The sequence below is a fragment of the Pseudoalteromonas sp. S4492 genome (genome assembly GCF_005886115.1).
Taxonomy (GTDB): domain Bacteria; phylum Pseudomonadota; class Gammaproteobacteria; order Enterobacterales; family Alteromonadaceae; genus Pseudoalteromonas; species Pseudoalteromonas gelatinilytica.
Genome location: NZ_PNCP01000018.1, coordinates 1 through 54860, shown reverse-complemented (window position 1 = coordinate 54860; position 54860 = coordinate 1). Strand labels below are relative to the sequence as shown.

Genomic DNA, 54860 nt, shown 5'->3' with positions numbered 1-54860 from the left:
AAACCTGTCGCTAACTGCGTTAAAAATTTCTCATTTAGAACAACTAAATAACGAAATTTTTGCCTTGCTATCAACGAGGTTTTATTGCCTCAAAATAGACTACTTAATTAAGCGGATTGGTATAAGAGCAATTAAAGAGCGTGACACTTTTTATATTTTTTGCCGCTACCACAAGGGCATTCATCATTACGGCCAATTTTAATATCTGCAACTGGCGTTATATCACCATCAAGGTAACGCCATAAGCCATCTTCTTTAATAAAACGCGACTTTTCGTGTAACTCACAATACAAGTTTTGGTAAAAGTAATTTGCTTTAAATTCTACAAAGCCTTCTTGCTCGTTATGTTCAGTCTCTAAAACACTGAGTTTGGTAAAACGGCAGCTATTAGCAAAATCTTTAATTTCGCGAACCGGGTTCGCGGCTTGCTGGCTTTGTGCATAAGTACTAAATACATATTTTGCATCTTTTAGCGCGTATGCACTAAAACGAGAACGCATAAGTTGCTCTGGGGTATCAGCTTGGCTTGCACCGGTATGAAAAGGCTGGCAGCAAAGCTCGTAAGTCGATTCGCTGCCACAAGGACAAAGGGAGTGTGTGAGTGATGTCATAACAACTTACCTAAAAATGTAAATTGTTATTTTAACAAGCCTATTGTGGCTGCGGTACTAAATTGTTTAATTGAGCGCTTTTTGTAAAGCAATAAAACTTAGCTGATGCCTGATCTAGGTTTAAGTTCATCGAATCAAGTTGATGATTGTTTACAATATCTGTCCATGTGATCACAGCAGCAAAGTTACCGTTATGTAATGCTGAGCTAAGTACGTATTCAAGGTTTACTAAATGCTTTTGTCTGATCACAAGTAGTTTGCTGGTATCAATTGAACACGAATCTAATAATGCTTTGCTAGGAACATGATCAGGTGCAATTAATAGTGTCCATGCATTTTGGCTATTGTAATGATGTAATACTTTTAATAGCTCAAAGGTTGCTGATATTTCGTCTTCAATTTGAATTAAATTAACAGACGCTTTGTCGTTATCTTGTTGGTAGCTTTTAACTGTTCTTAAGGTAATTGGCTGTAACATAACTTTCACTCACTGGTTGTTTATACAGTATGTGTATACAGTAGTTTATACAGTGTTTTTGCGCAAGTACTTTTTTGCTATTTTTTAACCAATGATTCAGTTTTATGTTAATTAAAATGATTTAGTTCTTATTAAACATGTAGTTATAATTTTGGTTTGCAGAGTTAAAAAGCTAAAAAATTTAGCATTTAACTCATACAGTGTTTTGTACAGTACTGTGTAAGACGTAACATTTTTCTTTTATACAGGTGTTTTGCATAAAAAAGCCGGTATAAATACCGGCTCTTTATCTTTGCAATCTTGCTACTTATCTAAATAAGTATTCAAAAACTCAAGATATGCGTTTGAGGCTTTTATGCGGTTTTCCTTTTTAGTAAAACCATGGCCTTCATCATCAAATAATACATATTCGACAGGCACACCATTTGCCTTAACAGCGGCAACGAGTTCATCGCTTTCAACTTGTAAAACGCGAGGGTCGTTAGCACCTTGGATCACCATTAATGGCTTGGTGATGTTTTTAGCATGAAATAGTGGCGAAATTGCACGGTGACGTTCACCGTCTGTAGCTGGGTCGCCCATTTCGTCATACAGCGCCTTTTTAAAGCTTTCCCACCATGGTGGAATCGAGTTTAAGGTTCTAACCCAGTTTGTTACACCAAAGATGTTGATACCTACTTTGAACTCTTCAGGTTCAAAGGCAAGTGCGGCGGCGGTCATAAAGCCACCGTAACTTCCTCCTATGATGCCAATTTTGTCAGCATCGACCCAATCGAGGCTTTGTAGATGCTTTTTGCCGTATACGATATCTTGTAAATCATCAGTGCCATGCTTTTTGTCATCTAAATGGAAGAAGGTTTTACCATAGCCTGAGCTGCCACGGTTATTGACCGCAAAAATGGCATAACCGTGATTGACTAGATGCTGCTGCATTGCACTATAGCCTGTGCGGCTTTGGCCGCCAGGGCCGCCGTGCACCCACACTAAAGCTGGTACTTTGTTGTTGCTGTTAGCTTGCTTAGGCTTATATAAAACCCCAGGGATTTCTAAACCATCAAAACTTTTAAAGCGCACAATTGTGCTTTCAACCAAGTCATTTTGATTAATTGCATCACTTAATGTGTTGGTTAACTGTTTTGCTTTCGATTCACCGAGTTGCCACACAAATAGGTTACTTGGTGAGGTATCTGAATTTAAATAAAACGCCATGGTCTTTTCATCAGCTGAAAAATTAACACCACGTAAGTTACCAGCAGGCAGCGATGGCATGGCTATGCTTTTACCTGTGGTGGTATCGGTTATCGACACCTTAGTGCTTGCGTCGGCATTAACACCGCTTACTTGATAACGACCAGATTCAGAGAAGTAAATAAAGCTCACATCCCACTCATCTTTGAGGGCAGGGCTGTGCTTGCCGGTCGTTAAGTCATAGCGCCAAATTTCTGCAAACTCACCTTTAGCATCGGTTGAGTAATACAGTGATTTATTGTCTGTTGAGAAGGTTTCAGGGCCGTATTTGGCGTCGTCGTCATGGCGGGTAATGAGCTCTGGCTTCAGTGTTTTTTTACGCGTATCGAGAATGAACACATCGCTGTCTTTGTTCGAATTATTTTTAGATAAAGCAATAAAACGGCCATCAGGGCTGATCGCACCGACATCCAGTCCCATGGTGTTTTGATAAACAAGGGTTACTTCATAACTGCTAGCATCGACGCGATAAAGGTCCATAAACTTAGCATCACGTTGATTGCTGGTTATAAAAAATTGTTTCGCATCTTCAGTGAAGCCTGCAAAACCCGCGCGGGTTTCTTCACCTGGCGTAAGATCTTTAACTGTGCCGTCTGTTTCGCGAACATAGATGTGATAACGCTCGTTACCGCCAGAGTCTTTGGTAAATAATACGCGCTCATCATTAGGGAAATAAGCTACTGCATAAGTACTGTCTTCAAAGTCTGTTAAGCGGGTTTTTTTGGCTGTTTTTATATCTACTTCGTACAGGCTATAAATGCCGCTTTCGTCACTGCTAACGAGTATTTTGTCGCCTTTTGGTGAAAAGCTGCTGCCCATAATTGACGTTGTGTCAAAAAAGGTTTCAGCGTCATACTGTTTTACAGTTTGGTTTTGTTGCACGGTTTCGGTGCTGCTTGTTGATTGGGTTGATTGTGAACATCCTGCAAGTGCAAGGCTAAGTGCGCATGCAACAGCTGCTAGTTGAAAACTCGGTTTCATTGTAATTATTCCTTATCTATTTTTCGCTATAGAGTCTTGCCTGTTCATTATATAAACGCAAGTTTTACCAGTCCGATATTTGTTACAAATCATGTAACTAATTAGGGACAAGGAATGCGCTAGAGGGTTTATAAACAAAAAAACCAGCGCAATTTGCGCTGGTTTGGTTTTTCATAACAATTGGAATTGTTTTGCTAGCTTAAGCAGCGTCAGCTTTTTTATCGCTCTCGCCGCGGGCTACTTTACCTGCAACTAAGTCTGCTGGGTCAAAGTCGTCAACGTTAATAACGTCAAGACGGGCTTTTTCAACAGCAGCTAATTTGTCGGCTTCAGCTTGGCTTAAAATACCTGCTTCTAGGCCCATTTGCGCTACTTTATCAAGTTGGAAGAAAGGCAGTTTCACGCCTTTTTCACGGCATACCTTATCAAACAGAGGCTCAACTTCTAGTACGTCTTTAAGCGTTTGCTCTTGACGACCAACAAGGTTAAGTGGCTCGTTTTTAAGGTAAATGTAGTTAGCTAAACGGTTACGAGTTTCGCTTGGTACTTGTAATAAGTGTGCAAGTTTGTGCTCAAGCTTATCAGTAGGTTTACGAACTGGACGACCGAATGGGAATAACATGATTTTTAGCATTGCACGTAGTGGTGCAGATGGCATGTTATTGATTAAGTCAGCAAGTGCACGTTGGCAGTGGTAAAGGTGATCTTGGCAGCTCCATTGAACAAGCGCAAAATCTTCTTTTTTACGGCCTTCGTCGTTGTAACGTTTAAGTGTTGCAGATACAAGGTATAAGTAGCTTAGTAAGTCACCTAAACGTGCAGAGATACGCTCTTTACGTTTTAATGACCCACCAAATACCGCCATGCTAATATCTGACATTAATGCTAATGATGCACTGAAACGCGACGCAACACGATAAAACTCAGCGGTTTCGTCTTTGTACGGCGTACTTGTAAAACGTGCATTTGTGAATGCTAACCACTTAGTGCGAACAAGGTTCGAAATAGTAAAGCCAATGTGGCCCATTAACGCTTTATCGAATACTGCAAGCGCTTCTTCACGGTCTTCAATTGCACAAGCGCCTAGTTCAGTTAACACGAATGGATGACAACGAATTGCACCTTGACCATAGATGATCATGTTACGTGTTAAGATATTTGCACCTTCAACGGTAATCGCAATTGGTGCACCTTGGTAACCGCGACCTAGGTAGTTGTTTGGACCAAGCATAATGCCTTTACCACCATGAACATCCATGCCGTGAATTGTTGCTTCACGCATTTGCTCAGTTAAGTGGTATTTAATTATTGCAGATACAACCGATGGTTTTTCGCCAAGATCAACAGCACCTGTAGACATGCTAACTGCAGCATCAGAGCTATATGCGTAACCTGCAAGTTTAGCGAGTGATTCTTCAACACCTTCCATTTGACCAATTGGCAAACGGAATTGACGACGAATACGGCTGTATGAACCTGTTGCAAGCGCAATTGTTTTAATGCCACCTGTAGAGTTAGACGGCAAGGTGATTGCACGACCAACAGATAAACATTCAACAAGCATACGCCAACCTTGACCAGCCATTTTCGGGCCACCAATGATGTAATCAAGTGGTACGAAGATGTCTTTACCGCGAGTAGGACCATTTTGGAATGGTACATTTAGCGGGAAGTGACGACGGCCAATTTCGACCCCTGGGGTATCTGTTGGGATCAGCGCACAGGTAATACCAGGTTCTTTATCATCACCTAATAAACCGTCAGGATCTTGTAGTTTGAATGCAAGACCAAGTACAGTCGCAACTGGAGCTAGAGTAATGTAACGCTTGTTCCATGTTAGGCTAATACCGACAACTTCTTCACCATTCCACTGACCTTTACAAACAACACCGTAATCAGGAATTGCGCTTGCGTCAGAACCGGCTTCTGGTGATGTTAAAGCAAAACATGGAATTTCTTGACCACTTGCTAAGCGCGGTAAGTAATGATCTTTTTGCTCTTTAGTACCATAGTGCTGAAGTAATTCGCCCGGACCTAATGAGTTAGGTACACCTACGATAGATGAAAGTAACGTTGATTTACTTGTTAGTTTTTGTAGTACACACGATTGTGCATAAGCAGAAAACTCTAAACCGCCGTATTCTTTTTTGATGATCATGGCAAAGAATTTATTATCTTTTAGATATTGCCAAACATCTTGCGGTAAATCAGTTAGTTCGTGAGTTGCGTGCCAGTCATCTAGCATGCTACACACTTCTTCAACTGGACCATCAATAAACGCTTGCTCTTCGATAGTCAGTTTAGGTGCTGGGTATTGGTGTAATTTGTTCCAGTCAGGACGACCGCAAAATAGATCCGCTTCCCACCACGTAGTACCGGCATCGATTGCTGATTTTTCAGTTTCCGACATCGTCGGGGTTACTTTTTTGAAAGCAGCGAAGATAGGTTTGATGATGTATTGTTGACGAACGCCAGTCACAGAAAGTGGCACAGCGATAAGTAAGAATAGTAGCCAACTAATTGCGCCAAACGCGCCAGCAAATGTGCCAACAAGTAAAGTCGCAACGGCAATACCTAAGCAGGTATTCCAGCTTGCTCTGTGGTAACTCGCAATACTAAGCAGCACGAGTAAACCAAGTAAAAATATGAGAGTCATTGATTATTCCTTAATAGAGGTCAGACCACCTCTTTTAGAGTAGCGCTTGAAAAGCGAATTATCAAGAGGGGAACAGGGATTAAAACAGTCTGTGCAACGAGTTTTATTCATTTAAAAATGGCTATCAGTGCAAAAACATTTACAGCCAGTGAGGGATTGTTGAGTAATTACTTATAATCAGCGCCGTTATACTGGCAATTAGTTGTGAATTGCTCAGATAGTTCTGAAAATCTGAGCATAGCAGTTGCCATCTTTAACGCTATGTTTAACAATGAGCGCAGGCAGGGATCAGCCCATCATGCCTTCCTTCGATTAGTTTTATAGGTTAAGAGTTCTATGTGTGAGTTGCTTGGCATGTCGGCCAATATACCAACGGATATTTGTTTCAGTTTTTCAGGATTATTAGAACGCGGTGGTAATACTGGCCCGCATAAAGATGGCTGGGGCATCACTTTTTACGAAGGTAAAGGCTGTCGTACATTTAAAGATCCAGAGCCAAGTTGCCAATCAGAAATTGCCAAGTTGGTTAAAGCGTATCCAATAAAAAGTATTTCAGTGATAAGCCATATTCGCCAAGGAAACCGTGGTCGAGTGTGCCTTGAAAATACCCACCCATTTACTCGCGAGTTATGGGGCCGTGAAATTACGTATGCTCACAACGGGCAACTATCGAATTATCATGATTTAAAACCAGATTACTATCGACCTGTCGGTAATACCGACAGTGAGCTGGCGTTTTGTTGGCTGCTCGATAAAATTCGCGAAAAATACCCTAAACGCCCATCAAATATGGCGTCTGTATTTCGTTATGCTGCCAAGCTTGCCCACACACTGCGTGAAAAAGGCGTATTTAATATGCTGCTTACTGATGGAGTTTATGTTTTAGCTTATTGCACCAATAACTTACATTGGATCACACGCCGTGCACCGTTTGGCAAAGCGACATTAATTGATGCAGATATGGTGATTGATTTTCAAAAAGAAACCACACCAAACGATGTGGTTACTGTGATTGCAACACGGCCACTCACCAATGATGAACGCTGGCAGAAAATGGAACCCGGTGAGTTTGCCCTGTTTAAAATGGGCGAAAAAATCTAAATAAAAGATGAAGCGCTATTAAGGCGCTTCATTACTCACTTCATTTGTTACGGCCACTGGCGTGGTCACGGTGAATGAATTAAGCTGCACTTCAAATTGCTCTACGCCTTTTTCACCTTTCCACATACGAACTAGCATGTAGTCCATTTCTGGGGCAAACCAAGCAAGCGCTTGACGTTTATCATTATCGTACAAACGTTTTACTTTTATCGCTTCTACATTACCAACAGGTAGCGAAATCATTTCTGTGCCGATAACTTCAAAGTCGTAATTGCGAAGGTTGCCTTTTTTATCAATCAATGGATACGATAATTGTGTTTTACCTTGCTTTAACTCTTCGCGTACTTGTACTTGGTAAGACAGAGAGTCTTGAAAATCGTCTGACCAATCCAGCTTCAATGGGTATTTACTTTCGCTGCTTTGAACTTGCTTTTGCGCCGCATCAAATTTTAAGCTGTATTCTTTATCAGGCCCGGTGCCCGAACGTTCCATGGTGTAACTTAGCGGAGAAATTTTTTGATCATGGTACGTAAATTTAGATGTTTCTTTTCGTGAGTCTGAAAAAATCATCCATTCGATTTCACTGTGATAAGTGATCACGTAGTTACCGTCTGCGGCTTTTTTCAGCTCGCGTACTGCTTTACCATGGGTTTCGCCTTTACGAAGTACATCGTATTTGGCTTCATATTGAGTGAGGTCGCCAGCTAAAACACTGGTAGGAAGTAATAAAGTGCCCACACAAGCGAGTAGGGCACTTAGATTTTTATTCTGGGTAGTGCGCGCCGTGTGCAGGAAGTTTCTTTTCGTCAAAAACTGCATAATCTGCTTCCATCTTGAGTCGTTGTTCACTGAACCACTTGACCACCAATGGATAGATTATATGTTCTTGCTGATGAACACGTTGTGCGAGTGTCTCTGCGGTATCGTTTTCGAGTACCGGCACTTTGGCTTGAAGAACAACGGGACCGCCGTCTAGTTCTTCTGTGACAAAGTGAACACTAACACCATGAACGTCATCTTTTGCATCTATCGCTCGCTGGTGGGTATTCAGCCCTTGGTACTTAGGCAACAAAGAAGGGTGAATGTTCAACATTTTTCCCTTAAATTTTTGCACTAAGCTAGGTGTAAGAATACGCATAAAACCAGCTAATACAACTAGATTTGGTTCAAAATTGTCAATAATGTCCATTAACTCAGCATCATAGGCCTCGCGCGAGTCAAAATCTTTATGGCTAAGTACATGTGTTTGTATACCTGCATTTTTTGCTCGCTCAAGGCCATAGGCGTCGGCTTTATTACTAATTACAGCGGCGATTTCGGCCTTTATTTCACCACGCGCACACGCGTCGATGATGGCTTGAAGGTTAGAACCGCTACCAGAAATTAATACAACAAGACGACAAGGGGTCATTAGTCACGACCACCTAAAATTTCTACTTGCTCTTCGCCTGCTTTCGCATCTTGGATCTCACCGATATGCCATGCATTTTCGCCAAGATCTTTAAGAATTGTTAAGCTTTGCTCAAGTTTGTCTGCTGGAACAACTAAAATCATACCAACACCACAGTTGAATGTACGGTACATTTCGTGTGTTGTGATGTTGCCGTTTTCTTGTAACCAGTTGAAAACTACAGGCCATTCCCAGCTGTCACCTTTGATAACTGCTTTTGCAGACTCAGGAAGTACGCGCGGGATGTTTTCCCAGAAACCACCACCCGTGATGTGAGATAAGGCGTGTACATCAACCTGCTTGAATAGCTCAAGTAGTTGTTTAACGTAGATACGAGTTGGCTCTAATAGGTGATCGCCAAGTGTTTTGCCTTCAAGCTCAGCGCTCGTGTCTGCGCCAGATACTTCAAGAACTTTACGAATTAATGAGAAGCCGTTTGAATGAGGACCACTTGATGCAAGGGCGATTAATTGGTCGCCTGCAGCAACTTTAGTACCGTCGATAATTTTTGATTTTTCTACAACACCAGTACAGAAACCAGCCATGTCGTAGTCTTCGCCGTCGTACATACCTGGCATTTCAGCAGTTTCACCACCGATTAATGCACAGCCAGAAAGCTCACAGCCTTTACCAATACCTGTTACAACATCAGCCGCAGTATCTACGTCTAATTTACCCGTTGCATAGTAATCAAGGAAAAATAGTGGCTCTGCACCTTGTACAATAAGGTCGTTTACACACATAGCAACAAGGTCGATACCCACTGTGTCGTGCTTTTTAAGATCGATTGCTAAACGTAGTTTTGTACCAACACCGTCTGTGCCAGCAACCAGTACAGGCTCTTTATAGCCAGTTGGTAGTTCGCAAAGTGCGCCAAAACCACCGATACCGCCCATTACTTCAGGACGTCTGGTTTTTTTAACTACGCCTTTAATACGCTCAACAAGTGCATTACCGGCATCGATATCTACGCCCGCGTCTTTATAGCTAAGAGACTGTTTTTGTTCGCTCACAGGTTTTCCTCAAAAAAGTTGCATGTGGGTTGCTTAGAAACGCGCGTATTTTACAACAATTGCACTGGCGCGGCTAGTTGAAAAATCACTTTAACCGACTTGACAAGGACAGTTGTCCGGTTTTTTTGCTTTCAAGTTACAAGGCAAAAGTATCAAGCAAATGACCCTTCTACCTTGAAACTAGAAACTTCTTACTATTTGTTAAGCTTTCGCGGTTAAAATAGCGCGAAGAGGGGCAGGGTAACCTTCAATGGTTTTGCTGGTGTCATTTGGATCTAAAAAGTCGACCAGTGATTCGTTTTCCATCCACTGGGTTTTACGTTGTTCTTCAAGCGTTGTGATTGCACAGTCTTTAACTTGTACATCTTTAAAGCCAACACGTTCCATCCATAGTTTTAATGCCGCGGTGCTTGGGATAAACCACACATTACGCATTTTTGCATAGCGGTCGGTTGGCACTAAAACTGTGTGTTCATCACCTTCAACAACCAGTGTTTCAAGGACTAACTCACCCCCTGGGCGAAGCTGTGCTTTTAATTGCGCTAAAAAGTCGATAGGTGAACGACGATGATATAAAACACCCATTGAAAATACCGTATCGAATGCTTTTAGCTCAGGCAGAGCTTCAACACCTAACGGCAATAAATGCACGTTTTCATCTTGGTGATAATGCTTTATCGCTTGGAATTGGCATAAGAATAAATCAGATGGATCGATACCCACCACAAAATTTGCGCCTTCGCCGCGCATGCGCCACAAGTGATAACCCGAGCCACAGCCAATATCAAGCACTGTGCGGCCTTTTAACGGTTCGATATGAGGCAGTAAACGATCCCATTTCCAATCACTGCGCCACTCAGTATCAATCTCGATACCGTGTAAGCTAAAGGGTCCTTTACGCCATGGCATCATGCGCTTTAGTAAATGCGTTAACTGTTTTTGCTGACCTTCAGATAGTTCATCACCGGTGCCAATTTGTACTTTATCCTGAAGATTCACAAGGTTTGTGCTTACCTCAGGTAAGTTTTTCAGCACTTTTTGCCATTTCGGTAAATCGCCGTGGCTGGCTTCGAGTTCCCAGTGCTTTAATTGACCTGGCAAAGTTTCGAGCCAGTGACTTAGCGGGCTTTGTGCAATCGCAGCGTAAAATTGGTTAAACCATTGAGACATGAAATACTCTTTATATCGTTGTGATGATTACTTGATTGCAATCATCGAGCAGAAGTTAAAACATTGATACCACACTTGCGTTTGGCTAAAACCAATTTCACTTAATCGGTTTAAGTGGGTAGATAAATGATCAGGGCGCATGACATTTTCGATAGCCGTACGCTTTTGGCTGATCTCAAGCTCTGAATAGCCGTTGTGACGTTTGAAATCATGGTGTAAATCAATGAGCAAATTATCGCATTGCTCATTTTCACCTCTAATTTTTTCGCTCAGCAGCAAAACGCCGCCAGGTTTTAAATTTGCGTAAATCTTTTCAAGCACCGCTTGGCGCTTTTCAGGTGGAATAAACTGAAGTGTAAAGTTCATCGCTACCACAGAAGCATTCTCGATGGCTAAATCGTTGATATCACCTAGCGTAACTGTGACCGGCACGTCAGAGCGAAAACCCTGTAAATGTAATTTACAGCGCTCAACCATCGCTTCTGAGTTATCGACGGCAATAATATTACAGTTATCGGTGCGAATATTACGGCGCATACTTAACGTTACAGCACCAAGTGAACAACCTAAGTCGTATAGGTTTGAATTACTTTGCGCATACTCGCCAGCCAGTTTACCTATGGTGCTAACAATGGTTGCGTAACCCGGCACCGAGCGCTGGATCATATCAGGGAAAACTTCTACTACATGTTGGTCAAAGCTAAAGTCTTTAACCGCTTGCTCAGTGGCATAAATACTGTCTTTTTGCGTCACGTGAACAGTCTCTTTAAAAAATAATACCGCTATTTTAGCATTTTTAACTGGATAGTCAGTGATAAATTCAGTAGCTTGGCTAGAATTATCAATAACAAGTACAAAAAAGAGAAGTTTAATGACAAAAAGCAAAGTGATCAGTACAGAAGATATCTTATCAACTCTGTGTCATTCAGTGACTGGAGTTCTGTCTTCAGCAAGCGGTAACGGTATTAGTTATTCTGCCATGGTTCAAAAAATCACCCGCACCTGTATGCGTCCAGACATTGGCTGTTTTGTATTGTTCGATGGTGGCTTTACCGGTCTTGTGGTAACAAACTTCACAGCGCAAGCAGCCATGGAAATTTATCATGACTATATGCGTAACATGGGTATGCCAGAAGACGAAATTGCACAAAGCCATTTATCAGATGATGTGGCAAACGTACTGGGCGAGCTGATGAACCAAATCGTTGGTGACTTTACGTCAAAAGTACGCGACCAACTGCATACTTCTATTACGCAAAACCAACCTAAGATGATGGCGATTAACAAACAGGTACAAATTTCTGTTGATACCACCATGGATAGACCACAAGCACGCCGTGTGACATTCACTACTGCGAAGCAAAATATCTTCTATCTAGAGCTTGCGATGGATAAAACTGAATTTATCAAACTACATGATTTTGATATTTCAGAAGCCGTTGACCCAGATGACATCATCGAAAACGAAGCCAAACAAAAAGCTGAAAAGCAAAAAGCATCATCACAAGCAGACGATGCAGATGATGATTTTATGGCAGAACTTGGTTTGTAACCCAACGACTTGAGCTGTCAGCTATCAGCTTTCAGCCATCAGATAAAATATAAGCGCGGTTTAGTCCGCGCTTTTTTAATGACATTTTGCAAAGATGAATTCTCATTTAACAGTATTATTTTTATTGTACTTCAATGTTTTAGTGCATTGTTACATTTCTGGTGATAGCATCAAATAGTTAAATTTTATTAACTTGCTTTACTGGAGTTAGGCAAAGGAATGGTACTTAAACTTATAAAAAATGGCATTTTAATTTATTTCTTGGTTTTTAGTTCAATTACAATTGCGAGCTCAGAGCATAATAGGTTTAACAATTTTATAGAATTAACAATGCAGTATTCGATTAACCAGCTAGATGAAGAAGGTTTTTTAAAGTCTGCTAAGAATTTGAAAATTGCAAACATAGACTCTATCCAAGCAAAAGTATTTTATTTTATGGTGTTCAATCACCGTAGAGCGCTTGCTGATAAGTTAGGCATTAAAGTCGCCGTACATTTAACCGACCAAGATTGGCAAGAGTTAAAAAAGATTGATGCAGTAATGTATGGTGCTCAAAAGGCAACTTTTGTACAACTACATAACTCTGATGATTTATCGATAGTAGATGCTTTGAAAGACTTAAAAGCTGAATTAATCGCTTTAGACAACAAGCAAGCAATAGCTCAAGTTGCAGCTGATCTAGCACAATACTATTCATTATATAAAGAAGATCATCTGTCTGCTTTGATTGAGTATTTATATGCTATTGATAGTTTACCAACCTACGAAAATTCCCTGGCTGGGTATTTATATTCGAAAGAGTTTGCCCTACAAAGAATTATTTCAAGTTTTTATACTATGGGGGCTTACGAAACCGCCTTAGATTATGTATTGCAGCTTTACGCTTTATCTAATAAATATTTTGAAGTGTTAGACTATTCGACCCCATACTATGAAATGACATTTGTGTTAGCTCACGCAAAGCAATTCAGCAAAGCTTTAAATATCGCAGATTTCTACTTACAGAAAGTACAAAAAGAACGTTTAGAACAGTCATCTCAACTTTACGCAGTAATTGCCAAAAGTGCTGTTTTAATTAAAAGACAACAAGAGGGAGACCTTAAAACTGCTCAATCCTTACTTCTAAATGCTGAAACGGATCTGAATTCAGATAATTATGCTGTAAAAGCACGCAGCTTAGTAGTTAAAATTTTACTCGATTCCATCAATGGAAAGCTTCCAGAAGCTGAGAAGTCTGTTGATATTCTTAAGGAGTTTATTCAATCTAACCGTTCTATTTTTAGTCAGTCTGATTTAAGAGATCTCAACGAATTACAAAAGCTGGTTTTTGAATTTCTGGGTAAACCTGAACTGGCGAACAAAGCTATGATGGATAAATTTGAGTTTGAAAAAGATTTTATGCTTTCTGCTTTTAATAACTCTTTGAATAACGTGGGGAATTACTTACAAAGAGACATAGAAATACTGGCCCTCAAGGGATATAAAGCAGAAACTGAAAAACAAGCACTTAAAATTGAAACACAAAACCTGCGATTTCTTGTAATGGCTCTCATAATCACAATGTTAATCTTCTTAATTTCATGGTTAATTTGGCGACAGCTTTCTATTAAAAAGATCGCTGAAACAGATTCTCTGACTGGAGTTATGAATCGGAGAGCTATGTATACTTGGTTAGAAAAAAGAAAGCCTCGAAACTCGTTAAAATGCATCTGCTTATTAGACTTAGATCACTTTAAACAAATTAACGACAACTACGGGCATTTAACTGGCGATGAAGTGCTTACATCTTTTAGTCATTTTGTACAAACTCGTATTCGTAAGACAGATAAATTAAGTCGTTTTGGCGGTGAGGAGTTTTTACTTGTTTTAGACTCAATAGATAAAGAAAAAGCGCAAATTTTGATAGATAACATACGTGAGTCATTTCAAAACTATATAAATTGGCATACAACAACTTCTAACTTTTCTACTAGCTTCTCAGCAGGAATCATTGAGGTAAGTGGTGACTTTGAGTTGAAACAAGTGTTAGCTCAATGCGATGTGCTTTTATACAAGGCAAAAGAAAATGGCCGTGCTAGAAGTGAATCAGCTTGCTTCGAGGTTTAAATGGTCTAGTCCACAGCTTATAGCTTTGAACTTAAAGCTCGTTTAAAGCTTACATTCATCCAATTTATGCTTTACTCATAAAGCCTTAAATGGATTTGATGATTGCATGAATTACTTAAAAAACTTTATAACTAAATTTGTTTTCATGATGCAGAAGCGGCCGGGGTTGATGGCGGTGTTGGCTTTTTGTAGTGGTGTAACGAGCTATGTCTTTGTTGAGCGAAAAGAATCGTTTTCGCAACTTATCTCTATTTTGCTATTAGTCACTTGGTTGTGGTTGTTAATAGATAACTGGCTAAGAGATAAAGTAGAGGAGCGTTTTGGTGTGGCTGTGTCGCCCAACGTGATGCGCTTTGCGCTGCAAGTTGTGCAGCAAGAAAGTTTGTTTTTTGCTTTACCATTTTTCTTGGCGGTGACTACTTGGGACCATGGTCAGGCCGCGTTCACCGCTTTAATTATTCTTTGTGCGTTCGTTTCTGTTGTTGACCCCCTCTATTACAAAAAGCTTGCAAGGCACAGTGTCTGGTTTAGTGTGTTTCATAGCTTTTCTTTGTTTGTTGTGCTGTCGGTTACCTTACCCATTTTATTAAAGTTAACGACCAGCCAAAGTTTTGAAATTGCGCTGATCACGGCTGTTATTTTAACTGTCCCTAGTCTTGGCAATTTGATGCCCAATGCTAAATGGTGGCGTTTCCCGTTATTGGTGTTATTGCTTTGTGCTTTAAGTGCAGGGCTTTGGCAATTACGTAGCTTTGTGCCACCTGCGGCACTGCGTTTAACCGATATGAGTATGTCATATCAGTTAGATGCACAAGCACGTAAACCGCTTTCGCCAATATCAGAACTCACTGAGCAGAGCTTACATGAAAAAGGTCTATATAGTTTTAGTGCGGTAAAAGCACCGCGAGGGTTAAATGAAAAAATCTTCCATGTTTGGGTGCATAATCGAAAAGAAGTTGACCGCATAGCCTTGGATATTTCTGGTGGTCGTAAAGAGGGTTATCGAGCGTGGAGCCATAAAACGAATTTCCCTGCTAATGCTGCAGGGAAATGGGTCGTTAAAGTGGTTACCGAGTCTGGGCAGCTGATAGGGCAAAGAAGATTTGAGGTTACAGAAATATAGCGCTAAGTTACAAGCTGAAAGCTTCAAGTTTAAGAAGTGCGAGCTTAATGCTTAAGACTTACAGCTTTAAGCTTTGCGCTTAGTACGGGTTCTTCCCTTCACCTACCAGCACACTGAATATTCTTAAATCCAGTTCTAGTTGATGGTATTGCGGCTCCATGTGGCAGCAAAGTTGATAGAAGGCTTTGTTGTGGTCTTTTTCTTTAAAATGAGCCAGCTCGTGTACGACGAGTGCTTTGAGAAGTGGTTCAGGTGCGCGAAGCAGGTCGCTATTAATGGCAAGATCGTGTTTTCGGGTTTTACCTTGCATACGAAAAGTATGGGTGCCTAAGGCATTTGTGACCATATCGCCTTGTTTTTTGAATGCAGCACGGCCAAAAGGCAGGGCATTTTTAAGGTAGCGCTTTTTCAGCTCAGTGGCGTAACTGTATAAAGCTTTATCGCTGGTAATGCTATGCGCATCAGGGTATTTGCCCTTTAGGTATTTTGCGGCCCTGTCGCCATTAAATAGCTGTAACACTTGCTCAATGATGTGCGGCGGGTAACCTTGAAAATAACGGCTGTAATCTTTCATGTTTTCTCTGATAAATCGGGCGCTAAAATAAACTGCTTTGGCTTGCTTCGCGTTCACCTATAAACGGCGCAAGCACGGGGTGATTGTAACCTAAATCTTGGCAGAACTGTCTTGCTAAAAGTGGCGACTGGCGATTATCTGCGGTATGAAAAAACAAATAGGGTGATTTTCCTTCATCAAGCCATTGTTTTACTTTTTGTAGCCATGGCTGGTAATACGACTTGTATTCATGTTCAAGACTGGCAATCACAAAGCGTAACATTGGCTGATTTCCTGTTGCAATGGCATGCACAGGTAAATAAGGCTTTTTCTTTTGCGCATCAATGAGTGCATCGGTATTGGCGGGTACAGCAAATAAAGCGCGGGTATCCATACTGATACGGTCTATATTATTTTCAATTAATAGCTGATTTAAACGAATTTCTGCATCATCTTTTTGAAAGAAACCGGGGTGACGTACTTCTATACCGTAACTAAGTTGTTTGGGGAGTTGTGCAATAAAATTAGCAAGCAGTGGCAGTGCATCTGGGCCAAAGGCACGGGGTAGCTGCAACATAATTTGCCCCGTTTTAGCAAAAATTGGCTCAAATAAGTTTAGCCACGCATTAAGCTCACTAGTTATATTCGTCAGCTGTAATTCGTGACTAAAACGCCGATGAAACTTAAAAGTAAATTTAAAGTCTTCGGGTACCGCATCATGCCAGCGTAATAATGACTCGTGACTCGGATCAGCATAAAAACTGGTGTTGCCTTCGACTGAGTTAAAGCATTGCGCATACTCACTGAGCATGTCGGCGCTTTTACAGTGACTAGAGAGCAAATTTCCTTTCCATGCGGTGCTAGACCACTGCGGACAACCTAAATACAGCATTAAATCAACCAATAAATTTAAACTTTAGCTAGTGTATCAAAAGAAATGTTTGCTCAGAAGTCGAGGTATATATTTAGCCCCCGACAGGCACTGCTGGCACTCGCATTTTGCGATGGTTTGGGTATAATGCTCTGCCTTAAATGATTACTTTGTATAGTGGCTTTTGCTCTCAAAATAGCGAACTCTTAAGAGCAGGCGGCTATAAGTCTTTAACTGACAGGAATACTATGCGCTCTATATATTGCGGACAGCTAAATAAATCTCACGTAGATCAAGAAGTTGAACTATGTGGTTGGATCAACAAACGCCGTGACCTTGGTGGCCTTATCTTCGTCGATTTACGTGACAGAGAAGGTTTAGTACAAGTTGTTTTTGATCCTGAAGTAGAAGGATTAATGGATACTGCGAATAAACTACGTCAAGAGTTTTGTGTGCAGTTAAAAGGTGTTGTTCGCGCACGCCCTGATAGCCAAGTAAATAAAGACATGGCAACAGGTGAAGTTGAAATTTTAGGCACAAGCTTAACTATCATCAACCGTTCAGAGCCATTACCACTTGACTTTAATCAGCAAAACTCTGAAGAGCGCCGCTTAAAATACCGTTACCTTGATTTACGTCGTCTTGAAATGAGCGACCGTATCAAACTTCGTGCAAAAGCGAGCAGCTTTGTGCGTCGTTTCTTAGATGACAATGGTTTCTTAGATATCGAAACACCGGTACTAACAAAAGCAACACCTGAAGGTGCGCGTGACTACTTAGTACCTAGCCGTGTTCACAAGGGTAGCTTCTACGCTTTACCTCAGTCACCACAGTTATTTAAACAATTATTAATGATGTCGGGCTTTGACCGTTACTATCAAATTGTTAAATGTTTCCGTGACGAAGATTTACGTGCTGACCGTCAGCCAGAATTCACACAAATCGATTTAGAGACGTCATTCATGAGCTCTGATGAAGTGCGTGCAATGACTGAGAAAATGATCCGTGAAATGTGGCAATCATTATTAGACGTTGACTTAGGCGACTTCCCAGTAATGCCATACAGCGAAGCAATGAGTTTATATGGTTCTGATAAACCAGACCTACGTAACCCAATGCAGCTTGTTGACGTTGCTGATTTAGTAAAAGACGTTGAGTTTAAAGTATTCTCTGGTCCTGCTAATGACGAAAAAGGCCGTGTTGCTGTATTAACTGTACCAGGCGGTGCTGAGCTTTCTCGTAAACAAATCGACGATTACACTAAATTCATCGGTATCTATGGCGCGAAAGGCCTAGCATGGATGAAAGTTAACGACCGTGCTGCGGGCGTTGAAGGTGTACAATCACCAATCGCTAAGTTCTTAAACGAAGAGGTGATCAACCAGTTACTTGAGCGTACTAACGCACAATCTGGCGATATCATTTTATTTGGTGCTGATAAGCGTAGCGTTGTAAACGAAGCGATGGGTGCACTACGTCTTAAGATTGGTGTTGATTTAGGCATTACTAATCTTGATAGCTGGAAACCTTTATGGGTTGTTGACTTCCCGATGTTCGAAGAAGACGACGAAGGTACATTGCATGCGGTTCACCACCCATTCACTGCACCAAAAGGTATTTCTGCTCAAGAGCTTGAAGCAAACCCAGCTGGTGCATTATCAGATGCATACGACATGGTATTAAACGGCTACGAAGTTGGTGGTGGTTCGGTACGTATTCACAATGCTGACATGCAAGAAACTGCATTCAGAATCTTAGGCATTGACGCACAAGAGCAACAAGACAAGTTTGGTTTCTTACTTGACGCACTTAAATACGGTACACCACCGCATGCGGGTCTTGCGTTTGGTCTTGACCGTTTAGTTATGTTGCTATGTGGTACTGATAACATTCGTGACGTTATTGCTTTCCCTAAAACAACACAAGCATCATGTTTATTAACAGATGCACCAAGCAAAGCTAATGCAGATGCATTAACTGAGCTTGCAATTAATGTTGTAGCGAAAGACGCTGAATAATTCATAATAACTTGAATTATAAGACTTAATGAATAATAACCCTAAGGTGTATGCCTTAGGGTTTTTTTGTGTTTAAATGAATTTTTAGTATGTTCTTCAAGGAAAGAGTATGAATGTCAATCTAACTTTAATGGGCCAAATAATTTTTATTTTGATCCCTGTGTTTGCTGTTATCAGTTATTTCTTGGGTAAGCGCAAAACCTCCACACCTATCAGAATGGCCATTATTGGTGGGTTACTTGCGTTAGTTCCCTTATTTGGTCTTATTTTTATTGCAGTACTTGCATTTAAACAAGATATTGAGACCACCGCGTGATCGCAAGCCATTCCCTCTATTTTGAACACACTTTTGAAGTAAACCTAGCAGGGCAAACATTTTCACATTGCGAATTTGAGCAATGTGAATTTGTCGACTGTGACTTTAGCAATAGCCAGTTTGAAAACTGCCGGTTTATAGAATGTGAGTTTAAAAACTGTAATTTAGCTGCCCTTGGTCTTAGATACACCTCACTTGAAGAAGTGAGCTTTAAAGAGTGTAAATTAACCAGTGTACGCTTTACTGATGTTGATTGGCCGCTACTCGCCAGCCGTGCCCCAGTGAGTTTTGTTGGCTGTGAACTTAGCCACAGCAGCTTTTTTGAGCTTAGTTTAAAGGCTTTAAAAATGCGCAGCTGCTTTGCCAAAGATGTTGATTTTAGACATGCAGATTTAACATCTGCTGATTTTACTGATACGGATTTTCGTGACAGCTTGTTTCAACAAACTAATCTCAGTAAAGCTAATTTTATAGGTGCTAGTCACTTTGCCATTGATATAACTGCTAACAATATCAGTAAAGCCAAATTTGAACGTTATGCCGCTTTGGACTTGCTCGCAGGGCTCGATATAGAGCTGGTGGATTAAATATTTTTGCTAATTAAGGTTAAGGAAAGTTATGGATTTAAGTCCCATCACCTTGGAAGGTCAATTTGTTAAATTAGTGCCGTTAACGCTTGAGCATCGCGATGCTTTAGTAAACGCCGCTACGGATGGAAAGCTTTGGGAATTGTGGTTTACCTCGGTGCCCAATGAAGCACGTGTTGACGATTATTTAAACATGGCGTTTGAACAACAGTCACTTGGTCGCGCATTACCATTTGCTGTTATCGATAAACACACCGATGAGGTGATAGGCTCAACTCGCTTTTGTAATATCGACAGTAAAAACCGCCGTTTAGAAATTGGTTACACCTGGTATGCCAAGCGCTTTCAGCGAACTGGGGTTAATACTGAATGTAAAAAACTGCTACTGAGTTATGCATTTGAAACACTTAATGTGATTGCTGTTGAGTTTCGTACCCATTGGCATAATCAAGCTTCGCGCAATGCCATTGCTCGCTTAGGGGCGAAACAAGATGGGGTTCTTCGTAATCATCAAATCATGGCCGATGGATGCGTCCGCGATACTGTGGTGTTTTCAATTATTGATGGTGAGTGGCCGATGGTTAAACGTAGCCTAGAATTCAAATTAGCGCAGTCATAAAATGTTAGATATTAAAAAGGCGGCGCTATTGCTCGCTTTAACTCTTAGCGGGCAAACAGCCTTTGCAAACCAAACAGAGACACTGTTTGATACTAAGCGAGCCCGCCATATTCCGGTGACCATTACAGCAGCCGATAGCGAATGCACGGTAAAGAAAAAGTGCCCCGTGGCATTTATTGGAGCAGGCTATGGTATGGCGCATACAGAGTATCAATTTGCCCAGCAGGCCTTTCATCAGCATGGTTATTTAACGGTTGAAGTGGCTCATGAGTTAAAAGGCGATCCGAGTTTAAACCCTGAGCCACCCTACATGACCACACGCATGGAAAACTGGCACCGCGGTGTACAAACCCTTGAGTTTTTAGCCGTAGAACTTGCAAAGCGTTATCCTGCGTATGACTTTAATCAGCTCACTTTATTTGGGCACTCAAATGGGGGGGATATTGCAGCATTATATGCGGCTATTTATCCCGCTAAGGTAGCTAAGCTGATCACCCTTGATCATCGCCGTATGCTGATCCCGCGAAACAAAAATATTGCTGTACTGACACTACGCGGTAGCGATTACCCAGCAGATGACAACGTATTGCTAACGCCGCAAGAGCTCGCAGTATACCCAGTGACGCAAATTAAGCTTAAAGATTCGCGCCATAACGACATGTATGATGGTGGCCCAAAAGCGCTTGTAGCACGTATGAGTAAAGAACTTAACGCGTTTTTATCTCGCTTTTAATGCTCAGCTAAAACTGAGCATTAATATCGCTGCGAAAATTAAAATAGCCCATCTCGACAAGGTTGTTATACACACCCTCAATATTCAGTGGTAGCCATTGCTGGTACATTTTTAAATGGCTGTATTGAGGCAAGCTTATTTCTTTTTGTAAGGTCGCAAGGTTCTTACCTTTTAACATGCCATCGCGCACTGTAGTGTGTAAGTCTTGAATATAGTGTAAATAAGAGACAACATCATCGCGGTTGCCAGTATCTGCATGGCCACCTATAAATGCAGCAAATGTGGGTTCATTTAACACTGCTTTAGTTGAATGCAGCATGCCGTTAATATCGTAACCAATCAAATTTTTATATGGCATGCGGCCAAGTACAATCCAATCAACAACATAAAGTACATTGGCAGGCATAAAACGCATACTGACATTACCACGGCCATTATTGGGCCCATAGTATTTCAGTTGCACGTAGCTATCACCTAAATTGACTTTGAGTGTATCGGTAAATGTAAGATCAGGCAGGGCAGTAGGCACTTTATTTAATTTAAGGTCCTCAGCTGCAAATTGATGAGCGACGACCGTTGTGTTGTTATCGATTAGCTCATGACCGCCCATTGCATGGTCAACATGGCTATGGCTGTACAACATGTACTTGATATCGGCGTTAAAGGTTTTTTTGATATAGCTTTTTAAATATTTTGCGGCATCGCTATTAATAGGATCAGTCACCAAGGCAAGGTTATCAACAATCATAAAAGCGCTGTGGTAATGGCCAGCACTAAAGCGATATACATTGTCTTTAATGTTTTCGACTTTATAGTTTGCTGGTTCTGCACAGATGGCCTGATTAGTAACGAATATGAGCGCACAGAAAAGTAAGATTTGCAGACTTTTGAACATTAGCGATCCTTTTGCGTTGAAATGTGTCTAACTAACCATATCAAAGTTTAGCTAATAGTACATATTATACTACTTAAAGGCTTAGTTGATCTGCATCAAAGTTAAGGAGCTAAGCAAGGTGGGGCGGACATAAGTCCTTATGTTTTTGCCTGTGTTTCTCTATCCTCGCGAAGCGCTATAATGAAGAAATGCTATGCTTAGCACAGACTTCTAGAACCTTATTCACTGGAAAAGACAAATGCAACATTTACCTACCGTTGATTATAAAGCGAGCGATGCGGCCGCTCAATTTGTTGAGTCACTAAGAAACACAGGTTTCGGTGTATTAAAAAATCACCCAATTCCTCAGTCATTAGTTGAGTCTATTTACAAAAATTGGCAAGAATTCTTTAATTCTGAGCAAAAGCACGAGTTTTTATTTTCAAAAGAAACACAAGATGGTTACTTCCCACCATCAGTGTCAGAAGTTGCAAAAGGCTTTACCGTTAAAGATATTAAAGAGTACTACCACGTTTATCCAAAAGGCCGTGTTCCAGCACAGCTAGAAGAAGAAATTCGTGAGTACTACCGTTTAGCAAATGAGTTTGCAGCGACATTATTAAGTTGGGTTCAAGCTGAAGCACCAGAAGAAGTGCGTGCTAAGTTCTCTATTGACCTTAAAGATATGATTGCTAACTCTGAGCAAACACTCCTGCGTATTCTTCATTACCCACCAATGACAGGTGATGAAGAGCCAGGTGCAATCCGTGCAGCAGCGCATGGCGACATCAACTTATTAACTGTATTACCTGCGGCAAATGAGCCAGGTTTACAAGTACAAAAAACAGATGGCGGTTGGTTAGACGTACCATGTGATTTTGGTAACCTGATCATCAATATTGGTGACATGCTACAAGAAGCGTCAGGTGGTTACTTCCCATCAACGATTCACCGTGTGATCAACCCAACGGGTAAAGCGTCAACTAAATCACGTATTTCGTTACCATTATTCTTACACCCGCGTCCTGATGTTGTGCTTTCTGAGCGCTACACAGCAGACAGCTACTTACAAGAGCGTTTACGCGAGCTTGGAGTTAAGTAAAAATTGGTTATAAAGAGAAAGCGGCATTAAAGCCGCTTTTTTTATGCCTTAAATTTGTCTGCTAAGTTCAGCATTAAGTGTTAGTTTGCAAATAATTCCATGCATTATTGACTATCCTAGGTATAATGCGCGCACTTCGCCGAATCGGCTGAATTTTTTAAAGAGAGATAGTATGAGTTTTGATGGGTTAGGTTTATCACCAGCTTTAGTAAATGCAGTTTTAGAAAAGGGCTATGAAGCACCTACGCCTATTCAATCACAAGCTATCCCTGCGATCATTGAAGGCCGTGATGTTATGGCCGCAGCGCAAACTGGTACAGGTAAAACAGCAGGTTTTACACTGCCGTTAATTGAGCGTTTGTCAAAGGGCCCTAAAGCGGGTGGCAATAAAGTACGCGCATTAGTATTGGCTCCAACTCGCGAGTTGGCTCTACAAGTAAGCGAAAATGTTGAGCAATATGCTAAGCATTCAAATGTTAGCTCATTTGTTGTTTATGGTGGCGTTAAAATTAACCCACAAATGATGCGCCTTCGTAAAGGTGTTGATATTTTAGTGGCCACACCTGGTCGTTTATTAGATCTACACAATCAAAATGCTGTTAAGTTTGATGATTTAGAAGTGCTGATCCTTGATGAAGCAGACCGTATGCTTGATATGGGCTTTATTCATGACATCAAACGTATCATTGCTAAATTGCCTGCTAAACGTCAGAACCTGATGTTCTCAGCGACGTTCTCTGATGAAATTCGTGAACTTGCAAAAGGGCTCATTAACGATCCCGTTGAGATTTCAGTCGCGGCAAAAAACACCACAGCTAAAACTGTTACTCAATCTGTTTATGCGCTAGATAAATCACGTAAAACAGCATTGCTTAGCCACCTGATCCGTACTAACGATTGGCAGCAAGTATTGGTATTTTGCCGTACTAAGCATGGTGCTAACCGTTTAGTTAAGCAGCTTGAACGCGATGATATTGTCGGCGCTGCCATTCACGGGAATAAATCGCAAGGCGCTCGCGTTAAAGCACTCGAAGGCTTTAAATCGGGTGAAGTGCGCGTATTAGTGGCAACCGATATTGTTGCCCGTGGTCTTGATATTGTTGAGCTACCTCACGTTGTTAACTACGATCTACCGAATATTTATGAAGATTACGTACATCGTATTGGCCGTACAGGCCGAGCGGGTGCATCAGGTCATGCTATTTCGTTTGTAACAGTAGATGATGCCGACGATTTATATGGTATTGAGCGCTTTATTGGTGAGCTTATTCCGCGTGCAACCGAAGCAGGTTTTGAGCCAAACAAACCGGTTGCTGAAAAGCCGCTAGATACGCGTCCAATCAAGCCGAAAAAGCCAAAGAAACCGAAAAAGCCAAAAGCACCAGCTCAAGATGGTCAAGGTGTAGCAAAACCTGCACAAAAGCCAAAACCTAAATCGCAAAAGCGTCCTTCACAAGGTAAGTGGCAGGGTAAGGGTAAAGAGCAAGGCCAAAACCAAAAAGGTGCAAACAACGGGAATAAATCAAATAACACTAAACCAGCAGGTAATAAACCTGCGGGTAATCGTCAGCGTGTATCGGGGCCATCTCGCCCAAGACGTAAGCCCGCTGCGGATAGTTAATAGCAGTAAAAACAAAAAACGCGCAATTGCGCGTTTTTTGTTTTAAATGAGTTTAATGCAATATAAGGTGGCGACACCAATAAAGAGTGTCACGGTGACACTTAACAAAGTGCCCAGCATGACATACTCAGTAAGTTGTTTTTCGCTACTTTCTTTTAAATCACCGAATCGAAAGATAGATTTGGCCGCCAGTAGAAAGCCCACGCCGCCGTATTCACCTAACAAGATAAAGCTCAACATTAACACTCGCTCGAGCAAGCCAATAAAATGCCCCGCGGCAGGAATGCTGCCTTCATTGTTTATCTGAATATTGATTTTCTCTAGCATCATGCGAATAAACACAGAGCTTGGGTTAAGCACCAATAAATAAGCTGCAATAACAAACAAAGTATCGAGGGCAATCAGCTTTTGCCACGCTAAGCTATAAAATTCATTCTTATCACTAAGCCAAATGCTTAGCATTACAATCACAACAAGATGCGCCAACTGGTCGAGTAAAAACGGCACCACGCCTTTATTTGAATATGACTTTGCCAAGTCAATGACATAGTGGCTTAGCATAATCGCAACCGTTGCTAACAATACACGAGAGAACTCTTGCCAGCCATAAGTGTATTCCCATAGTGTGAGCACAGCTAAAGAGGTCACGCCGTGTGTTAATACGTGCAAATAGAGTTTACTGGCACGAAAGTGACGGTTGTTTCTGTCGTGTACCCAGCTCATTGGTTGCCAATAAAAGTCTGCAAGTAAGTGGCCCAATACTAATGCGGTGAGTAATAGAGCAAAACTGGTCATAACAATCCTTTGAGTGTGGTTTGGCTGTAATTTATAAAGCGCTCGATAAGTTGATAATGCGCCAGGTTGAGTAACTTCGTGACATTCTCTCGGCTAGTATTAAGCTCTTTAGCAAGCTCTGCATGGCTGTTGTTCTCGGCGGTTAAATAATAAAACAGGGCATTGGCCTGCTTTTGACTCATTTTTTCAAGCAGGACTTCGACAAGCGCAATATTAAGCGCAAAGCCTTCTTCAAGGGCGTTATTTTCAATATTTAACACTAAGCGTTGCTGGCCGATGTTATCTAAACCACGACCAGATAAGGTATAAGCACTGCCTGTGGCTGTTTTTATATCGGCGCGGGGGTTGTCGAGTGAGCCAATGGCCAAGCTTTGTCGCAGTTCGTAATTGGCTGCTTTCATTTGCAAATACAACAAGATTGCTGCATGACACACCAGTTCTGGCTCTGTTAGCTGTACTTGTAATGCATCGCCACGGTAAATGGTAAAGCTTGCATTAAAACGCTTGGCAACAAAGCGTAAGCTTTGATCAAGCTGATAAAGCATAGCGTCGTATTCTTGTTGTGGAATTTTTTGTGATTTAATTAAATCACCGCTGATCACCGCAATCATTATGATCCCTTAGATTAAGTAACTTAATTTAGTTACATCGCGATAAGTAACCAAATTTGGTTACTTTTTTTTATGTAACCAATTTAGGTTACTTTTTCGTAAATATCAACCTAGATATGCTACAGTGAACACAAATCACTAAAGAACAGAAAACTATGTCAGCAGTTGATAAGCCAAGAGTCGGTATTTTTGTAGATGTACAAAACATTTATTACACCTGTAGAGAAAGCTACAAGAAAAACTTTGACTACAATGCCTTTTGGGCACAAATGAGCGAACGCTATCAAATTGATTGCGCCATTGCATATGCAATATATCGTGGCGATGAAAAGCAATCGCAGTTTCAAAATATTCTGCGCGCAATTGGTTTTGAGGTAAAACTGAAACCTTTTATTCAGCGCAAAGATGGCAGTGCAAAAGGGGATTGGGATGTTGGCATTACCATTGATATGCTAGAGCATGCCAAGCAGCTCGATAAAATGGTATTGCTTTCGGGTGATGGTGATTTTGCCTTATTACTTGGTCACTTAGCGAATAAGTATCAGCTACCGTGTGATGTCTATGGAGCAGAGCAGCTTACCGCTGATATTTTAAAGCAAGCCGCCGCTGAATTTCATTGTATTGACGATTCACTGCTACTATCAAGGTGAAAAAATATTCCTATAAAAATAAAATGTTTAACTAAAGTATTATTTCAGCTAAGCTAACATTAGCTACACTTTATGATAAATAAAGGAATAGTCACGCACAACGCACTAAATTATGCAAAAAAGCATAAATAAAGGTGTAATAGGACATTGTTGATGTGGTTTCTAATTTTCTTGTCTGTTAAATAAAACGTTTTAATTCAATTAATTAAAAATAAATATGAAAGATATACGAATTTTTATAAAAAATATAATGACAACGCTGTCATTTGTTGTGTAACATTAAATCAACAAAGGTTGAGATGATTTCGCATTCTGATAAGAAAAATAATGCGATTTAGACAAAAACTAAACGAAGGCTAGGGGTCGTTAAATGATGGCGAAGAGTGTGAATGAGGACCAATTGTTTATTGGTATTGATGGTGGCGGAACGAAATGTCGAGCAACTATCTACTCTGTTAAACAAGGTGTATTAGGAACTGGCCTAGGTGGTCCTGCAAATCCATTACATGGTTTGGAACGTACTCTCGAATCAATTATGGTCTCAACACAATTAGCACTTCGTGATGCGGGTTTACCGCTTGAAACCGTTCATCAGCTTTATGCCGGCTTAGGTTTAGCAGGTGTAAACCTACCAAGTTTGTACGACAAGATTATGGAATGGGAGCATCCATTCAAACAAATGTTCCTCACCACTGACTTACACACAGCCTGTATCGGCGCCCATGAAGGGAGTGATGGTGCGGTGATCATCACAGGCACTGGCTCTTGTGGTTTTTCTTGTGTAAATGGTCGCACAACTAACTTTGGCGGTCATGGCTTTGCTCTAGGAGATAAAGGCAGTGGTGCCTGGATGGGTCTTGAAGCAATAAAAGCGACCTTGTTAGACCTTGATGGCCTAGGCGAAGCAACAAACCTAACTAACGTGATCACCGAGCATTTTGCAGCTGACAATGCGATGGCAATTGTTGAACAAATGTCTGGTCAGCCTTCGAGTAGTTTTGCCAAATTAGCCCGTTATGTATTTGAAGCAGCCAATAATAATGACAAAGTTGCTATCTCCATTGTGAAAGAAGGGGCTGATTACGTTAGTAAATTAGCGCAGCGCTTATTAGAGAATAACCCGCCACGGTTATCTATGATTGGCGGTTTAGCCGAGCCATTAAATAAGTGGCTTGCAGAAGATATTGCGAAACGCGTTGAATCCCCTATTCAACCACCGGAAATGGGCGCGGTGTATTTTGCTCAGCAATCTGTGCTTGAACAAAACCAAGAGGTAAGTTTGTAATGACGATTTATCATGCAAGTTCATTGTTTACCGGTGACGAATTTTTATCTGATGTGTATTTTAGCGTCGACAATGGTGTGTTTAAGCGTGTTGAAGCAGATGCTAATGCCGTTGCATTAACGGGTTTAGTGGCCCCTGGTTTTATTGATGTACAAGTAAATGGCGGTGGCGGGGCGTTTTTTAACGCTGAACAAACGCCAGATTGCTTAGATAGAATAGCCAAAGCACATGGTCAGTTTGGTTCAACTGCGATTATGCCAACCCTGATCACTGACAAAGTTGAAGTCATGGCAAAAGCGGCCGATGCCACTGCACAAGCAATTGCTGAAGGTGTTCCGGGCATAATGGGTGTGCACTTCGAAGGCCCGCACCTTTCATTAGGGAAAAAAGGCACCCACAGCGAGCAATTCATTCGCCCTATTACAGAACAAGAATTTGCGATTTACGCCCGCCAAGACTTAGGCATTAAAATGGTTACCTTAGCACCTGAAAATGTCAGTGCTGATGATATCGCACGCTTAGTGGAGAGTGGTGTAAAAGTGTGTATTGGCCACACCAATGCAGACTTTGCGACCACCAATGCAGCACTTGCAGCAGGGGCTGATGGTTTTACCCACTTATTTAATGCCATGTCAGCATTTACATCACGAGAGCCGGGTGTTGTTGGTGCTGCACTTTGGGATGATAACAGTTGGTGCGGCTTAATTGTTGATGGTCACCATATACACCCATCATCAGCTAAATTAGCAATTCGCACCAAACAGCGCGGAAAAATTATGTTAGTCACAGATGCTATGCCACCTGTAGGGACTGACGATATGGAGTTTGATTTCTTTGATGGCCGTAAAGTTATTCGTACTGGCGATCGATTAAATTCAACGACCGGTGAATTAGCAGGCAGCGTACTTGATATGGCAAGTGCGGTGCGCAACACAGTGAACACATTGGATGTTAGCCTTGCTGAGAGCTTACGTATGGCATCACTTTATCCTGCACAATATTTAGGTTTACATAAAAAAGGTCGCTTACAGAGCGGGTTTGACGCTGACTTTGTGGTGTTAGACGCACAGCAAAATGTACAAGCCACCTTTATTGCTGGAAAAGCGCTATAACAAGCTTCCCTGGTAAAAACCCCGCCGTTGTATCGCGGGGCTTTTTCTATTTAAGGTAATACAATGACAACAACACAACCAACAAGAAAACGTTTGGCATCGCTGGATGCACTGCGCGGCATGGATATGTTTTGGATATTAGGCGGACAGTCACTATTCGCAGCGCTCTTCGTTTTAACTGGCTGGACTGGCTGGAAAGTTTTTGAAGCACACACCGTGCACAGCGTTTGGCATGGCTTCACATTTTACGATCTGATTTTCCCATTGTTTATATTTTTATCGGGTGTGGCGATGGGGCTAGCCCCAAAACGCATTGACCATTTACCGTTTGATGAGCGCAAAGTGTATTACCGCAAGGCGGGTAAACGTCTTTTACTATTGTGTTTATTAGGTATTTTGTATAACCACGGCTGGGGCACAGGGATGCCAATGGCGTTGGATGAAATTCGTTATGCCAGTGTGCTTGGCCGCATCGCTATTGCCTGGTTCTTCTGTGCAATGTTGGTTTGGCATACTAGTTTACGAACACAAATTATTACCGCTGCGGCTATTTTAGTGGGTTATTGGTTACTACTTTGTTTTGTTCCAGTGCCGGGTGGCAGTGCTGGTGACCTTTCAGCAGCAGGGAGTTGGAATGCATGGTTTGATGCACACTTACTGCCGGGTATTAGTTATCAAAACCGTGTAGTAGACCCAGAAGGTGTGTTGTCGAATATCCCTGCGATAGTCAATGCATTAATGGGTGTGTTTGCAGGTCAATTAGTGGCTCGAGCTCAGCAAATTGGCGAGTGGAAAATGACCGCCTTATTGTTCGCCGCAGGTGTGGTAAGTGTATGCTTAGGCTGGTTATGGGATTTACAGTTCCCAGTAAATAAAGAACTTTGGACCAGCTCATTTGTGCTTGTAACCGTTGGCTGGAGTGCCATATTGCTCGCCGTTTTTTATGCACTGGTTGATATTTTACCGGGGCAACGCGCTGCGTATCCATTTGTGATCATAGGTGCAAACTCGATTATTATTTATTTAGCGTCAAGTCTTGTGAATTGGGGCTATGTCAGCCAAAGCGTATTTGGTGGGGTGATTCGAGCTGTGCCAGAGGCGTGGCAACCCCTGATGGCGGTCATTGCGTTATTAGCAGTACAAATGCTGGTATTACATTGGATGTATCGCCGTAAGATCTTTGTTAGTGTTTGATAATTATTAAACACTAACAGAAAGAGTAATTTTTTATTCACTTTTACTTTACAAAGATAAAACTAGAAGTGATAATGACAGCGTTGTCATAATGGTTATAGCTACTGCATCGTATCCTGGCAGTGGTTTGATCTAAAACCCAGCTCGATTGCACGTGGGGTTGGGTTTTAGGTCCCATTTTTTTCCAACTTATAATTAGAGCTAATCGATATGCAAATAGTGATTCTTGATGATGCAGCCCAAGTTGCAGCGTATGGTGCCAACATCTTTGCGAAACAATTACTAAAAAAACCAGCCTCGGTTCTTGGTCTTGCCACAGGTTCAACACCTGTTGCTTTGTACCAACAACTGATCGAAAAAAATAAAGCTGGCGATATTTCGTTTAGCCAAGCGACAACATTTAACTTAGACGAATACTTAGGTTTAACTGGCGAGCATCCACAAAGTTACCGTTACTTTATGAATGAGCAGCTGTTTAACCATGTTGATATCGACAAACAAAACACCCATGTACCGCCGGGTGATGCAGTAAATCCGCTTGTTGCTTGTACTGAATATGAGCAAAAAATCACAGCCGCTGGTGGTGTTGACGTACAACTACTTGGTATTGGCCGTAATGGTCACATCGGTTTTAACGAACCTTCATCAGGTTTGACATCACGCACCCGTGTAAAAACACTGACGAAAGCGACGATTGAAGACAATGCGAGATTTTTTGCAGAAGGCGAATATCAACCGCATTTATCAATCACTATGGGTATTGGTACTATTTTAGAAGCCAAGAAAGTAGTGCTTTTAGCTACGGGTGCAAGTAAAGCGGATGCCGTTCACGCCATGGTAGAAGGCCCGTTAATGGCTAAATGCCCAGCTTCAGCATTGCAACTTCATAAAGATGCGGTGATCATCATTGATAAAGCTGCCGCAAGTAAATTAGAAGATTTAGAGTTCTATCAGCATATTGAAGCTGAGAACCAAAAACTACAAGCGCACCTAGCGACCTTGTAAAATTGTGAGAGAGAATAAAAAAGCCCAGTTTGGGCTTTTTTTATGCCTGTAATAAATTGGGTTTATCATCTGCTTATGGTAGTTTTAGCGAGTAAACTATTTTCAAGGAATGCCATGCTGAATTACTCTCAAATGCCATTGGATCGTGCATCAAATCGCCGTAAAGATCCAAAGTGGTTAAAGGCTCAAATGAATTCTCAGAGTCGCTGGTTATTGGTCAATAACAATCAAAGTTTATTTGTTAAAGACAGTCCTGAAGTGTGTTATTTACGCTTATCTCAAGTGGATCATCTCGATTTATCAAAAGGCATTTTATTGGGTTTAGACGACGATGATGTGGCTCATTTTGCTTTAGATGTCAGCCATGTTCCAGACTCACTCATTGAGCCTATGCTTAATGGCGCTGAATTTGTTGATATTCGCAAGTTAGGCCCACTAGTTGAGCTAAAACAAGGCTCGATTGCCGCACTGGCAAGGGGCTTGTGTTTTTGGCACGCAACGCACCGTTTTTGTGGTCGTTGTGGTCATGAAAATAACATGGTTGAAGCAGGGCATTCACGTTTATGTGAGAACCAAACTTGCCAGCATCAAACTTTTCCGCGAACCGATCCTGCCGTGATAATGATCGTGACTAAAACCTTTTCAGATGGGGTTGAGCGCTGCTTGCTAGGCCGTCAAGCAAGCTGGCCTGACGGTGTTTTTTCAACTCTTGCTGGTTTTGTTGACCCAGGTGAAACACTAGAGCAGGCCGTTGCCCGCGAAGTTATGGAAGAAGCTGGTGTTGCGGTGACAGATATTCAATATATCGCTTCACAGCCTTGGCCATTTCCATCATCAATTATGTTTGGCTTTATGGCCACAGCAGTTTCAGAAGATATTCAAGTAGATAAAGACGAGTTAGACGATGCAAGATGGTTTAGCCGTGCTGAACTTAATGAATTTGGCCAATGGCATGAGCAGGGCAGTCATCTTAAACTAACCCGACAAGATTCTATTTCTCGATTTTTGGTTGAGCACTGGCGCAACCTGTAAAGCACAGCTTGGACAAATTATGACAAAGACAAATAAAAATACCCAAATCGTCTCTGCAGGGCGTAAAAAAGCATATACACAAGGAGTTGTGAACCCTGTGGTGCAACGCGCATCAACAGTGGTATTCGACTCGGTGGCTGATTTAAAAGAAGCGGCTAAGAAGCGAGGTGACAAAACGTTATTTTATGGCCGTCGCGGTACGACCACACATTTTGCTCTGCAAGAAGCGATTACTGAACTTGAAGGCGGCGAAGGCTGTGCGCTATATCCATCAGGGGCGGCTGCAATAAGCAATGCGCTACTCTCGTTTGTGAAAACGGGTGATCATATTTTAATGGTGGATACTGCTTACGAGCCGACCCGTGATTTTTGTGACAAAATACTGGCTGGATTAGGCATTGAAACAACCTATTACCCGCCGGGAATTGGCGCAGGAATTAGTGAGCTTATCAAAGATAACACCCGCGTATTGTTTTTAGAATCACCAGGTTCAATCACTATGGAAGTGCAAGATGTGCCAGCCATGGTTGCTAAGGCTAATGAGCGCGGTGTAATGACCATGCTAGATAACACCTGGGGTAATGGTCTGCATTTTAGACCGCTTGAGCATGGCGTTGATATTAGTATTCAAGCTGCAACAAAATACATCGTGGGTCACTCTGATGTGATGATGGGTGTGGCGGTTGCCAATAAAAAGTATTGGCCAACCCTTCGCGAAAATTCATACCTACTTGGTCAATGTACCTCTGCGGATGATGCCTATTTAGCGCTACGTGGTCTGCGTACTATGGCTGTGCGTTTAAAACAGCATGAACAAGCCGCTATCGAAGTGGCTAAATGGCTTGAAACACACCCATTGGTTGATCATATTCGCCATCCGGCTTTTGCAACGTGCCCGGGTCATGAGTTCTTTAAACGAGATTTTGATGGCAGTAACGGCTTATTTTCATTTGTAATGAAGCAAGGTAATCAACAAGCGATTGATGCGTTTTTAGATAGCCTACACCATTTTAAAATGGGCTTTTCTTGGGGCGGTTATGAGAGCTTAGTCACGGCAAACCTCAGCATGAAAGGGCTGCGCTCTGAAACAGGTTGGTCGCAAGGTCCAGTAATAAGACTTCATATTGGTCTTGAAGATGTGGCTGATTTACTAGCTGACCTTGACCAAGCGCTTGCAGTGTACGAAAGCCACCTCTAGGTTAAAGTTTATACTTTGTTACATAAGACCCGCTTGTCGGGTCTTTTTTTTCTGGTAATTCAAGCTGTTTCAACTTAGTGTAATTCTAATAATAAAATTCATTAAGGATTATGAGTGACGCAGTTACATCCTAAACGACTTGCACAAATTGCCCAATTTGAGCTGGTACGACTATTTCTAACCAAACGTGGTTTGTTGGCGGTTGCCGCTTTTGCCATTTGTTGGCTACTTATTTTACGCTACCCCATTGCCCAATCTGTGACCTTGATTAGCTCACCTGATTTTGCCGATTTTGCTAGGCAAGCATTTGGCGCCATTGGCATCAGTAAATTACTTGATTGGCCTGAATCTGAACTGGCCGTTTATTGGTTGATTGCTTTATTTAGTTTCCCAAGTTTTTGTTTGTTTTTATGTAGTGATCAAACAGTGGGCGACAGACAACGAGGTACGTTACGCTTTTTATCACTTAGAGCGACTCGTTCAGAAATTATTATTGGTCGCTTTTTAGGGCAGCTACTCATTTTAGCGGCATTGTTGTTTGTTACCTTGATGGCAACGGTTGCAATGCTCGGTTATCGTGAACCAAGTTTGCTGCTTTCTGGCTTATCGCGAAGCTTTATGTTGTTATTTTACTTGCTTGTTGCGGTTATGCCATTTATTGCCTTGATGAGCTTTTTGAACACGTTTGCCCGTTCATCGCGTCTTGCATTTGTATTGGCTATTTTGTTTTTTGCTGGCGGTAATATTGTGATTGGCTTACTGACATGGCAATGGCCTGCATTTGAGGTTTTAAATTACATTTTTCCGGGCTATCAACTTGATTTAATGGCAGGTCAACGTGCCGGCATCACACTGGCTCTTGGTTTACCACTTTTACAAACGGCAGTGTTACTGCTTGCTGGTGAACGAATTTTTGCAAGGAGCTCATTATGACCGTTTTAATTCAAGCACAAGGCTTGTCAAAAAACTACGGGGCTAAACGAGCGCTCGATAACGTTAGCTTTGAAATAAAGAAAGGAGCGCCGGTAGCGCTAGTTGGCCCAAATGGGGCGGGTAAAACAACGTTATTCAGTTTGTTATGTGGTTATATTTTACCAAGTTCAGGAAAATTATCGGTCATGGGGCATAGCCCAGGCAGTGCGGCGTTATTTGGTAAGCTAACCGCGTTACCACAAGATGCCCAGCTTGATCCTCGTTTTAGTATTGCGCATCAACTTAACTTTTATGGTCAATTACAAGGGCTCAGTGGTGCAGTTCGTAAAAAAGAAACGGCTCGTGTTTTAGAGCTCGTTGGTTTGTCAGAAGTGGCTAAGCAGCGACCGGATGACCTTTCTCATGGTATGCGTAAGCGAGTGACGATTGCACAGGCATTAATTGGTTCACCTGAAATAGTGATGCTTGATGAAGCAACTGCAGGCCTTGATCCAATTCATGCTCGTGAGGTAAGGGAGCTGGTAAGTTCTTTAAGTAACGAAGCAACATTTATTTTAAGCTCCCATGACTTAACTGAGCTTGAGCGATTATGCTCTGGGGTTTTACACCTAGATAAAGGGGTGTTAAGTGAGCATCAAGCCCGTTCTAGCACGCAGGATAATAAACACTTTATTACGCTGCAGTTAAATCAAAACTATGATGATGTCGAAGCAAAGCTTGCAAGCCTTGCCCATGTACATCATGTTTATATGAGCCAAGCAAAAGAATATGTGATCGAGTTTGAGAAAACCGCTGAGCCTTTTGATATCAATCTTCTACACTTTTGTTATCAACAAGGTTGGCAGTATCGTCAACTAGTGAATGGTCACACACTCGAAAATCAAATTTTTCATAAGGAGAGCTAATTATGGGGTTATTAAGCGGATTAATGGGTAACGCAAGTGAAGTCGATAATGATGATTTAGAAGAACTACTTGCCAATACGCTGATTGATGGTGAAACAGTACAAAAAGCCTATAAAGTCATTCGAGATATGTTCATCTTTACCAATAAAAGATTAATTATTATTGATAAACAAGGTGTTACTGGCTCTAAAGTTGAAATGCTGAGCATTGCTTACTCAAAAATCACAAAGTTTAGTAAAGAAAGTGCCGGGCATTTTGATCTAGATGCTGAACTAAAAATTTGGGTAGGTTCAGATCCAACGCCAATCAGCAAAGACTTTAAAGCAGGAGATAACATTAATGAGGTTTATAGAATTATAAGCCAATTCGCTTTATAAGGTACTGAGAGACTTTACTTTTTTCTCTAAAAGTTGGCTGGGAGACGTAAGTTTCGGCCAACTTTTTCTTTACATTTGCCGACACTTTATTACAATTAATCAAGTAAAAACAACTGCTTAGTTAAGTATCCATTCAGTTTTCTCACGTTAGCATGTGCCCAACTTAGCCATCAGGCTAGTTTTCAACAGCAATGAAACAATGTTAATAGGGAAATCTGTTTATGAAAAAGTTAGCAGTTATTATTTCGAGTATGCTTCTGTCAACTGCCGCGACTGCTGCGGATAGTTACCAATCAATCAGCCATTTAGGGTACATGGACACCGATGGCAACGACACAGTGAGTGTTGATTCAACATATTACTTCGCACCAAAGAAAACAATGGGTCCTTACGACCAGTTTGAATACATCAACAGAACAACCAACGTGTTTGGTTCGTACGCTGATGATGACTTTGGTGATGTAACTAACATCGGTGGTGAATACTTCGTACAAGATTTTGTATTTGGTGCGGGTTATAGCAACTACGATTACGGTTCAGATACTGATTTATTCAATGTATCTGCAGGTTACTTCTTTAATCCTAACCTTCTTCTTAAAGCAACATTTATCGACGTAGAAGACGGTGACAACACTGTGATGTTCGACCTTAAATACAATCACCAGCTTAACAGCACTGATTACTTAGGTTTCACATTCACAGCTGACGATGAGTTTGATTACCGTGCAGTAAATGCAAAATACTTCATGGATCTTCAACAAGGTAACTACCTAACAATTGAAGGTACAATCTCAGATACAGACGATAGCGGTAGCTCTTGGGAACTAGGTTCTAACTACTACTTCTCTAAAGCAACGTCAGCATTTGTAACGTTTAATAAAGAAGATGACTACAGCTTTGGTGCACAGCATTTCTTTAACAAAAACGTAGGCTTAAAAGCTGGTTATGCAAACAACTGGGATGACTCAGATTACGATGCATACTTTGCAAACGTAAGCTTACAGTTTTAATCATTAATTTGATGATATAAAAAAGCCCGCATAATGCGGGCTTTTTCGTTTTTATAATTACCAACCGCACTGGCGGTCTTTATTTTGCTCATCAAGGTATTTTTGTAACGGTGCAAAGTAATCTAAGATTGCTGTTGCATCCATTTCTTCTTTACCAGTGATCGTCGCAAGAGCTTCTTGCCATGGGCGACTTGAACCCATCTCTAACATTGCATTTAGTTTTTCACCCGCCTCAGCAGAGTTGTAAACTGAACAACGATGAATCGCTTCTTTGTTACCAGCAATTTCACATAAACTTCTGTGGAAGTCGAATTGTAAAATGTGCGCTAAGAAATAACGTGTGTAAGGCGTGTTACCTGGTACGTGATACTTGGCACCTGGATCGAAGTCTGCTTCGCTACGTGCGATAGGCGCTTGGACACCTTGATATTTTTCACGTAATTCCCACCACGCTTTGTTGTAGTTCTCTGGCGTTACTTCACCTGAGAAAACTTTCCAGCGCCATTGGTCTACCAATAAACCAAATGGAATAAATGCTACTTTGTCTAAAGCCATTTTCATTAACAGGCCAATATCTTTTGACTCATCAGGCACCTCGTCTAATAAACCAATTTCTTTTAAATAACCCGGTGTAACAGAAAGCGCAATGGTGTCACCAATTGCTTCGTGGAAACCATCGTTCGCACTTTCTTGGTAGTAAACAGGCTGATCTTTATATGCGCGTTGATAGAAGTTATGGCCTAGCTCGTGGTGAATAACAGAGAACTCTTCACCTGTACGTTGAATACACATTTTAATGCGTAGGTCATCTTTGCTATCGATATCCCATGCTGATGCATGACACTGCACATCACGGTCTTGTGGTTTAGTGAAAAGTGAGCGCTCATAGAAGGTATCTGGTAGTGGTGCAAAGCCCATTGATGTAAAGAACTTCTCGGCACCACGTACCATTTTAAGTTCGTCGTAATCGTGCTCAGCTAATAGTTCAGTTACGTCATAACCAGGATCGGCATTTTCTGGTGCAACAACATCGTAGATGTTACCCCACGTTTGTGCCCACATATTACCTAGTAAGTGTGCAGGGATAGGTTGGTCTTGTGGTACTTTATCTTCGCCATATTTTTCACCTAGCTTGGCACGAACATGACAATGTAATGAATCATAAAGTGGTTTAACTTGGCCCCAAATGCGGTCAAGTTCTTTCGCAAAATCATCGGCTGGCATGTCGTATTTACTACGCCACATAGCACCTGTATCTGCATAACCTAGCTCTTTTGCACCTTCATTGGTGAGTGCAACTTGTTGCTCATAAAGCGGGCGCATAGGCTTTGAAACTTGACGCCAGCCTTGCCATAAATCAAGCAATTCATTGTAATCACGGCTCGTTGCCATTTTCGCAGTCATCTCGCCAAGGCTTAAACAGCTACCATCTTCTTTACAGTATTTACCTTTACCATAAATACCCCCTAGCTCAGCCACTAGCTGTGAAAGCTTAGCTGTTTTTTCAGCATCTTGTGGCGCAGGTAAGGTGAGCGCTAGTTTAAGTTTATCGAGTTTACGACGCGCATCGTAATCAAGCTCTAAACTATCGAATTTTGCAGCTTCATTAGCAAGGCGAACAACAGCTTCAGTCATCTTGCGATTTATTTCAGCAGATAGTTCAGCAGTATCATGGGTGATGAAGTTGGCATAAATCCATTCAGCACGGCTTGCTTCTAAATAAAGCGCGCTTAATTCTTTTTCAGTATCGGCGATAAATTTAGTGGCATCTTGTGCTGTTACTTGGCTTGTTTTGACTTCAGCAGTCGTTGTTTTAGTGCTTGCACCGTCATCATTACAGCCAGTAAGTGCTAGTGCACTTGCGACCATAAGTGCGCTCATGCTGAGCTTAAATGGAGTCTTTTTCATAACGTTCCCTAGAAGTTTATTGTTATTTATTGCCCATGCATAATAGCAGTGTCTTAGTAAACAACAAACTGCATCGGTAAAAACAACCTAGGTAAGAGCCGCTTACGTTGTATTTATGGCACGATCAGTCATACTTGAACCAGTTAATTAAAATAAAAGGATTGCACAATGACGACCGTAATCATTCTGTTACTGGTTGCTGTGATTGTAATTTTTGCTGTGAAAGACATTCGCATCAATCTTGTCACACGACCTACGTTTAGTATGTTTAAAAAAGTTTTGCCGCCGTTATCGCAAACAGAACGTGAAGCTATGGAAGCGGGTGATGTTTGGTGGGATGGTGAACTATTCAGTGGTAACCCAGATTGGCAAAAACTGCATCGTTTTCCTAAACCTGAATTAAGCGAAAAAGAACGCGCATTTATGGGCGAGCAAGTCGAAACCTTGTTAGCCATGCTTGATGATTATCAAATCGTACAAAAAGATAAAGACCTACCAAAAGAAGTGTGGGACTACCTAAAAAAAGAAGGGTTCTTTGCGTTAATCATTCCTGAAAAGTTTGGTGGTCGCGAGTTTTCGGCGATTGCAAATTCAACCATCGTATCGAAAATTGCCACTAAGAGTTTAACCGCTGCGGTTACCGTAATGGTACCAAATAGCTTAGGTCCAGGCGAATTACTCCTTCATTATGGAACTAAAGAGCAACAAGAGCGTTGGTTGCCAAGCTTAGCTAAAGGTGATGATGTACCTTGTTTTGCATTGACGGGCCCTGAGGCGGGTTCGGATGCAGGCAGTATTCCTGATACAGGCGTTGTGTGTAAAGGCATGCATGACGGTGAAGAAGTGATTGGTTTAAAACTTAACTGGTCAAAACGTTATATCACCCTTGCACCCATTGCCACCGTGCTGGGTCTTGCATTTAAGATGTACGATCCTGAGGGTTTATTAGGTGATAAAAAAGAGCTTGGTATTACATGTGCCCTTATTCCGACAGACCATGAAGGTGTTCAAACGGGTGAGCGTCATTACCCTTTAAATATGGCATTTATGAATGGCACAACGTACGGTAAAGATGTGTTTATTCCGCTTGATTGGATCATTGGTGGTGAAAAAGGCGCTGGTCGAGGCTGGCGTATGTTAGTTGAATGTTTAAGTGCTGGCCGTGGTATTTCGTTACCGGCGCTTAGTACAGCAACTGGCCACTTGGCTTCAAGAATGACATCTGCCTATGCAACCGTACGCCAACAATTTGGTGTGTCGATTAGCCAATTTGAGGGTGTTCAAGAGGCGCTTGCTCGCATAGGTGGTTTAACTTACACCTTAGAAGCGACACGGTTAATGACTGCAGGGGCGATTGATTTAAAACTAAGTCCGTCTGTGGTTACCGCCATAGCTAAGTACCATATGACTGAAATGGGTCGTACAGTTATGAACGACGCTATGGATATTCATTCAGGTAAAGGTATTCAAGTTGGGCCGAATAACTATTTAGCTCATGGTTATATGGGGATCCCAGTTTCGATTACCGTTGAAGGTGCAAACATTCTGACTCGTAACTTGATGATATTTGGTCAAGGTGCCACTCGCTGTCATCCGTTTGTTTTAAAAGAAATGGAAGCAGCTGCAATGGAAGACCATGATGTTGCCTTGAAAGAATTCGACTCATTACTGCTGCAACATATTTTATTTGCAGGTAGTAATGCAGGTATGGCATTTGTGCACGGTTTAACGCGCAGTTACTTCGCTAAAGCCCCTGTATGTGGCGCAACCACTGTTTACTACAAACAGTTGAGCCGGATGAGTCGTGGTTTAGCGTTTTGTACTGACGTTGCGATGTTAGTGTTAGGTGGTGAGTTAAAACGTAAAGAGATGATTTCGGCTCGTTTAGGTGATGTGCTTAGCCACTTATATCTTGCTTCATGTGTACTGAAACGTTATGAAGATGAAGGACGCCAGCAAGCGGACCTACCTTTTGTGCAATATGCCGTAGAGCATTCGTTATTCTGCATTGGTCAGGCATTCGATGGCTTCTTTAAAAACTTCTCTAATCCTGTGGTTAATTTTTTACTCAAACGTATTGTCTTCCCATTAGGTAATCATTACCACCGTCCAAGCGATGAGTTAGCTCAAACAATGTGTGAGCACATGAGCAAACCAGGGGTCTTTAGAGACAGATTAACCCATCTTTGTTATGTCGATGAAAATGCAGGCACGGGTGTCATGGAAAATGCCTTTTTAGCCATGATTGATACCCATGAAGACTTTAAGCAGCTTCGTAAATGGCAAAAAGAAGGCACTATTGCGAAAAACCTTGAGCTTGAGGGCGCAATTGCTGCAGCGAAAGAGAAAAACTTGATTAACGAAACCGTTGCAGAGCGTATGAATCAAGCCAATGAGCTACGTAAACAAGCGATAGCCGTTGATAACTTCGCACCCGGCGAGCTGTAAACTCTTGTTAGAATAAACAAAGCCTTGCATTTGCAAGGCTTTTTTATAGGCCGTGATTAATGACTTTTTCTGCTTCGCTGGCTGGCATAGGTTTCGCTTTTAAGAAGCCTTGACCAAACTTACATTGAGTTTGCTTTAAGATTGCTAATTGTTTTTCTGTTTCAATCCCTTCAGCAACAACATCGAGATTTAACGATTGAGCTAATGATAAAATGGCATCAACCAATGGGTTATGCGCTTTATTTAAATGATCGATAAAGCTTTTATCGATTTTTAAAATATGGATAGGTAATTGGTGTAAATAACCAAGCGCAGAGTAGCCAGTGCCAAAATCATCTAAACATAGTTTTACTTCAAGAGGCTCAAGGCCTTTTATGATTTTTGTAGCGAGCTCTAAATTACCAATTAGTCCTGACTCGGTAATTTCTAAACACAGCGAGCCCAAAGGAAGCTTGTATTTAGAGTACAAAGCATGAATTTGTGCCACAAAGTCGAGGCTTGCAAAATGACGTGATGATACATTCACGGTAATTCTGCCAAATGCTTTACCTTCACTCGTCCACTTTTCGATTTGCTTTGCAGCAAGCTCAAGCAAATGTAAATCTAGATTAATAATCTGGCCTGTGTCTTCAGCAACGGGAATAAAATCATTTGGTGAGACAAAGCCTTTACTTGGGTGATGCCAGCGCACAAGCGCCTCAAAACCAACAACCTGTGCATCTTGAATGGTAAAAATTGGTTGGTAGTAAAGTTCAAAATCGTTATGCTCAATACCATGCTGTAAATCATTTTCTATATCTGCATGATTTTTAAGTTTTTTACGCATTGTATTGTTGAAAAACTTAACCTTGCCTCGACCTGACGACTTTGCCTCGTACATTGCAGCATCGGCATGTTGCAATAGCTTGTAAGCTTGATCGCGACTGCTTTCACAAAACGCAACACCAATACTTGTTGATGCTTGCAATAAATGACCATCAATATCGAGGGGCTCAGCGAGAACCTGTTGAATGCGTTCAAGGGCATCATTAATTTGTTGTTTATCGGTGATGTTTTCCATAAATATGGCAAATTCATCGCCCCCCAAACGGGCAAAGGTATCGGTATTGCGAATGGTACCTAAGATCAACTCACAGATTTTTACTAAAAAGTGGTCGCCAACCTCATGACCTAATGAATCATTGATACTTTTAAAGCGGTCAAAGTCTAGATAGAGCAGGGCATGTTGGTGACGTTTATCTGCTCTTGCCAGACGCAGAATGGCATGTTTAATACGCTCAATTAACAACGAGCGATTGGCAAGACCGGTTAATTCGTCGTGAAGAGCACGGTGCTCAAGCTCTTGTCTTGATAATTGACGGTCTATTGCCATGCTAATTTGGCGGCTGACATACGTAAGTAAGGCACGGTCATGTTCGTCATAGTGATAGCTTTTACTGTAACTTTGTACGGCGATAACCCCACTAATACGCTCATTTACTTTAAATGGTACACCCAGCCAAGATTCGGCCTGACGACCAACCATTTTAAAATGACCTGCATCAATGTGCTGTTGAAACTCTTCTTTAGTAAAAAGTAAGGATTGGTCGATGTTTAATAAATAATAAGATGCGGTGTCTTTTAGTTGTTCTTTCGATATTTTCTTATGCGCGTTAGAACGCACGCCTTCTTCGATAATATAAACTAAATCAAGCACATCTAGTTGCTTGTCATATAGGCCAATAAAGAAGTTATCTGCCCTCAGCAAAGAGGTAATAATGCCATGTAAAGACTCAAAGAAGCTATCTAGCTCGCTTGATTGATAGGTTAAGTTAGCGATTTGCAGCATGCAGCGTTCAAGTTTTTGGGCGTCGTTTAACTGCATCACGGTTTGCTGTAAGTCTTCTACGGTGCGAACTTGATTTATCTTAGCACTTAATAGATGCGCCACTGTTGATAAAATCTCTAAATGCGCATCATTGTAATAATGTTTTTGTGGGTGCTCACAGTCAATGACACCCAGAACTTTTTCTTTGTAAACTAATGGTACGCAAAGCTCAGAAAGAGCAGGGCGAGAATCTGCGATATAACGCGGATCTTGACTGACATCGCCAATCATTAACGGCTTACCAGTGCTTGCGACATACCCCGTAATACCCTGATCAAAGCTGATTTCTGTACGGTCAATATGATATGTATCATGGCTGCTTGCTGTGCCAATAGACGCCATTTCTTTGAGGGTACGCGTTTTATCATCTGCTAAGTAAATGACACATTCTATGAAGCCTAAGCGGCTTACCACTTCAGACGTGACATATTCTAACAATTCTTCAACTGTGTCTAATTGCATCACAGATGATGAAAACTGATTAATAATATGTAGTTGGTCTGTTTTGACCTCAAGTGCAAAAGCAGCGTCTAAACTCTTAGGCATAGATTAAAAGGTAACCGAAATGTTGTATTAATTTATTACGTTAACCTACTATCAAACTATCCACAAAGTTATTTTCAAAAAAAACTGGAACTGGTGTAAACTAGGCACCTGAATATGGACTTGAGTGAATAAGCGAGGTTATTTGCTCAACGTTTACGCTATCCCCCTAACTTTAGCCGTGGAAACCAGCAATGTCAGATTTAAATTCGATGCAAACTCTAACAATTACACGCCCTGATGATTGGCACATTCATTTACGTGATGGCGAGCAACTCGTTGATACCGTTCGTGATGCAAGCCGTTACATGGGCCGCGCGATCATCATGCCTAACCTTGTTCCACCGGCAACCTGTACAGACACTGCGTTATCTTACTATGAGCGAATTAAAGCTGCGGGCCCGCAAGGTAACTTTGAGCCATTAATGGTGCTCTACCTAACAGATAAAACAACACCAGAAGAAATCAAAAAAGCGAAAGCAACAGGTAAAATTGTTGCTGCTAAGTTGTACCCAGCTGGCGCGACGACCAATTCAGATTCAGGTGTGACATCAATCAAAAACATTTACCCAGTACTTGAAGCAATGCAAGAAGTGGGTATGTTGCTATTAGTGCATGGTGAAGTAACTGATTCATCAATCGATATTTTTGACCGTGAGAAGGTTTTCCTAGAAACAATTCTAGCGGACGTAGTAAATGACTTTCCTAGCCTTAAGATTGTGCTTGAGCACATCACCACAAAAGATGCGGTTGAGTTTGTGAATAATGCACCAGAGAATGTAGCTGCAACCATTACAGCTCATCACCTTCTTTATAACCGCAATCATATGTTGGCGGGGGGCATTCGCCCACATTATTACTGCTTGCCTATTCTTAAGCGTAACATTCATCAGCAAGCGCTAATTGGTGCTGCAACAAGCGGTAGCAAAAAATTCTTCTTAGGTACTGACTCTGCACCGCATTATAAAGACAAAAAAGAGGCGGCGTGTGGTTGTGCTGGTGCATATACTGCTCACGCAGCTATTGAACTTTATGCAGAAGCTTTTGAAGAAGCCGGTGCTTTAGATAAGCTTGAAGGTTTCGCAAGCTACTTTGGCCCAGACTTTTACGGAATGCCTCGTAACCAAGATACGATTACACTGGTAAAAGAGAGCTGGACAGTACCTGCAAGCTATAAATTAGGTGATTCAGAAGTAGTACCAATCAAAGCTGAAGCGCAAATGGATTGGCAAGTTAAATAAGTTTTAGCAAGCGATAAATTTAGAATTAAAAGCCCATCAATTTGATGGGCTTTTTTCATTGAATATTAATTGTTTATAAATAGTACTGTCATATATTTTTGTTTAGGCGGTTGACCTTAAAATTATTTTCGATTATTAGAGCTAAAAACTATTTAATGTGTTAGTCTTAAATTGCTTTGAGTTTTTGCGTATTGAATTTACGGATAATGTGCGGCTGTACGGTTACCGGTTTGGTTATTGGTTCTTCCTGTACTTTACCCCAAGTTTATTGGGCATTCACTCAGGGAGGATAGAGCCATATTGGCTGAATTTTAATAATTGACTTACAGGAAAATTTGGTATGTCAAACACGGTTACTGGTAAAGTTAAGTTCTTCAACGAAGCTAAAGGTTTCGGTTTTATTGAACAAGAAAATGGCCCTGACGTATTCGTACACTTCAGCGCTATCACAGGTACAGGCTTCCGCACTCTTAGCGAAGGTCAGCAAGTATCTTTCGGCATCAAACAAGGTCAAAAAGGCCCTGAAGCTGAGAACGTAGAAGTAGCATAATTATTTATGTGAAACTTAGCATTTTGGTGAAACAGTTTCTGTTTCACCAAAATTCATTTTAATACCTAACAACCCCACGTTTACCCTTCACCATATATCACTCTAATTGTACCGAAATTATATTCCTCCAAAGGCATTGAAAATGACTAATTTAGTCAGCCCTTAAGCTAGAAGTTCACGATCTATGCCCTAAAAGCTACTCTCCATAACTAAAGTATTATATGCTGTACCGATGGGATTTTATTTAACATGACATCAGCTGTTATGTTTAGTTAGTAGTTTTGATCAAACATGAAAGTTAACCGCGAAGGAAAGTTTACAGTTATTTTTCACCAATCTAGAAATAACCCGCTAAACTTAACCTATCCACATATGGAAAAAATGCTGAGTAACTTATACTTGTTTGATGAAATATAATGAAGGTTTGCTAATCGATGAGCATAGGAAACAATATACTTTTGGTAGACGACCACCCGATGGTGGCAACAGCAATTAAGATGGTACTTGCAAAGTCTACTCTGGTGAATGAAGTACAAGCTGTTGGAAGTCAAAAGGAAGCATTGCAGTTTTTAAAAAGTAATAATGTAGCGCTGGCGATTTTAGACATCGAGTTAGAAGACTCCGATGGCTTTAGCTTATATAAGCGTGCAGTCAGTAGTGGCTTTACTGGCAAAGTATTGTTTTTATCTGCAAAGCAAGACAAACACATCATCCGCACAGCTGCGAAACTAGGCGCACAGGGATTTGTTAATAAGGCTGAAAGTCTTGAAGATATTTCTTCTGCTGTTGAAATGATTTTGCGTGGTTATACATTCTTTCCGCAAGAGCATCTTATTGCCTCTGAAAAAGACATCGATGAGTTACTAACAGAACGTGAGCTCGCGGTGATGAATTATTTGCTCCAAGGCCTATCGAACAAAGATATTGGTGAAAAGCTTTTCATTAGTAACAAAACGGTAAGTACATACAAAGCGAAAATATTTGAAAAGCTTGAAGTTGATTCAATTATCTCACTTGCAAAGCTGGTAAAAGACCGCGCTGTATTTTAATTCTCTCACCCATAGCGGTGAGAGAATTCAACTCTCTCATTCTTGTGTTTAGTGTCTGTTTTGCCTGCATATTGAGCAGTAATGTAAGCTCGGTGCATAAAAATTCTGCAAAATAGATTTTTTAGATGAATAAACTGAATTTTTTTTTCATTTTTCTTTAGCTCTTTCTGTTTTCATAAAATGTTACATTTATGTTTAAGCTTGAACCTAACATGAATGCAATGTTCGCCAGTAAAGGGCTATAGAAGTAGCAGTTGAATACCTCTGTTATATTTTTGTTAATTCGTTGTTTTGGTTATTTTCATCTCAACGACGAGTCACCAAATTTTTCCGATGAAAGCCGAACATCAAGTTGACAGACTCTGATGCATTTAGCATTATTGGAGGGTTGATATCTATTAAAAGATATCAGGGTTGTCCTCTTCGGAGGGTAATTAAATTATAAAAGTAACATTACTTAATTGGTTGGGAACTATGTCTGTTAAAATCAGAAAGAGTCTTGTAGCATCAGCGTTGGTTGGCGCTTTTGCATTTGCAAGCAGCAATGTGATTGCAGATCCTTTGAAAGATGTGCAAGATGCAGGTCAACAAATTCAAAAGGCTGCTGTTAAGTCTCAAACTAAAATTGACAATGTATATGGTCAAACTCAAGAGCTAATCGCTGAGTACCGTAGCGTTGTTGACGAAACTGAGCTAATGAAGGTTTATAACGATCACGTAGCACGTTTGGTCGCTGACCAAAACGCTTCAATCGAATCGTTTGACCGTCAAATCGCAACTATCGATAACACGAAACAAAACGTTGTGCCTTTGATGTATCGCATGATCGATACGCTTGAGCAATTCATCAAAGCGGACGTTCCGTTCAATCTTGAAAACCGTTTAACACGTGTTGAAAGACTTCGTGACATCATGGCGTCAGCATCAGTTACTACATCTGAAAAATTCCGCCAAGTTCTTGAAGCTTACACTGTTGAAACTGCATACAGCTCAGCTGTAACTGCTTCTCAAGGTACTCTTGAGATCGATGGTAAGAGCATCAACGTTGACTTCGGTCGTTTAGGTCGTATCACATACGTAGCTCAGTCTTTTGACCTTAAGCACGCGTGGGTGTGGGATAACAACACTAAACAGTGGAAAGAATTAGGTGAAGAATACCTAAAACCTGTTAAAGAAGTTATCCGTATGGCGCGTAAACAAGCGACATTAGAACTTGTTAAACTACCAATCTTCGGCGCGGAGTAATCAATAATGAAGAAACTATTTAAAGGTTTTGCTGTTGCAGCAGTACTATCTGTTTCTGCAGGTACCGCGCTTAATGCACACGCAAACACTGATGCTTTAGACAAAATTCTTGAGCAAGTTAAGCAAGAACGTATCTCTGAAGGCAAATTAAACAAGCAACGTGAACAAGAGTTCCTTTCAGCTCGTGCTGACAAGCAAGCGTTACTTAACAAAGCGAAAAGCGACCTAGCTGCTGAAAAAGCACGTGGTGATCGTTTATCTAAAGAATATGCACAAAACGAAAATACTTTAGCTGAAAAAGAGCAAGCTCTTTTAAACGCTCAAGGTACGTTAGGTGAGATGTTCGGTGTTGTACGTCGTGCAGCTGCTGATGCAATCGGTTCAATCGAAGCATCACTTGTTTCTGCTGAAAAACCAGGACGTGCTGAAGTACTTCGTTCACTAGCTGCAGCGAAAGAACTTCCAACTGTACGTGAATTAGAAGAGCTTTGGATTTCTCTTCAAACTGAAATGACTGAATCAGCTAAAGTTTCAACTTTCGAAACTGAAGTTGCAGGTCTTGACGGTTCATCTTCTGTGAAGAAAGTAACGCGTATCGGTAACTTCAACTTAGTAACTGACGACGGTTATTTAATCTACTCTCCAGAAACTAAAGCGATCCAACCTCTAGGTAAGCAACCTGATAGCTACATCCTAGCTGGTATCAGCGATTTAGAAAAAACTTCTGCAGACAACTACGCTGGCGTATACATCGACCCGACTCGTGGCGCGATCTTACGTATCAACACGCAGAAAAAATCGTTAATGGAATACTACGAGCAAGGTGCTGAAGTAGGTTACATCATCACAGTATTACTTGTTGTTGGTCTACTTATCTTCATCGTTCGTTTCATTGATCTTGCGCTTACTAGCACTAAGATTAAGAGCCAGCTTAAAAACCTTTCTACTCCGAATACAAACAACCCTCTGGGTCGTATTCTTAAGGTTTACGCTGACAACAAGAATCAAGACGTTGAAAACCTTGAGCTTAAACTTGACGAAGCAATCCTACGTGAAACGCCTCGCATCGAAGCTGGTATCAACATCATCAAGATCTTGGCAGCAATCGCTCCATTACTAGGTCTACTAGGTACGGTAATCGGTATGATCCTTACGTTCCAAACAATCACATTGTTCGGTACAGGTGATCCGAAGATCATGGCTGGTAATATCTCTCTAGCACTTGTAACTACAGCGTTAGGTCTAATTGCAGCTCTACCACTTATCCTACTTCACTCAATCGTTGCGGGTCGTAGTAAGTCGGTTCTACATGTCCTTGATGAGCAAAGCGCAGGTATCATCGCTGCTCACGCGGAGAAGGAGAAAGCCTAATGCTAGTCCTGATGGAGATCTGGGAATCTATCAGGGATTTTGTTGGCACAGGCGGCCAGGTTTTATACGTGGTCGCGATAGCACTCTTTCTTATGTGGGTTTTAATGATTGAGCGCTATTGGTTCCTACTAGCTGAGTTTCCTCGTATGACGAAGGACATCGTAGCTCAGTGGGATGCCCGCCAAGACACTACGTCTTGGTACGCACACAGAATCCGTGAAGCATGGATTTCTGAAGCGTCTGAAAAATTAGATCAGCGTATGTTGTTGATTAAGACATTGGTAGCTATTTGTCCTTTAATCGGCTTACTAGGTACTGTAACGGGTATGATCGCGGTTTTCGAAACCATGGCTACTCAAGGTACAGGTAACGCACGTTTAATGGCATCAGGTATTTCAATGGCAACAATCCCAACAATGGCTGGAATGGTTGCGGCACTATCTGGAGTATTCTTTAGCTCACGCCTTGAGGCAAGAGCGAGAATGGCGAAAGCTAAACTTGTAGATAGCATGCCTCATCACTAGAGAGAGAATTAAATATGGCACGTAAACAACGTTTTCGTGAAGAAGAAGAAGCAGCGGTTGATATGACGCCAATGCTTGACATCGTATTTATCATGCTTATTTTCTTTATCGTAACTACATCGTTCGTTAAAGAGGCTGGTATCGAAGTCAATAAACCTAAAGCAGCTGCAGCTACGAAGCAAAAAAATGCAAACATTTTTGTTGCTATCCGTGCTGACGGTGCGATCTGGATTGATAAACAACAAGTAGACGTTGAACGTGTATCAGCTAAGCTTGAAAGTTTATTAGCAGAACAACCTACAGAAGTTGTAATTTTGCAAGCTGATAAAGAAGCAAAACACGGCGTAGTAGTTAAAGTTATGGACCAGATCAAAGCGACGGGTGATAACCTTAAAATTTCAATAGCTGGAGATCAGTAATGATTCGTTTTCTGTTTTCACTGATTGCAGGTGGGGCAGTTACTTTCGGCTTGTTCTACTTCATGGCGTACCTCATCTCCGGTGGAGCTGATCGTGCGACTGAACAAAAAGAACAGATCGTAGTCGAAATTATGACGAATCCGCCTGAATCTAAGGTGCAGGAGAGGAAGCGTGTTCCGCCTCCGCCTCCGCCACCGCCAAAGCAGCCGCCTAAACCGCAGCCGCCTCAGCCGGAAAACAGCAACCCGAACACTGGTGGTTTGTCATTTAATATGCCAAGCATCGATGTGGGTAGCACAGCTGGTGGCCTAAGTGGTCCAGGTGCATTTGGACGTGATGGTGACGCGACACCTATCGTTCGTATTGAACCAAAATACCCAACGCAAGCAGCGCGTGATGGTAAAGAAGGTTGGGTACAACTTTCATTCACTATCAACGAAGTTGGTGGTGTAGAAGATATTCAAGTGATCGACGCTGATCCTAAACGTATCTTCGACCGTGAAGCTAAGCGTGCGTTATCTAAGTGGAAATACCGTCCTAAAGTTATTGATGGTAAGCCACAAAGACAACCGGGTCTTCAGGTTCAATTAGACTTTAAACTTAACCAAGGCAACTAAGGAGGCGAGTAATGAGAAATTTATCTAAAGTAACTGCTCTTGCGCTTCTTATGTCACTATCAGGTGTGGCATTCACTGCACCTGCTTTAGCTGCGCCAGATTACGCGAAGATTGAAGCGCGTAAGAAAGCAAAAACTAAAGTTATGGGTGAGCGCGTTGGTAAGAAAGTAATTAAAGCGTTTGACTTGTATAATGAAGAAAAGCTTGACGAAGCGATTGCATTACTTAAAGAAATTGATGCATCAGATGACTTCGACAAAGCGACTGTTGACCGTTATTTAGGTCAAATGTACGCTCAAAAAGAGCAGTATCAGTTAGCTATCAAGCACGTTCAAGCAGCTGTTAAACCTGACGTTTTAAACTTTGCTGACCAAGAGCAAGGCCTAAAACTATTAGGTGATATGTACGCAGGTACAGAGCAATATGCAAAAGCGAAAGAAGCTTATGCAGCTTGGATGGACTTCACAGGTGAGGAAGACGACAAAGTTTATACACGTATTGCGCAAGCAAACTACGAGTTAAAACTTTATAAAGACGTACTTCCTGCTGCAAACAAAGCAATCGAATTGGCAAAAGAGCCTGCTAAAGCCTCTTACCAATTAAAGCTAGCTGCCTATTTTGAACTTAAACAGTACAAAAACATGGTAGAAGTAGCTGAAGAGATTGTTCGTGTTTGGCCTGAAGACAAAAAAGCCTGGGTTGGTTTAGGTAAATATTACCTACAAACCGAAGACTTCAAGAAAGGTCTTGCGACCATGGAAGTTGCCTATAAAAATGGCTATTTTGAAAACGAAGTTGAATACAAAGTACTTTCTAACTTTTATTCGTTAAACGATATTCCTTACAAAGCAGCTGTAGTGCTTGAAAAGGCAATCAACGAAAACAAAGTTAAGCGTAACAAGCAAAATATCAGTGCAGTGGCATCTAACTACCACCGCTCAAAAGATATTGAAAAAGCAGCTAAATACTATGAAGAAGCGGCTAAATTTGATGACGATGCAGAGCTTTACCGCAAAGCTGGTTCATTACTTTTACAATCGCAAAACTATAGTGCAGCCGTTGTTCGTTTGAACAAGGCGTTAGAGCTTGGTTCTGATAAAAAAGGAACTATTTACTCTGACTTAGCTGAAGCTTACTACTACCAAGAGAAGTATAAGCAAGCTTACAACGCTATCACTAAAGCAATGGATGATCCGCGTACGCGTAAATTCGCGAAGAGCTGGTCAACCTTCATCAAAGATAAAGCGAACCGTAATGGCGTGAAAATCTAATTGATGTTGTTTTAAATTAAAAAGCCCCTCTGGGGCTTTTTTTATGGAATTTTATAATGCTAAGACAGATCGTATTATTACTTGTCGCCAGTGTGATGCTGATAGCTTGCTCTGAGCAAACTACAAAATTCAACACGGTTCACGAAGGACAGCAAGAACTTCGAAACATTAATAATTTATTATCTAACCAAAATGAACATAGCAAGGTAACAAGTTGGCCTTTCTCTGAGAGCTATTTACAGGCACGACACCTAGCTTATAAAGGGCTACAAGAAACAGAGTTAACTGACTCTCAACGAGCGCAATTGAACTATTTGATCATCGCTGAGCGTTACCCTGAGCGTTATTTTGTATGGCCAATTCAACGTGATGTTATTAGCAACGCTCGTCTACAAGGTGATTTCAGTGAGCAGGGATTAGCAGCCTGGTTAGAATTGGTTGAAACACGTTTAATTGCAGCTGAGCAGAGTAATCTTAAACTGAATAAAATCGAATTAACCTTGTTACATAATATGGTTACAGCTCATTTAAATAACAATGATAACCACGTGCAAACAGCGCTCAATAAACTTAATCAATATTTAACCCAATATAAGCCACGCACAAAACTGGGTTTGGTTGGCTTGGCGAATGGGAAAGATTGGTATCAGAGTAAATTAAATTACTTTAGTGGTGTAACTAAACCACCGTTAGATTGGCTTAGCGAGATACAACAGGCTTTAAAGCAGCCTCACAGTGCTGATTTTTTGCTACCTTTAACTGATTCGCATACTAAACCATTAGTAATGAGCTATTTTACTCAAGAACATCAGCACGATGGTTTTGATTGGCAGTTAGAATTCATTGATCCGCTGAAAAATAAACGTGAATTATCAGAAGGCGAGCAATACTTTTGGCAAGTAATGATGGAAACTGATGTGGGGATCCATTATCACTCGTGGAGTGAACAGCAAGCTCGTGTCAACTTAATGAAGCGTTTGAATGTTGATCAGCTGCAAGCTGATTGGTTAATTGAGGATATTGTCCTTTATCCTGCGATGAGTTTTATATTTGTAAATTAATGTGCTGCGCTCTAAGGAGCGCATCGCCGACAGCGCTGACTTGCTGGATCTGCAAGTAAACGTTCATCATCAATTTTCTCTTCACAATCACAACAATAACCATATTGCCCAATATCAATCTGGCATAGAGCTGCTTCTAATTTTTCTATGCGAGCAATTAATAGTTGATACTCAGGGCCAAGATTATTCGCTGTCAGCTCTAACCACTCTGAAGGGGGATTATCCTTGAGTTGCGATAGCAGTTGCTGATGGTAGCCTTGATCAGATTTAGCCAGCATATCCAGTAAACGTTGTCTAACCTGCGCAAGTTCCGCAGATAACTTTGTTTGAATTTCAGTATTGTTCATCGCGTTTCTTCCAAGTGGGCAATACTGGTATTATCAAACAAAAATCGTTAGCTAATTATGATTTGTATCAATACTCGGCGCTTTGGCGTACTTTCTTAGTACGTCAGCGACTTCATCTTTCGCTTTTAAACGTCGGATCTCATCAAATAGTGCGTTGGCTTGTGGGTATTGGCGCTTTAAATAACCAAGCCATTGCTTGGTTCGAGAGGCAAAATACTTCTCACATTTACTTTCTTCTTGATGCATCGAAGAATGGATGATGTGGTATATCACATGTTCCCAAAGCATCGGACTGTACTGCTCATTTTCTACATGCGATTTTATTTGTTTTGCTAAATCAGGCATTGCTAGCGCACCACGACCTAGCATTAGGTCTTGGCAATGGCTGCGTTTTTGGCACAACATAGCATCCTCAACTTGCCAGATTTCACCGTTGGCAACCACAGCAATGTTTTTGCCTTCAATTAATGGTGGAATTTTTTCCCAGTATGCCGGTGGGTTGTAACCATCTCTTTTAGTTCTGGCATGAATAGCAAGACTTGATGCACCTGCACTCACCACAGCATCAACAATTTCTTGACTGTTGCTGTCATCATCAAAACCAAGTCTAATTTTTGCACTCACCTCATGACGCGGATCGACAGCATCACGAACGGCTTTAATAATTTCGTACATATGTTCTGGATCTTTTAAAAGTACTGCACCACCTTTACTTTTGTTTACCGTTTTAGCCGGACAACCAAAGTTTAAATCGATACCATGAGACCCTAAATTGATAGCTTTAACTGCATTTTCAGCTAGCGCATTGGCTACTTGACCAAGTAACTGAATACGCACAGGGGTGCCTGCACGGGTATAGCCAGCAGTTTTTAACTCAGGACAATAGCGATGAAATACGCGCTCGGGCAGTGTGTCTTCAACGACACGAACAAACTCAGTTACGCATAAATCGAATCCACCTAAATCAGTTAGGAGTTGTCGCATTTTAAAATCTACAACGCCTTCCATCGGTGCTAAAACTAGTCGCATGATACCTGTTAACTCATCAAAAATTAGGACGCGTATTCTAGCTGTTCTTGATTGTTTTATAAATCGTAATTTGCAATCTTGGCACTTTCAGAAAATAATTATAAAAAATTTGAAAGTAATTTTTAGTTCTCGGGTCTTGTTAAATAACCCTTTATAAAAAAGAGAGTCATCGAATGAACACAATTAAGAAAAATTCAATTGCATTAACATTAGGTGCAGTTGTAGTAGGTGCATCAAGTTTTGTAGCGACTGATGCCAGTGCAAACCCATTTGAATTTCAGCAAATGCAAGCTGGTTATCAGCTAGACGCCGCTGAAGGTAAGTGTGGCGAAGGCAAATGCGGCGCAGACAAGAAAGCTGAAAAAGAAGGTAAGTGCGGCGAAGGTAAATGTGGCGCAGACAAAAAAGCAGCTAAAGAAGGTAAGTGCGGCGAAGGTAAATGTGGAGCAGACAAAAAAGCTGCGTCAGAAGGGAGGTGGG

General features: G+C 41.3%; 52 protein-coding genes. 34 read left to right on the top strand and 18 right to left on the bottom strand.

Going from position 1 to position 54860, the window contains the following annotated elements; translation table 11 throughout:
• Nucleotides 1-131 precede the first annotated feature (131 nt).
• The 4 genes from CWC28_RS05490 to fadE all read right to left on the bottom strand — a co-directional run bounded on the left by CWC28_RS05490 (nucleotide 132) and on the right by fadE (nucleotide 5974).
• A complete protein-coding gene (locus CWC28_RS05490) occupies nucleotides 132-611 on the bottom strand; it encodes a YchJ family protein (RefSeq protein ID WP_062564233.1) in 480 nt (159 codons plus the stop codon).
• Nucleotides 612-651: 40 nt separating this feature from the next.
• Entirely contained in the window at nucleotides 652-1089 is a 438-nt protein-coding gene (locus CWC28_RS05485; protein WP_063706205.1) for a SulA-like leucine-rich domain-containing protein, read from the bottom strand.
• A 303-nt stretch (nucleotides 1090-1392) separates the two neighbouring features.
• A complete protein-coding gene (locus CWC28_RS05480) occupies nucleotides 1393-3318 on the bottom strand; it encodes a S9 family peptidase (RefSeq protein WP_063705990.1) in 1926 nt (641 codons plus the stop codon).
• A 199-nt stretch (nucleotides 3319-3517) separates the two neighbouring features.
• The gene (gene fadE, locus CWC28_RS05475; RefSeq protein ID WP_063705988.1) at nucleotides 3518-5974 is read right to left on the bottom strand and encodes an acyl-CoA dehydrogenase FadE; all 2457 of its coding nucleotides are present in this window, start codon (nucleotides 5972-5974) and stop codon (nucleotides 3518-3520) included.
• A 336-nt stretch (nucleotides 5975-6310) separates the two neighbouring features.
• On the opposite strand from fadE, the gene CWC28_RS05470 reads away from it, so the two are divergent.
• Complete coding sequence (locus tag CWC28_RS05470; RefSeq protein WP_138624849.1) at nucleotides 6311-7075, top strand: class II glutamine amidotransferase; 765 nt, start codon at nucleotides 6311-6313, stop codon at nucleotides 7073-7075.
• An 18-nt stretch (nucleotides 7076-7093) separates the two neighbouring features.
• Here CWC28_RS05470 and CWC28_RS05465 read toward each other — a convergent pair whose 3' ends face one another.
• The 5 genes from CWC28_RS05465 to cmoA form a co-directional block, all read right to left on the bottom strand.
• Nucleotides 7094-7894 carry a DUF3108 domain-containing protein gene (locus CWC28_RS05465; RefSeq protein WP_082874091.1) on the bottom strand — a complete coding sequence of 267 codons (801 nt, stop codon included), beginning with the start codon at nucleotides 7892-7894 and terminating at the stop codon, nucleotides 7094-7096.
• Nucleotides 7839-8486 carry a phosphoribosylglycinamide formyltransferase gene (purN, locus tag CWC28_RS05460; RefSeq protein WP_063705983.1) on the bottom strand — a complete coding sequence of 216 codons (648 nt, stop codon included), beginning with the start codon at nucleotides 8484-8486 and terminating at the stop codon, nucleotides 7839-7841. Before purN ends, CWC28_RS05465 begins: the two co-directional genes overlap by 56 nt.
• On the bottom strand, nucleotides 8486-9538 hold the full coding sequence (purM, locus tag CWC28_RS05455; protein WP_063705981.1) for a phosphoribosylformylglycinamidine cyclo-ligase: 1053 nt from the start codon (nucleotides 9536-9538) through the stop codon (nucleotides 8486-8488). The genes purN and purM overlap by 1 nt, the downstream gene beginning before the upstream one ends.
• Nucleotides 9539-9739: 201 nt before the next feature.
• Nucleotides 9740-10708 carry a tRNA 5-methoxyuridine(34)/uridine 5-oxyacetic acid(34) synthase CmoB gene (gene cmoB, locus CWC28_RS05450; RefSeq protein ID WP_063705979.1) on the bottom strand — a complete coding sequence of 323 codons (969 nt, stop codon included), beginning with the start codon at nucleotides 10706-10708 and terminating at the stop codon, nucleotides 9740-9742.
• A gap of 27 nt (nucleotides 10709-10735) precedes the next feature.
• Nucleotides 10736-11461, bottom strand: coding sequence for a carboxy-S-adenosyl-L-methionine synthase CmoA (gene cmoA, locus CWC28_RS05445; protein WP_063706202.1), 726 nt, complete (start codon nucleotides 11459-11461; stop codon nucleotides 10736-10738).
• 118 nt (nucleotides 11462-11579) lie between these two features.
• Between cmoA and CWC28_RS05440 the strand changes: the two genes are divergently transcribed.
• The 3 genes from CWC28_RS05440 (at nucleotide 11580) to CWC28_RS05430 (ending at nucleotide 15489) form a co-directional block, all read left to right on the top strand.
• Nucleotides 11580-12260 carry a DUF3334 family protein gene (locus CWC28_RS05440; protein ID WP_063705977.1) on the top strand — a complete coding sequence of 227 codons (681 nt, stop codon included), beginning with the start codon at nucleotides 11580-11582 and terminating at the stop codon, nucleotides 12258-12260.
• 219 nt (nucleotides 12261-12479) lie between these two features.
• Nucleotides 12480-14366: a GGDEF domain-containing protein gene (locus CWC28_RS05435; protein ID WP_063705975.1), complete on the top strand. Its 1887-nt coding sequence runs from the start codon at nucleotides 12480-12482 to the stop codon at nucleotides 14364-14366.
• A 106-nt stretch (nucleotides 14367-14472) separates the two neighbouring features.
• The gene (locus CWC28_RS05430) at nucleotides 14473-15489 is read left to right on the top strand and encodes a DUF5924 family protein (protein WP_063705973.1); all 1017 of its coding nucleotides are present in this window, start codon (nucleotides 14473-14475) and stop codon (nucleotides 15487-15489) included.
• Nucleotides 15490-15568: 79 nt separating this feature from the next.
• Here the strand turns inward: CWC28_RS05430 and CWC28_RS05425 are convergent, their stop codons facing one another.
• On the bottom strand, nucleotides 15569-16063 hold the full coding sequence (locus CWC28_RS05425; protein WP_062564226.1) for a M48 metallopeptidase family protein: 495 nt from the start codon (nucleotides 16061-16063) through the stop codon (nucleotides 15569-15571).
• Nucleotides 16064-16085: 22 nt separating this feature from the next.
• A complete protein-coding gene (locus tag CWC28_RS05420) occupies nucleotides 16086-16934 on the bottom strand; it encodes a DUF72 domain-containing protein (RefSeq protein ID WP_063705971.1) in 849 nt (282 codons plus the stop codon).
• A gap of 227 nt (nucleotides 16935-17161) precedes the next feature.
• Here CWC28_RS05420 and aspS point away from each other — a divergent pair, with 227 nt between their 5' ends.
• The 5 genes from aspS (at nucleotide 17162) to CWC28_RS05395 (ending at nucleotide 21186) form a co-directional block, all read left to right on the top strand.
• Nucleotides 17162-18931 (top strand): aspartate--tRNA ligase, encoded by a 1770-nt coding sequence (gene aspS, locus CWC28_RS05415; protein WP_063705968.1) that lies wholly within the window; start codon nucleotides 17162-17164, stop codon nucleotides 18929-18931.
• 109 nt (nucleotides 18932-19040) lie between these two features.
• A complete protein-coding gene (locus tag CWC28_RS05410) occupies nucleotides 19041-19247 on the top strand; it encodes a hypothetical protein (RefSeq protein WP_063705966.1) in 207 nt (68 codons plus the stop codon).
• Nucleotides 19244-19834 carry a pentapeptide repeat-containing protein gene (locus CWC28_RS05405; protein ID WP_240494383.1) on the top strand — a complete coding sequence of 197 codons (591 nt, stop codon included), beginning with the start codon at nucleotides 19244-19246 and terminating at the stop codon, nucleotides 19832-19834. Before CWC28_RS05410 ends, CWC28_RS05405 begins: the two co-directional genes overlap by 4 nt.
• A gap of 31 nt (nucleotides 19835-19865) precedes the next feature.
• The gene (locus CWC28_RS05400; protein WP_063705963.1) at nucleotides 19866-20453 is read left to right on the top strand and encodes a GNAT family N-acetyltransferase; all 588 of its coding nucleotides are present in this window, start codon (nucleotides 19866-19868) and stop codon (nucleotides 20451-20453) included.
• 1 nt (nucleotide 20454) lies between these two features.
• Nucleotides 20455-21186, top strand: coding sequence for an alpha/beta fold hydrolase (locus CWC28_RS05395; RefSeq protein ID WP_063705961.1), 732 nt, complete (start codon nucleotides 20455-20457; stop codon nucleotides 21184-21186).
• Nucleotides 21187-21193: 7 nt separating this feature from the next.
• On the opposite strand, the gene CWC28_RS05390 is transcribed toward CWC28_RS05395, so the two are convergent.
• Complete coding sequence (locus tag CWC28_RS05390) at nucleotides 21194-22081, bottom strand: MBL fold metallo-hydrolase (RefSeq protein WP_138624848.1); 888 nt, start codon at nucleotides 22079-22081, stop codon at nucleotides 21194-21196.
• 238 nt (nucleotides 22082-22319) lie between these two features.
• Here CWC28_RS05390 and CWC28_RS05385 point away from each other — a divergent pair, with 238 nt between their 5' ends.
• Together CWC28_RS05385 and CWC28_RS05380 are read left to right on the top strand one after the other, a co-directional pair.
• Nucleotides 22320-23162 (top strand): isopenicillin N synthase family dioxygenase, encoded by an 843-nt coding sequence (locus CWC28_RS05385; RefSeq protein WP_054551580.1) that lies wholly within the window; start codon nucleotides 22320-22322, stop codon nucleotides 23160-23162.
• Nucleotides 23163-23334: 172 nt separating this feature from the next.
• Nucleotides 23335-24783, top strand: a complete 1449-nt coding sequence (locus tag CWC28_RS05380) for a DEAD/DEAH box helicase (RefSeq protein WP_063705959.1) — start codon at nucleotides 23335-23337, stop codon at nucleotides 24781-24783.
• A 42-nt stretch (nucleotides 24784-24825) separates the two neighbouring features.
• On the opposite strand, the gene CWC28_RS05375 is transcribed toward CWC28_RS05380, so the two are convergent.
• Nucleotides 24826-25578 carry a DUF3307 domain-containing protein gene (locus tag CWC28_RS05375; RefSeq protein ID WP_063705957.1) on the bottom strand — a complete coding sequence of 251 codons (753 nt, stop codon included), beginning with the start codon at nucleotides 25576-25578 and terminating at the stop codon, nucleotides 24826-24828.
• A complete protein-coding gene (locus CWC28_RS05370; RefSeq protein WP_062564219.1) occupies nucleotides 25575-26189 on the bottom strand; it encodes a hypothetical protein in 615 nt (204 codons plus the stop codon). The genes CWC28_RS05375 and CWC28_RS05370 overlap by 4 nt, the downstream gene beginning before the upstream one ends.
• 155 nt (nucleotides 26190-26344) lie before the next feature.
• Between CWC28_RS05370 and CWC28_RS05365 the strand changes: the two genes are divergently transcribed.
• The 11 genes from CWC28_RS05365 (at nucleotide 26345) to CWC28_RS05315 (ending at nucleotide 36890) form a co-directional block, all read left to right on the top strand.
• Nucleotides 26345-26839: a LabA-like NYN domain-containing protein gene (locus CWC28_RS05365; protein WP_063705954.1), complete on the top strand. Its 495-nt coding sequence runs from the start codon at nucleotides 26345-26347 to the stop codon at nucleotides 26837-26839.
• Between the two features lie 370 nt (nucleotides 26840-27209).
• Entirely contained in the window at nucleotides 27210-28124 is a 915-nt protein-coding gene (gene nagK, locus CWC28_RS05360; RefSeq protein WP_119852015.1) for an N-acetylglucosamine kinase, read from the top strand.
• On the top strand, nucleotides 28124-29236 hold the full coding sequence (nagA, locus tag CWC28_RS05355; RefSeq protein ID WP_138624847.1) for an N-acetylglucosamine-6-phosphate deacetylase: 1113 nt from the start codon (nucleotides 28124-28126) through the stop codon (nucleotides 29234-29236). Before nagK ends, nagA begins: the two co-directional genes overlap by 1 nt.
• Before the next feature lie 63 nt (nucleotides 29237-29299).
• Entirely contained in the window at nucleotides 29300-30430 is a 1131-nt protein-coding gene (gene nagX / locus CWC28_RS05350) for a transmembrane glucosamine N-acetyltransferase NagX (protein WP_105173961.1), read from the top strand.
• Nucleotides 30431-30640: 210 nt separating this feature from the next.
• Nucleotides 30641-31435, top strand: coding sequence for a glucosamine-6-phosphate deaminase (nagB, locus tag CWC28_RS05345; RefSeq protein ID WP_063705946.1), 795 nt, complete (start codon nucleotides 30641-30643; stop codon nucleotides 31433-31435).
• Nucleotides 31436-31549: 114 nt separating this feature from the next.
• Nucleotides 31550-32467 carry an NAD(+) diphosphatase gene (gene nudC, locus CWC28_RS05340; RefSeq protein WP_063705944.1) on the top strand — a complete coding sequence of 306 codons (918 nt, stop codon included), beginning with the start codon at nucleotides 31550-31552 and terminating at the stop codon, nucleotides 32465-32467.
• 19 nt (nucleotides 32468-32486) lie between these two features.
• Complete coding sequence (locus tag CWC28_RS05335; RefSeq protein WP_063705941.1) at nucleotides 32487-33665, top strand: cystathionine beta-lyase; 1179 nt, start codon at nucleotides 32487-32489, stop codon at nucleotides 33663-33665.
• A 114-nt stretch (nucleotides 33666-33779) separates the two neighbouring features.
• Nucleotides 33780-34598 (top strand): ABC transporter permease, encoded by an 819-nt coding sequence (locus CWC28_RS05330; RefSeq protein WP_105173964.1) that lies wholly within the window; start codon nucleotides 33780-33782, stop codon nucleotides 34596-34598.
• The gene (locus CWC28_RS05325) at nucleotides 34595-35503 is read left to right on the top strand and encodes an ABC transporter ATP-binding protein (RefSeq protein WP_138624846.1); all 909 of its coding nucleotides are present in this window, start codon (nucleotides 34595-34597) and stop codon (nucleotides 35501-35503) included. Before CWC28_RS05330 ends, CWC28_RS05325 begins: the two co-directional genes overlap by 4 nt.
• A 2-nt stretch (nucleotides 35504-35505) precedes the next feature.
• On the top strand, nucleotides 35506-35880 hold the full coding sequence (locus tag CWC28_RS05320; RefSeq protein WP_054551567.1) for a PH domain-containing protein: 375 nt from the start codon (nucleotides 35506-35508) through the stop codon (nucleotides 35878-35880).
• A gap of 221 nt (nucleotides 35881-36101) precedes the next feature.
• Entirely contained in the window at nucleotides 36102-36890 is a 789-nt protein-coding gene (locus CWC28_RS05315) for a putative porin (RefSeq protein ID WP_062564210.1), read from the top strand.
• A gap of 57 nt (nucleotides 36891-36947) precedes the next feature.
• Here CWC28_RS05315 and CWC28_RS05310 read toward each other — a convergent pair whose 3' ends face one another.
• On the bottom strand, nucleotides 36948-38798 hold the full coding sequence (locus CWC28_RS05310; RefSeq protein WP_138624845.1) for a M2 family metallopeptidase: 1851 nt from the start codon (nucleotides 38796-38798) through the stop codon (nucleotides 36948-36950).
• Between the two features lie 168 nt (nucleotides 38799-38966).
• Between CWC28_RS05310 and CWC28_RS05305 the strand changes: the two genes are divergently transcribed.
• Nucleotides 38967-41246, top strand: coding sequence for an acyl-CoA dehydrogenase (locus tag CWC28_RS05305; protein ID WP_138624844.1), 2280 nt, complete (start codon nucleotides 38967-38969; stop codon nucleotides 41244-41246).
• Nucleotides 41247-41289: 43 nt separating this feature from the next.
• Here CWC28_RS05305 and CWC28_RS05300 read toward each other — a convergent pair whose 3' ends face one another.
• Complete coding sequence (locus tag CWC28_RS05300; protein ID WP_138624843.1) at nucleotides 41290-43659, bottom strand: EAL domain-containing protein; 2370 nt, start codon at nucleotides 43657-43659, stop codon at nucleotides 41290-41292.
• A 191-nt stretch (nucleotides 43660-43850) separates the two neighbouring features.
• Between CWC28_RS05300 and pyrC the strand changes: the two genes are divergently transcribed.
• The 10 genes from pyrC (at nucleotide 43851) to CWC28_RS05250 (ending at nucleotide 53004) form a co-directional block, all read left to right on the top strand.
• The gene (gene pyrC, locus CWC28_RS05295) at nucleotides 43851-44897 is read left to right on the top strand and encodes a dihydroorotase (RefSeq protein WP_138624842.1); all 1047 of its coding nucleotides are present in this window, start codon (nucleotides 43851-43853) and stop codon (nucleotides 44895-44897) included.
• Nucleotides 44898-45237: 340 nt separating this feature from the next.
• Nucleotides 45238-45447, top strand: coding sequence for a cold-shock protein (locus tag CWC28_RS05290; protein ID WP_036967526.1), 210 nt, complete (start codon nucleotides 45238-45240; stop codon nucleotides 45445-45447).
• A gap of 434 nt (nucleotides 45448-45881) precedes the next feature.
• Nucleotides 45882-46496 (top strand): response regulator transcription factor, encoded by a 615-nt coding sequence (locus CWC28_RS05285; RefSeq protein ID WP_063705929.1) that lies wholly within the window; start codon nucleotides 45882-45884, stop codon nucleotides 46494-46496.
• A 474-nt stretch (nucleotides 46497-46970) separates the two neighbouring features.
• The gene (locus tag CWC28_RS05280; RefSeq protein WP_063705924.1) at nucleotides 46971-47741 is read left to right on the top strand and encodes a DUF3450 domain-containing protein; all 771 of its coding nucleotides are present in this window, start codon (nucleotides 46971-46973) and stop codon (nucleotides 47739-47741) included.
• 6 nt (nucleotides 47742-47747) lie between these two features.
• Nucleotides 47748-49112, top strand: a complete 1365-nt coding sequence (locus CWC28_RS05275; RefSeq protein WP_063705921.1) for a MotA/TolQ/ExbB proton channel family protein — start codon at nucleotides 47748-47750, stop codon at nucleotides 49110-49112.
• On the top strand, nucleotides 49112-49636 hold the full coding sequence (locus tag CWC28_RS05270) for a MotA/TolQ/ExbB proton channel family protein (RefSeq protein ID WP_036967538.1): 525 nt from the start codon (nucleotides 49112-49114) through the stop codon (nucleotides 49634-49636). The genes CWC28_RS05275 and CWC28_RS05270 overlap by 1 nt, the downstream gene beginning before the upstream one ends.
• A gap of 14 nt (nucleotides 49637-49650) precedes the next feature.
• Nucleotides 49651-50055 carry an ExbD/TolR family protein gene (locus CWC28_RS05265; RefSeq protein WP_054551557.1) on the top strand — a complete coding sequence of 135 codons (405 nt, stop codon included), beginning with the start codon at nucleotides 49651-49653 and terminating at the stop codon, nucleotides 50053-50055.
• Nucleotides 50055-50672 carry an energy transducer TonB gene (locus CWC28_RS05260; protein ID WP_063705919.1) on the top strand — a complete coding sequence of 206 codons (618 nt, stop codon included), beginning with the start codon at nucleotides 50055-50057 and terminating at the stop codon, nucleotides 50670-50672. The genes CWC28_RS05265 and CWC28_RS05260 overlap by 1 nt, the downstream gene beginning before the upstream one ends.
• An 11-nt stretch (nucleotides 50673-50683) precedes the next feature.
• Nucleotides 50684-51943 carry a tetratricopeptide repeat protein gene (locus CWC28_RS05255; protein ID WP_063705917.1) on the top strand — a complete coding sequence of 420 codons (1260 nt, stop codon included), beginning with the start codon at nucleotides 50684-50686 and terminating at the stop codon, nucleotides 51941-51943.
• 56 nt (nucleotides 51944-51999) lie between these two features.
• Entirely contained in the window at nucleotides 52000-53004 is a 1005-nt protein-coding gene (locus CWC28_RS05250) for a hypothetical protein (RefSeq protein WP_138624841.1), read from the top strand.
• Nucleotides 53005-53015: 11 nt separating this feature from the next.
• Here CWC28_RS05250 and CWC28_RS05245 read toward each other — a convergent pair whose 3' ends face one another.
• Complete coding sequence (locus CWC28_RS05245) at nucleotides 53016-53351, bottom strand: TraR/DksA family transcriptional regulator (protein ID WP_063705913.1); 336 nt, start codon at nucleotides 53349-53351, stop codon at nucleotides 53016-53018.
• Nucleotides 53352-53402: 51 nt separating this feature from the next.
• Nucleotides 53403-54380, bottom strand: coding sequence for a tRNA-dihydrouridine synthase (locus CWC28_RS05240; protein ID WP_063705911.1), 978 nt, complete (start codon nucleotides 54378-54380; stop codon nucleotides 53403-53405).
• A 173-nt stretch (nucleotides 54381-54553) separates the two neighbouring features.
• Here CWC28_RS05240 and CWC28_RS05235 point away from each other — a divergent pair.
• A partial coding sequence (locus CWC28_RS05235; RefSeq protein WP_502704929.1) for an HvfA family oxazolone/thioamide-modified RiPP metallophore occupies nucleotides 54554-54860 on the top strand: 307 nt, incomplete at its 3' end.

What these genes read in the sequence shown, in the direction of transcription:
- CWC28_RS05490 (WP_062564233.1), bottom strand. Translation starts at nt 611, where the DNA reads ATGACATCACTCACACACTCCCTTTGTCCTTGTGGCAGCGAATCGACT.
- CWC28_RS05485 (WP_063706205.1), bottom strand. Translation starts at nt 1,089, where the DNA reads ATGTTACAGCCAATTACCTTAAGAACAGTTAAAAGCTACCAACAAGAT.
- CWC28_RS05480 (WP_063705990.1), bottom strand. Translation starts at nt 3,318, where the DNA reads ATGAAACCGAGTTTTCAACTAGCAGCTGTTGCATGCGCACTTAGCCTT.
- fadE (WP_063705988.1), bottom strand. Translation starts at nt 5,974, where the DNA reads ATGACTCTCATATTTTTACTTGGTTTACTCGTGCTGCTTAGTATTGCG.
- CWC28_RS05470 (WP_138624849.1), top strand. Translation starts at nt 6,311, where the DNA reads ATGTGTGAGTTGCTTGGCATGTCGGCCAATATACCAACGGATATTTGT.
- CWC28_RS05465 (WP_082874091.1), bottom strand. Translation starts at nt 7,894, where the DNA reads ATGCAGTTTTTGACGAAAAGAAACTTCCTGCACACGGCGCGCACTACC.
- purN (WP_063705983.1), bottom strand. Translation starts at nt 8,486, where the DNA reads ATGACCCCTTGTCGTCTTGTTGTATTAATTTCTGGTAGCGGTTCTAAC.
- cmoB (WP_063705979.1), bottom strand. Translation starts at nt 10,708, where the DNA reads ATGTCTCAATGGTTTAACCAATTTTACGCTGCGATTGCACAAAGCCCG.
- CWC28_RS05440 (WP_063705977.1), top strand. Translation starts at nt 11,580, where the DNA reads ATGACAAAAAGCAAAGTGATCAGTACAGAAGATATCTTATCAACTCTG.
- CWC28_RS05435 (WP_063705975.1), top strand. Translation starts at nt 12,480, where the DNA reads ATGGTACTTAAACTTATAAAAAATGGCATTTTAATTTATTTCTTGGTT.
- CWC28_RS05430 (WP_063705973.1), top strand. Translation starts at nt 14,473, where the DNA reads ATGAATTACTTAAAAAACTTTATAACTAAATTTGTTTTCATGATGCAG.
- CWC28_RS05425 (WP_062564226.1), bottom strand. Translation starts at nt 16,063, where the DNA reads ATGAAAGATTACAGCCGTTATTTTCAAGGTTACCCGCCGCACATCATT.
- CWC28_RS05420 (WP_063705971.1), bottom strand. Translation starts at nt 16,934, where the DNA reads ATGCTGTATTTAGGTTGTCCGCAGTGGTCTAGCACCGCATGGAAAGGA.
- aspS (WP_063705968.1), top strand. Translation starts at nt 17,162, where the DNA reads ATGCGCTCTATATATTGCGGACAGCTAAATAAATCTCACGTAGATCAA.
- CWC28_RS05410 (WP_063705966.1), top strand. Translation starts at nt 19,041, where the DNA reads ATGAATGTCAATCTAACTTTAATGGGCCAAATAATTTTTATTTTGATC.
- CWC28_RS05400 (WP_063705963.1), top strand. Translation starts at nt 19,866, where the DNA reads ATGGATTTAAGTCCCATCACCTTGGAAGGTCAATTTGTTAAATTAGTG.
- CWC28_RS05395 (WP_063705961.1), top strand. Translation starts at nt 20,455, where the DNA reads ATGTTAGATATTAAAAAGGCGGCGCTATTGCTCGCTTTAACTCTTAGC.
- CWC28_RS05390 (WP_138624848.1), bottom strand. Translation starts at nt 22,081, where the DNA reads ATGTTCAAAAGTCTGCAAATCTTACTTTTCTGTGCGCTCATATTCGTT.
- CWC28_RS05385 (WP_054551580.1), top strand. Translation starts at nt 22,320, where the DNA reads ATGCAACATTTACCTACCGTTGATTATAAAGCGAGCGATGCGGCCGCT.
- CWC28_RS05380 (WP_063705959.1), top strand. Translation starts at nt 23,335, where the DNA reads ATGAGTTTTGATGGGTTAGGTTTATCACCAGCTTTAGTAAATGCAGTT.
- CWC28_RS05375 (WP_063705957.1), bottom strand. Translation starts at nt 25,578, where the DNA reads ATGACCAGTTTTGCTCTATTACTCACCGCATTAGTATTGGGCCACTTA.
- CWC28_RS05370 (WP_062564219.1), bottom strand. Translation starts at nt 26,189, where the DNA reads ATGATTGCGGTGATCAGCGGTGATTTAATTAAATCACAAAAAATTCCA.
- CWC28_RS05365 (WP_063705954.1), top strand. Translation starts at nt 26,345, where the DNA reads ATGTCAGCAGTTGATAAGCCAAGAGTCGGTATTTTTGTAGATGTACAA.
- nagK (WP_119852015.1), top strand. Translation starts at nt 27,210, where the DNA reads ATGATGGCGAAGAGTGTGAATGAGGACCAATTGTTTATTGGTATTGAT.
- nagA (WP_138624847.1), top strand. Translation starts at nt 28,124, where the DNA reads ATGACGATTTATCATGCAAGTTCATTGTTTACCGGTGACGAATTTTTA.
- nagX (WP_105173961.1), top strand. Translation starts at nt 29,300, where the DNA reads ATGACAACAACACAACCAACAAGAAAACGTTTGGCATCGCTGGATGCA.
- nagB (WP_063705946.1), top strand. Translation starts at nt 30,641, where the DNA reads ATGCAAATAGTGATTCTTGATGATGCAGCCCAAGTTGCAGCGTATGGT.
- nudC (WP_063705944.1), top strand. Translation starts at nt 31,550, where the DNA reads ATGCTGAATTACTCTCAAATGCCATTGGATCGTGCATCAAATCGCCGT.
- CWC28_RS05335 (WP_063705941.1), top strand. Translation starts at nt 32,487, where the DNA reads ATGACAAAGACAAATAAAAATACCCAAATCGTCTCTGCAGGGCGTAAA.
- CWC28_RS05325 (WP_138624846.1), top strand. Translation starts at nt 34,595, where the DNA reads ATGACCGTTTTAATTCAAGCACAAGGCTTGTCAAAAAACTACGGGGCT.
- CWC28_RS05320 (WP_054551567.1), top strand. Translation starts at nt 35,506, where the DNA reads ATGGGGTTATTAAGCGGATTAATGGGTAACGCAAGTGAAGTCGATAAT.
- CWC28_RS05315 (WP_062564210.1), top strand. Translation starts at nt 36,102, where the DNA reads ATGAAAAAGTTAGCAGTTATTATTTCGAGTATGCTTCTGTCAACTGCC.
- CWC28_RS05310 (WP_138624845.1), bottom strand. Translation starts at nt 38,798, where the DNA reads ATGAAAAAGACTCCATTTAAGCTCAGCATGAGCGCACTTATGGTCGCA.
- CWC28_RS05305 (WP_138624844.1), top strand. Translation starts at nt 38,967, where the DNA reads ATGACGACCGTAATCATTCTGTTACTGGTTGCTGTGATTGTAATTTTT.
- CWC28_RS05300 (WP_138624843.1), bottom strand. Translation starts at nt 43,659, where the DNA reads ATGCCTAAGAGTTTAGACGCTGCTTTTGCACTTGAGGTCAAAACAGAC.
- pyrC (WP_138624842.1), top strand. Translation starts at nt 43,851, where the DNA reads ATGTCAGATTTAAATTCGATGCAAACTCTAACAATTACACGCCCTGAT.
- CWC28_RS05290 (WP_036967526.1), top strand. Translation starts at nt 45,238, where the DNA reads ATGTCAAACACGGTTACTGGTAAAGTTAAGTTCTTCAACGAAGCTAAA.
- CWC28_RS05285 (WP_063705929.1), top strand. Translation starts at nt 45,882, where the DNA reads ATGAGCATAGGAAACAATATACTTTTGGTAGACGACCACCCGATGGTG.
- CWC28_RS05280 (WP_063705924.1), top strand. Translation starts at nt 46,971, where the DNA reads ATGTCTGTTAAAATCAGAAAGAGTCTTGTAGCATCAGCGTTGGTTGGC.
- CWC28_RS05275 (WP_063705921.1), top strand. Translation starts at nt 47,748, where the DNA reads ATGAAGAAACTATTTAAAGGTTTTGCTGTTGCAGCAGTACTATCTGTT.
- CWC28_RS05270 (WP_036967538.1), top strand. Translation starts at nt 49,112, where the DNA reads ATGCTAGTCCTGATGGAGATCTGGGAATCTATCAGGGATTTTGTTGGC.
- CWC28_RS05265 (WP_054551557.1), top strand. Translation starts at nt 49,651, where the DNA reads ATGGCACGTAAACAACGTTTTCGTGAAGAAGAAGAAGCAGCGGTTGAT.
- CWC28_RS05260 (WP_063705919.1), top strand. Translation starts at nt 50,055, where the DNA reads ATGATTCGTTTTCTGTTTTCACTGATTGCAGGTGGGGCAGTTACTTTC.
- CWC28_RS05255 (WP_063705917.1), top strand. Translation starts at nt 50,684, where the DNA reads ATGAGAAATTTATCTAAAGTAACTGCTCTTGCGCTTCTTATGTCACTA.
- CWC28_RS05250 (WP_138624841.1), top strand. Translation starts at nt 52,000, where the DNA reads ATGCTAAGACAGATCGTATTATTACTTGTCGCCAGTGTGATGCTGATA.
- CWC28_RS05245 (WP_063705913.1), bottom strand. Translation starts at nt 53,351, where the DNA reads ATGAACAATACTGAAATTCAAACAAAGTTATCTGCGGAACTTGCGCAG.
- CWC28_RS05240 (WP_063705911.1), bottom strand. Translation starts at nt 54,380, where the DNA reads ATGCGACTAGTTTTAGCACCGATGGAAGGCGTTGTAGATTTTAAAATG.